At 65.8% G+C, this 57,671-nt stretch carries 48 protein-coding genes and 1 tRNA gene (2 of these 49 cut by a window edge); 12 read left to right on the forward strand and 37 right to left on the reverse strand.

Translation table 11 applies throughout. From position 1 onward, the window contains the following. A protein-coding gene (locus tag Q5701_RS09030; RefSeq protein ID WP_306754910.1) for an ATP-binding protein crosses the window boundary here: on the forward strand, window positions 1-696 show its end. The gene continues 1,926 nt to the left of window position 1, outside the view; the window shows 696 of its 2,622 coding nt (coding positions 1,927-2,622); its start codon lies beyond the left edge, outside the window; it ends in the stop codon at window positions 694-696. A gap of 5 nt (window positions 697-701) precedes the next feature. Here Q5701_RS09030 and uvrB read toward each other — a convergent pair whose 3' ends face one another. The 10 genes from uvrB to coaBC all read right to left on the reverse strand — a co-directional run bounded on the left by uvrB (window position 702) and on the right by coaBC (window position 12,558). Continuing rightward, window positions 702-2,888: an excinuclease ABC subunit UvrB gene (uvrB, locus tag Q5701_RS09035; RefSeq protein ID WP_306754911.1), complete on the reverse strand. Its 2,187-nt coding sequence runs from the start codon at window positions 2,886-2,888 to the stop codon at window positions 702-704. 86 nt (window positions 2,889-2,974) lie between these two features. After that, complete coding sequence (locus tag Q5701_RS09040) at window positions 2,975-4,189, reverse strand: NAD(P)/FAD-dependent oxidoreductase (RefSeq protein WP_306754912.1); 1,215 nt, start codon at window positions 4,187-4,189, stop codon at window positions 2,975-2,977. 101 nt (window positions 4,190-4,290) lie between these two features. Then, on the reverse strand, window positions 4,291-5,502 hold the full coding sequence (locus tag Q5701_RS09045; protein ID WP_306754913.1) for a cysteine desulfurase: 1,212 nt from the start codon (window positions 5,500-5,502) through the stop codon (window positions 4,291-4,293). Continuing rightward, window positions 5,499-6,092, reverse strand: a complete 594-nt coding sequence (locus Q5701_RS09050; protein ID WP_306754914.1) for a YIP1 family protein — start codon at window positions 6,090-6,092, stop codon at window positions 5,499-5,501. The genes Q5701_RS09045 and Q5701_RS09050 overlap by 4 nt, the downstream gene beginning before the upstream one ends. Further along, window positions 6,089-6,562 carry a hypothetical protein gene (locus Q5701_RS09055; RefSeq protein WP_306754915.1) on the reverse strand — a complete coding sequence of 158 codons (474 nt, stop codon included), beginning with the start codon at window positions 6,560-6,562 and terminating at the stop codon, window positions 6,089-6,091. The genes Q5701_RS09050 and Q5701_RS09055 overlap by 4 nt, the downstream gene beginning before the upstream one ends. Window positions 6,563-6,579: 17 nt before the next feature. Beyond that, window positions 6,580-7,914 carry a SufB/SufD family protein gene (locus Q5701_RS09060; RefSeq protein ID WP_306754916.1) on the reverse strand — a complete coding sequence of 445 codons (1,335 nt, stop codon included), beginning with the start codon at window positions 7,912-7,914 and terminating at the stop codon, window positions 6,580-6,582. Continuing rightward, on the reverse strand, window positions 7,914-8,669 hold the full coding sequence (gene sufC / locus Q5701_RS09065; RefSeq protein ID WP_306754917.1) for a Fe-S cluster assembly ATPase SufC: 756 nt from the start codon (window positions 8,667-8,669) through the stop codon (window positions 7,914-7,916). Before sufC ends, Q5701_RS09060 begins: the two co-directional genes overlap by 1 nt. A 67-nt stretch (window positions 8,670-8,736) precedes the next feature. Beyond that, complete coding sequence (gene sufB, locus Q5701_RS09070; RefSeq protein WP_306754918.1) at window positions 8,737-10,257, reverse strand: Fe-S cluster assembly protein SufB; 1,521 nt, start codon at window positions 10,255-10,257, stop codon at window positions 8,737-8,739. A gap of 31 nt (window positions 10,258-10,288) precedes the next feature. Further along, a complete protein-coding gene (locus Q5701_RS09075) occupies window positions 10,289-11,329 on the reverse strand; it encodes a cysteine desulfurase family protein (RefSeq protein WP_306754919.1) in 1,041 nt (346 codons plus the stop codon). Continuing rightward, entirely contained in the window at window positions 11,326-12,558 is a 1,233-nt protein-coding gene (coaBC, locus tag Q5701_RS09080) for a bifunctional phosphopantothenoylcysteine decarboxylase/phosphopantothenate--cysteine ligase CoaBC (protein WP_306755380.1), read from the reverse strand. Before coaBC ends, Q5701_RS09075 begins: the two co-directional genes overlap by 4 nt. Before the next feature lie 127 nt (window positions 12,559-12,685). Here coaBC and Q5701_RS09085 point away from each other — a divergent pair, with 127 nt between their 5' ends. Together Q5701_RS09085 and Q5701_RS09090 are read left to right on the forward strand one after the other, a co-directional pair. Further along, on the forward strand, window positions 12,686-14,200 hold the full coding sequence (locus tag Q5701_RS09085; RefSeq protein WP_306754920.1) for a YifB family Mg chelatase-like AAA ATPase: 1,515 nt from the start codon (window positions 12,686-12,688) through the stop codon (window positions 14,198-14,200). A gap of 48 nt (window positions 14,201-14,248) precedes the next feature. Next, window positions 14,249-15,658 (forward strand): hypothetical protein, encoded by a 1,410-nt coding sequence (locus Q5701_RS09090; protein ID WP_306754921.1) that lies wholly within the window; start codon window positions 14,249-14,251, stop codon window positions 15,656-15,658. Window positions 15,659-15,664: 6 nt separating this feature from the next. Here Q5701_RS09090 and pyc read toward each other — a convergent pair whose 3' ends face one another. Beyond that, a complete protein-coding gene (pyc, locus tag Q5701_RS09095; RefSeq protein ID WP_306754922.1) occupies window positions 15,665-19,096 on the reverse strand; it encodes a pyruvate carboxylase in 3,432 nt (1,143 codons plus the stop codon). A gap of 183 nt (window positions 19,097-19,279) precedes the next feature. Between pyc and uvrA the strand changes: the two genes are divergently transcribed. Beyond that, on the forward strand, window positions 19,280-22,132 hold the full coding sequence (gene uvrA, locus Q5701_RS09100; RefSeq protein ID WP_306754923.1) for an excinuclease ABC subunit UvrA: 2,853 nt from the start codon (window positions 19,280-19,282) through the stop codon (window positions 22,130-22,132). A gap of 5 nt (window positions 22,133-22,137) precedes the next feature. Here the strand turns inward: uvrA and Q5701_RS09105 are convergent, their stop codons facing one another. Beyond that, window positions 22,138-22,515 carry a hypothetical protein gene (locus tag Q5701_RS09105; protein ID WP_306754924.1) on the reverse strand — a complete coding sequence of 126 codons (378 nt, stop codon included), beginning with the start codon at window positions 22,513-22,515 and terminating at the stop codon, window positions 22,138-22,140. Next, a complete protein-coding gene (locus Q5701_RS09110; protein ID WP_306754925.1) occupies window positions 22,508-23,125 on the reverse strand; it encodes a DUF5671 domain-containing protein in 618 nt (205 codons plus the stop codon). The genes Q5701_RS09105 and Q5701_RS09110 overlap by 8 nt, the downstream gene beginning before the upstream one ends. A gap of 155 nt (window positions 23,126-23,280) precedes the next feature. Between Q5701_RS09110 and Q5701_RS09115 the strand changes: the two genes are divergently transcribed. Continuing rightward, window positions 23,281-23,355: transfer RNA gene (locus Q5701_RS09115), tRNA-Gly, on the forward strand. Window positions 23,356-23,675: 320 nt separating this feature from the next. After that, window positions 23,676-24,233 (forward strand): TetR/AcrR family transcriptional regulator, encoded by a 558-nt coding sequence (locus tag Q5701_RS09120; protein WP_306754926.1) that lies wholly within the window; start codon window positions 23,676-23,678, stop codon window positions 24,231-24,233. A gap of 21 nt (window positions 24,234-24,254) precedes the next feature. On the opposite strand, the gene Q5701_RS09125 is transcribed toward Q5701_RS09120, so the two are convergent. Then, the gene (locus Q5701_RS09125) at window positions 24,255-26,747 is read right to left on the reverse strand and encodes a GcvT family protein (protein WP_306754927.1); all 2,493 of its coding nucleotides are present in this window, start codon (window positions 26,745-26,747) and stop codon (window positions 24,255-24,257) included. A 194-nt stretch (window positions 26,748-26,941) separates the two neighbouring features. Here Q5701_RS09125 and panC point away from each other — a divergent pair, with 194 nt between their 5' ends. The 3 genes from panC to Q5701_RS09140 all read left to right on the forward strand — a co-directional run bounded on the left by panC (window position 26,942) and on the right by Q5701_RS09140 (window position 29,226). Beyond that, the gene (panC, locus tag Q5701_RS09130; RefSeq protein ID WP_373568632.1) at window positions 26,942-27,766 is read left to right on the forward strand and encodes a pantoate--beta-alanine ligase; all 825 of its coding nucleotides are present in this window, start codon (window positions 26,942-26,944) and stop codon (window positions 27,764-27,766) included. A 5-nt stretch (window positions 27,767-27,771) separates the two neighbouring features. Further along, window positions 27,772-28,581: a 3-methyl-2-oxobutanoate hydroxymethyltransferase gene (panB, locus tag Q5701_RS09135; protein WP_306754929.1), complete on the forward strand. Its 810-nt coding sequence runs from the start codon at window positions 27,772-27,774 to the stop codon at window positions 28,579-28,581. Between the two features lie 63 nt (window positions 28,582-28,644). Continuing rightward, a complete protein-coding gene (locus tag Q5701_RS09140; RefSeq protein WP_306754930.1) occupies window positions 28,645-29,226 on the forward strand; it encodes a hypothetical protein in 582 nt (193 codons plus the stop codon). Here the strand turns inward: Q5701_RS09140 and Q5701_RS09145 are convergent. Next, window positions 29,223-30,374 carry an MFS transporter gene (locus Q5701_RS09145; protein ID WP_306754931.1) on the reverse strand — a complete coding sequence of 384 codons (1,152 nt, stop codon included), beginning with the start codon at window positions 30,372-30,374 and terminating at the stop codon, window positions 29,223-29,225. The two genes, Q5701_RS09140 and Q5701_RS09145, sit on opposite strands and share 4 nt — an antisense overlap. A 74-nt stretch (window positions 30,375-30,448) precedes the next feature. Beyond that, the gene (locus Q5701_RS09150) at window positions 30,449-31,450 is read right to left on the reverse strand and encodes a 2-hydroxyacid dehydrogenase (protein ID WP_234855549.1); all 1,002 of its coding nucleotides are present in this window, start codon (window positions 31,448-31,450) and stop codon (window positions 30,449-30,451) included. Window positions 31,451-31,594: 144 nt separating this feature from the next. Here Q5701_RS09150 and Q5701_RS09155 point away from each other — a divergent pair, with 144 nt between their 5' ends. Continuing rightward, the gene (locus Q5701_RS09155) at window positions 31,595-32,188 is read left to right on the forward strand and encodes an SH3 domain-containing protein (RefSeq protein ID WP_306754932.1); all 594 of its coding nucleotides are present in this window, start codon (window positions 31,595-31,597) and stop codon (window positions 32,186-32,188) included. Here Q5701_RS09155 and Q5701_RS09160 read toward each other — a convergent pair. The 12 genes from Q5701_RS09160 to Q5701_RS09215 form a co-directional block, all read right to left on the reverse strand. Next, a complete protein-coding gene (locus Q5701_RS09160; protein ID WP_306754933.1) occupies window positions 32,185-34,209 on the reverse strand; it encodes a M3 family metallopeptidase in 2,025 nt (674 codons plus the stop codon). The two genes, Q5701_RS09155 and Q5701_RS09160, sit on opposite strands and share 4 nt — an antisense overlap. 25 nt (window positions 34,210-34,234) lie before the next feature. Beyond that, window positions 34,235-35,275 (reverse strand): HesA/MoeB/ThiF family protein, encoded by a 1,041-nt coding sequence (locus Q5701_RS09165; RefSeq protein ID WP_306754934.1) that lies wholly within the window; start codon window positions 35,273-35,275, stop codon window positions 34,235-34,237. A 6-nt stretch (window positions 35,276-35,281) separates the two neighbouring features. Continuing rightward, window positions 35,282-35,737, reverse strand: coding sequence for a dUTP diphosphatase (gene dut, locus Q5701_RS09170; protein WP_306754935.1), 456 nt, complete (start codon window positions 35,735-35,737; stop codon window positions 35,282-35,284). Between the two features lie 44 nt (window positions 35,738-35,781). Beyond that, on the reverse strand, window positions 35,782-36,564 hold the full coding sequence (locus tag Q5701_RS09175; protein WP_306754936.1) for a crotonase/enoyl-CoA hydratase family protein: 783 nt from the start codon (window positions 36,562-36,564) through the stop codon (window positions 35,782-35,784). Continuing rightward, on the reverse strand, window positions 36,557-37,420 hold the full coding sequence (locus Q5701_RS09180; protein ID WP_306754937.1) for a hydroxymethylglutaryl-CoA lyase: 864 nt from the start codon (window positions 37,418-37,420) through the stop codon (window positions 36,557-36,559). The genes Q5701_RS09175 and Q5701_RS09180 overlap by 8 nt, the downstream gene beginning before the upstream one ends. Continuing rightward, window positions 37,413-38,174, reverse strand: coding sequence for a glutathione S-transferase family protein (locus Q5701_RS09185; protein ID WP_306754938.1), 762 nt, complete (start codon window positions 38,172-38,174; stop codon window positions 37,413-37,415). The genes Q5701_RS09180 and Q5701_RS09185 overlap by 8 nt, the downstream gene beginning before the upstream one ends. Beyond that, on the reverse strand, window positions 38,167-40,095 hold the full coding sequence (locus Q5701_RS09190) for an acetyl-CoA carboxylase biotin carboxylase subunit (RefSeq protein WP_306754939.1): 1,929 nt from the start codon (window positions 40,093-40,095) through the stop codon (window positions 38,167-38,169). Before Q5701_RS09190 ends, Q5701_RS09185 begins: the two co-directional genes overlap by 8 nt. A gap of 93 nt (window positions 40,096-40,188) precedes the next feature. After that, a complete protein-coding gene (locus Q5701_RS09195) occupies window positions 40,189-41,793 on the reverse strand; it encodes a carboxyl transferase domain-containing protein (protein WP_306754940.1) in 1,605 nt (534 codons plus the stop codon). A 256-nt stretch (window positions 41,794-42,049) separates the two neighbouring features. Next, window positions 42,050-42,514: a lysozyme inhibitor LprI family protein gene (locus Q5701_RS09200; protein WP_306755381.1), complete on the reverse strand. Its 465-nt coding sequence runs from the start codon at window positions 42,512-42,514 to the stop codon at window positions 42,050-42,052. Beyond that, on the reverse strand, window positions 42,514-43,674 hold the full coding sequence (locus Q5701_RS09205; RefSeq protein ID WP_306754941.1) for an isovaleryl-CoA dehydrogenase: 1,161 nt from the start codon (window positions 43,672-43,674) through the stop codon (window positions 42,514-42,516). Before Q5701_RS09205 ends, Q5701_RS09200 begins: the two co-directional genes overlap by 1 nt. Window positions 43,675-43,792: 118 nt before the next feature. Continuing rightward, entirely contained in the window at window positions 43,793-44,593 is an 801-nt protein-coding gene (locus Q5701_RS09210; RefSeq protein ID WP_306754942.1) for a transglutaminase-like domain-containing protein, read from the reverse strand. A 51-nt stretch (window positions 44,594-44,644) separates the two neighbouring features. Then, window positions 44,645-46,933, reverse strand: a complete 2,289-nt coding sequence (locus Q5701_RS09215) for a Tex family protein (protein WP_306754943.1) — start codon at window positions 46,931-46,933, stop codon at window positions 44,645-44,647. A gap of 136 nt (window positions 46,934-47,069) precedes the next feature. Between Q5701_RS09215 and Q5701_RS09220 the strand changes: the two genes are divergently transcribed. Continuing rightward, the gene (locus Q5701_RS09220) at window positions 47,070-48,128 is read left to right on the forward strand and encodes an alkene reductase (RefSeq protein ID WP_306754944.1); all 1,059 of its coding nucleotides are present in this window, start codon (window positions 47,070-47,072) and stop codon (window positions 48,126-48,128) included. Between the two features lie 33 nt (window positions 48,129-48,161). Here the strand turns inward: Q5701_RS09220 and cobS are convergent, their stop codons facing one another. Next, complete coding sequence (gene cobS, locus Q5701_RS09225; RefSeq protein WP_234855536.1) at window positions 48,162-49,136, reverse strand: cobaltochelatase subunit CobS; 975 nt, start codon at window positions 49,134-49,136, stop codon at window positions 48,162-48,164. Window positions 49,137-49,264: 128 nt separating this feature from the next. Between cobS and Q5701_RS09230 the strand changes: the two genes are divergently transcribed. Next, window positions 49,265-50,023 (forward strand): sigma factor, encoded by a 759-nt coding sequence (locus tag Q5701_RS09230; protein ID WP_306754945.1) that lies wholly within the window; start codon window positions 49,265-49,267, stop codon window positions 50,021-50,023. A gap of 6 nt (window positions 50,024-50,029) precedes the next feature. Here the strand turns inward: Q5701_RS09230 and ychF are convergent, their stop codons facing one another. The 8 genes from ychF to Q5701_RS09270 all read right to left on the reverse strand — a co-directional run. After that, window positions 50,030-51,127, reverse strand: coding sequence for a redox-regulated ATPase YchF (ychF, locus tag Q5701_RS09235; RefSeq protein ID WP_306754946.1), 1,098 nt, complete (start codon window positions 51,125-51,127; stop codon window positions 50,030-50,032). A 62-nt stretch (window positions 51,128-51,189) separates the two neighbouring features. Beyond that, a complete protein-coding gene (locus Q5701_RS09240; RefSeq protein ID WP_306754947.1) occupies window positions 51,190-52,311 on the reverse strand; it encodes an ABC transporter ATP-binding protein in 1,122 nt (373 codons plus the stop codon). Continuing rightward, complete coding sequence (locus Q5701_RS09245) at window positions 52,308-53,120, reverse strand: ABC transporter permease (RefSeq protein WP_306754948.1); 813 nt, start codon at window positions 53,118-53,120, stop codon at window positions 52,308-52,310. Before Q5701_RS09245 ends, Q5701_RS09240 begins: the two co-directional genes overlap by 4 nt. Further along, window positions 53,117-53,989, reverse strand: a complete 873-nt coding sequence (locus tag Q5701_RS09250; RefSeq protein ID WP_306754949.1) for an ABC transporter permease — start codon at window positions 53,987-53,989, stop codon at window positions 53,117-53,119. The genes Q5701_RS09245 and Q5701_RS09250 overlap by 4 nt, the downstream gene beginning before the upstream one ends. 88 nt (window positions 53,990-54,077) lie before the next feature. Then, window positions 54,078-54,848 (reverse strand): squalene/phytoene synthase family protein, encoded by a 771-nt coding sequence (locus tag Q5701_RS09255; RefSeq protein ID WP_306754950.1) that lies wholly within the window; start codon window positions 54,846-54,848, stop codon window positions 54,078-54,080. Further along, entirely contained in the window at window positions 54,845-56,242 is a 1,398-nt protein-coding gene (gene cysS, locus Q5701_RS09260; protein WP_306754951.1) for a cysteine--tRNA ligase, read from the reverse strand. The genes Q5701_RS09255 and cysS overlap by 4 nt, the downstream gene beginning before the upstream one ends. Before the next feature lie 27 nt (window positions 56,243-56,269). Further along, on the reverse strand, window positions 56,270-57,490 hold the full coding sequence (locus tag Q5701_RS09265; protein WP_306754952.1) for a glycosyltransferase: 1,221 nt from the start codon (window positions 57,488-57,490) through the stop codon (window positions 56,270-56,272). After that, window positions 57,487-57,671: the end of an ABC transporter ATP-binding protein gene (locus Q5701_RS09270; protein ID WP_306754953.1), read on the reverse strand. Its footprint extends 1,414 nt past the window's final position; 185 of the gene's 1,599 nt are visible here — the last part of the coding sequence; its start codon lies beyond the right edge, outside the window — the gene reads right to left on this strand; it ends in the stop codon at window positions 57,487-57,489. Before Q5701_RS09270 ends, Q5701_RS09265 begins: the two co-directional genes overlap by 4 nt.

A 57,671-nucleotide genomic window follows, 5' to 3' on the forward strand; every position in this document is an offset into this window, starting at 1 on the left:
ACCGAAAATGCCGGTCTGGATGCCCAGGCGGCGCGCGGCCTGGGGATGGAACCGGGGGACTTCGTGCGGATCCGGGTGCTGGACACCGGCACCGGCATGACGCCCGAAGTTCTGGCCAAGGCCTTTGATCCGTTCTTTACCACCAAGCCCACGGGACGCGGCACTGGCCTGGGGCTGAGCCAGGTTTACGGCTTCATCCGACAATCGGGCGGCCATGTCGCGATCAAGTCGCAGATCGGCCAAGGCACGGTTGTCGATCTGTATCTGCCGCGCAGCCCCGGCCATGCGGAACAGACTTCGGGCGATCCGGCCGCAGAGGTGCCGGTGGGCCGACCGGACCAGGTGATCCTGGTGGTCGAGGATGAGGATCGGGTGCGCGCCTTTACCGTCGCATCGCTGCGCGATCTGGGCTATACGGTGCTGGAAGCCGCGTCAGGGTCTTTGGGCCTGAAGATCCTGGAACAGCGCCCTGACATTGCGCTGCTGTTCACGGATGTTGTCATGCCACAGATGACCGGGCCGCAACTGGTCGAACAGGCGCGCGCGATCCGAAGCGACCTGAGGGTCGTTTACGCCAGCGGCTATACGGGCAATTCCTCCGATATCGACAAGAGCGTCAAGGCGGGAGGCAATTTCCTGGCAAAGCCCTTCAGCTTTGACCAGTTGGCGCGCAAGATCGGGGCAGCCCTGGCCTGAAGCCTTTATCGATGGCGTTTCGACCGCTTGTTGCCGCCCCGCTGCCCTGCCTTGCCCGCCGTGGACCGGCCCGATGCCTTCATGGCTTCTTCCGCCGCTTCCTCGATCACCCCCTGGCGCGCCAGGGGGTCGTCGGCAACGGCCAGTTCCACGGCTTCCAGCCGCTTGACCTCGTCTCGGACGCGGGCGGCTTCCTCGAATTCCAGGTTCTCGGCGGCCTTGCGCATCTGGGCACGCAGGGCGTCCAGATGGGCCTGCAGGTTCGCGCCGACCATCGGTCGGTCGACCCTGGCGGTGATGCGGGACTGATCGGTATCACCCTGCCACAGGCCGGCCAGCACATCTTCGACGTTCTTGCGCACGGTGGTGGGCGTGATGCCGTGTTCGATGTTATAGGCCATCTGCTTTTGCCGGCGGCGCTCGGTTTCCGCCATGGCCCGCTCCATGCTGCCGGTGATGCGGTCGCCATACAGGATCACCCGCCCATCGACGTTCCGCGCCGCGCGCCCGATGGTCTGGATCAGGGAAGTTTCCGACCTCAGGAAACCTTCCTTGTCGGCGTCCAGGATCGCCACCAGACCGCATTCGGGAATGTCCAATCCTTCGCGCAGCAGGTTGATGCCCACCAGAACGTCAAAGGCGCCCAGCCGCAGGTCGCGCAGGATCTCGATCCGCTCGATCGTGTCGATGTCGCTGTGCATATAGCGGATGCGGATGCCCTGTTCGTGGAAATACTCGGTCAGATCCTCGGCCATGCGCTTGGTGAGCGTCGTGACCAGCGTGCGCAGGCCAGCCGCCGAAACCTTGCGGATCTCGTCCAGCAGGTCATCCACCTGCATCTCGACCGGGCGGACCTCGATCTGCGGATCCAGAAGGCCGGTGGGGCGGATGATCTGTTCGGTAAAGACGCCGCCGGTCTGGTCCATCTCCCATTGCGCAGGGGTGGCGCTGACAAAGACCGACTGCGGGCGCATGGCGTCCCATTCCTCGAACTTCAGGGGGCGGTTGTCCATGCAGCTTGGCAGGCGGAAGCCGTGTTCGGCCAGCGTGAACTTGCGCCGGAAGTCGCCCCGGTACATGCCACCGATCTGCGGCACGCTGACGTGGGATTCGTCGGCAAAGACGATGGCGTTGTCGGGGATGAATTCAAACAGCGTAGGGGGCGGTTCGCCCGGTGCGCGTCCGGTCAGATAGCGGCTATAGTTCTCGATGCCGTTGCAGACGCCGGTGGCTTCCAGCATTTCCAAGTCAAAATTCGTGCGCTGCTCCAGCCGCTGCGCTTCCAGCAGCTTGCCTTCATCGACCAGCTGCTTCAACCGCATCTGCAATTCCGCCTTGATGCCCTTGATCGCCTGCTGCAGCGTAGGGCGCGGCGTCACATAGTGGCTGTTGGCATAGATGCGGATCTGGCGGAAGTTGTCGGTCTTTTGCCCGGTCAGAGGATCGAATTCGGTGATCGCCTCAAGTTCGTTGCCGAAGAAATCGAACCGCCAGGCGCGGTCGTCCAGGTGGGCGGGCCAGACCTCGACCACGTCGCCGCGCACGCGGAAACCACCCCGCTGAAAGGCCGCGTCCAGGCGGCGGTATTGCTGGGCGACAAGCTGGGACAGGAATTCCCGCTGGTCATAACTGTCACCCACGACCATGTCCTGGGTCATCGCCGAATAGGTCTCGACCGAGCCGATGCCATAGATGCACGACACCGAGGCCACGATGATCACGTCGTCGCGTTCCAGCAACGCACGTGTGGCCGAATGGCGCATCCGGTCGATGGCCTCGTTGATCTGGGATTCCTTCTCGATATAGGTATCAGACCGGGCGACATAGGCCTCGGGCTGATAGTAATCGTAGTAGCTGACAAAGTATTCGACCGCGTTATCGGGGAAGAAGCCCTTGAATTCGCCATAGAGTTGGGCTGCCAGGGTCTTGTTGGGCGCAAGGATGATGGCGGGGCGCTGCGTCGCCTCGATCACCTTGGCCATGGTAAAGGTCTTGCCCGTGCCCGTCGCGCCCAACAGCACCTGGTCGCGTTCGCCCGCCTGAACGCCCTGGGTCAGTTCGACAATCGCCCACGGCTGGTCGCCTGCCGGTTCGAATTCGGTCTTCAGGACGAAACGCCGCCCGCCTTCCAGCTTGGGGCGGGTGACTTCGACAGGACGCGCGACTGGTGCGTTCGTGTTGTTATGGCCCATGGGCATCCTTCATCCGGCAGAGCCTGTAAGGTGTGTCCCCGCGCGCGAAAGTCAACAGGGGGCAACCCCTGGAATGCGCCGGCCAGTCAGCGCTTGAACCGCCCCGGCTGCAGTTCCGCCCAACCCTGCCCGCCGTCCATTTCCTCGGCCAAGATTTCCGCCGTGACCGGGCCCAGCGTAAAGCCCTGGTGGCCGTGGCCGAAATGCGCCCACAGGTTCGGCTGGTCGGGAACGCGGCCAATGACCGGCAGCATATCGGGGATGCAGGGACGGCGGCCGGTCCAGGGTTCGGCCTCGACCGGCTGGCCGATGTCGAACAGTTCGCGCGCGGCCTTTTCGCCGTGCTTCAACTGCGGCGGCGTCAGGCGGGGGTGGCTGGTCAGTTCGGCAGCGGTGGCGATCCGCAGACCCCGGCGCATGGGCGACAGCACGACCGAGTTGCCGAAATCCGCGATCGGGTGGTTCGGCGGCGTCTCCATCCGGTAGTGACGGTGATAGCCGCGCTTGAAGACCATCGGCACGGTCAGGCCGAACCGCTGCAACAGCATCGGTGTCCACGGCCCCAGGGCCACGACGGCGTGTTCGCCCTCTGCCTCGGCCACGCGCCAACCCTTGCCCGCGCGGTGCAGGTCGCCCGCGTCACCGTTGACGATCCGCCCGCCGCGCTTTTCGAACAGGCTGGCATAGGATGCGACCAACCCGCCCGGATCGGAACACGTCCAGGCATCGGCCCAGTGGGTCGCGCCCTCGACCTCGATCTTGATGGCGGGTTCCAGCGTGCGCAGCGCCTTGCCGTCCATCAGGCGGGCCTCGACCCCGAACTCGTCCAGGAACCGCTTGGCGGTGATGCGGGCCTTTTCCATGCGGGCGGGGGTGCGATGCACCTCGATATATCCGTCGCGGCGGATGATGTTGTCGGCCCCGGCGGCTTCGATCAGCGGCGCATGGCGGTCGGTCGATTGGCGGATCAGCTTGCCCCAGGTCAGGGTCGCACGGCGGTGGCCTGCGGGCAGCGAATTCAGTGCATAGGTCCAGACCGCGTTCAGTTGCGACAACAAGCCCCCGACATTCCATTTCACGTCATAGCCCCGTCCAAGCGCGATCTGGATCAGCGCGCCGGGGGCCAGCGGCATGGCATAGGGTTCCACCGCCTCGGTCTGGATCAGGCCCGCGTTGCCATAGCTGGTTTCGCGGCCCGGGACGCCGCGTTCGACAATGGTGACGTGATGCCCGCGCGCCTGCAAAGCCAGTCCGGTCGTGACGCCGACCATGCCCGCACCCAGAACCAGAACCTCTGCCATGACCTTCCCCTGACCGTTGTCGGGTCAGGGATGCATAGAGTTTTGAAACCGGGCAAGAATTATCGCACGATCTTCGGTGTCTTTACAAAACTTCGCAAGATTCAGGCGAAAAGTTCGCGGCAGAAGGTCAAACCTTCGACCAAGGCATCCACTTCCTGCGTGGTGTTATACATGGCGAATGACGCCCGGGCGCTTGCGGTGACTCCGAAGAACTCCATCAGCGGCATGGCGCAATGGCTGCCCGCGCGCACCGCAATGCCGCGCTTGTCCAGGATGGTGGACAGATCGTGGGCATGGGCGCCCTGCATGGTCATAGAAAAGATCGCGCCCTTGTCCGGTGCGTCACCCTGGATCTGCAACCAGTTGAGGCTGCGCAGGCGGTCGCGGGCGTAATCGCGCAAGGACCGTTCATGGGCGGCGATGTTGTCCATTCCCAGATCCATCATGTATTCCAGCGCGGCGCCCAGGCCGATCTGGTTGACGATGCCGGGGGTGCCCGCCTCGAACCGCAGGGGCGGGTCGGCATAGTCGATCGCGTCCCTTGTTACCGTGCGGATCATGTCGCCGCCGCCCAGAAAGGGGCGCATTTCTGCCTGCCGGTCACGGCGGATCCACATCGCGCCCGACCCCGAGGGACCGTAAAGCTTGTGGCCGGTGATGCAGTAGAAATCGAGGCCAAGCGCGGCCAGATCGACGGGCATATGCACCGCCGCCTGGCTGCCATCGACAAGCACCGGCACGTCCGTGCCGCGCGCGATGGCGCCCACATCCACGATGGTGCCGGTCACGTTCGACATATGCGTGACCGCGATCAACTTCGTCCTTGGCCCCACGGCAGCCAGCACCTTTTCGGGCGGCAGCGACCCGTCTGGTTCGGGTTCCACCCATTTCAGCACCACGCCCTGACGTTCGCGCAGGAAATGCCAAGGCACGATATTGGCATGGTGTTCCAGCACCGACAGCACAATCTCATCCCCCGCGGACACGCGCGGTGCGGCCCAGCCATAGCTGACCAGGTTGATGCCTTCGGTGGACCCGCTGGTGAAGATCACCTCGTCCTCGTGCGGGGCGTTCAGGAAGCGGGCGATGATCGCACGGACGCGTTCATAGTTGTCGGTGGCCAGGTTAGACAGGAAATGCAGGCCCCGGTGGACATTGGCATATTCGCCCTCATAGGCGCGGGTGATCGCCTCGATCACCTGCCGGGGCTTTTGCGCGCTTGCGCCGCTGTCCAGGTACACCAGGGGGCGGTTGTTCACCTGCCGCGACAGGATCGGAAAATCGGCGCGGACGGCATCGACATCAAAGCTCATTGCGGCATCTCCGGCAGGATCCCAAGGGCGGCGGCGATCAGCGACAGCACGAAGCCCGCCACAAAGGCGGTTCCGAGAAGGCCAAGCGCGACCTTCACGCTATTGCGGAACCCGTGCAGCGCCTTGGTGAACTGCACGGTCAGCCACAGGAACAGGACAACCGCGGCCAGCCCCAGCAGGCCCGCCACGCCGGGCAGGATGAGAGACAGCGCCAACTGGGCCACCTGGACCAGCAGCAGCAGAACCTCGATCCAGACGGTCAGCAGCAGCGCATCCTCGAACCGCCCTCCGCCGCCGAACATACGGCCCACGCCCGACATCAGCCCCGCGGCCAGGACAATCGCGGCCAGTTGCATGGCGGCCAGCATCATCGGCTGGCGGCTGAGCGTCACGATCTGGGTTCCGTCCGGGCCGGGGGTGCTGAACAGCACCGCCGCGAATGACGCCAGCAGCGCCGACACCGAAACCGCCGCGAACAGCGCCATCCACCGGGCCGAAACGGGCCAGTCCTGCGCCATCAGCAGATGCGCCGCCGCCTCCGGATCGCGGAACGACAGGCCGACCAGGGCCTTGAAGTCGTCGAAACTCATACTCGCCTCGCCAGCGCCGAAATCCCGGCACCCCATATCATCAAAAAACCCAGTCCACAGATCGCCCTGGCCAAAGTCAGGCCCGGTCCCTGCCCCACAAGGCCCGCGACCAGTCCCGCCATCAGCATGGCCGGCGCCACCGCCAAAAGCGCCCAGAACAGCGCAAGACGCGAATCCTCGGGCGTCAGCCGCCAGGGGGTCAGCCGCGACAGGCCAGCCGCCGCCGCCGCCATCGCATAGGCCAGGACCGGCATCATGAACATCACCGCCAGCATCGCCCCGCCCATGCGCGCCTGAAAGGGCACGGCCGGGTCGATCTGCGCCAGCCGGGCGTTGGCGGGGGCCTGGGCGATCAGGAAAACCAGCATCGCCGCCATCAGCACGGCCAGCTTGGTGCCTTCGGGCATGGCGGAAAGACCCCGCACCACCCGGCGCGGGGCCACCCAGCTTTGCAGCACGCGGGGGACCATGCCCCCCGGCGCGGCCCTTACTGAACCGCGTTCAGGGTCAGCCACAGGTCCAGCCGTTCATAGATGCAATCGCGGATCGCCTCATCCTCGACCTCGGCCAGGGCGTCGGCCAGGAAGGACAGGACCAGGAACACGATGGCCCGTTCACGCGGCACGCCGCGCGAGCGCAGATAGAACAGCGCCTCGTCGTCAATGGCGCCCGTGGTCGATCCGTGCGAACATTTCACGTCGTCGGCATAGATTTCCAGTTCGGGCTTGGCCAGGAACTGGCTGCGTTCGTCCAGCAACAGCGCCTGGCTGATCTGATAGCCGTCGGTCTTCTGCGCGCCGGGCTTGACCAGGATCTTGCCCTGGAACACGCCCTCTGCCCCGTTCTTCAGCACTTTCTTGAAGACCTGGCGGCTTTCGCCGCGTTCCGCCCCGTGGGTGATGAAAACCGTATCGTCCTGGTGGAAGGGCGCCTGCCCGCCATCACCCAGCACGGCCGCGGCGATATGGGCCACGGCATCGTCGCCCGCGATGTCGATCACGGCCTCGTTGCGCATGGTGGTGCCGTTCACCGACAAGGTGAAGGACTTGAAGTGCGCACGGGCGGCCACGCGGGCGAAGATATGGCCAATGCCAACCTTGGCATCCGCTGCGCGTTTCGATGCGACATGATGGAACCGCGCGCCGGGGGCCAGGTCGACCTCGATCACGCTGTTCGACCGCGCACCGGACATTCCGGTTTCCAGCAGGGTGAATTCCGCCCCGTCCTCGACCCGGATGACATGGTGCCAGACCGAATCCGCGCTGTCCCCGGCGCGGCGATGGACCACATGGACCGGCTTGGCGGGACTTGCCGTCACGCGGATCAGCAGCCCGTCCTGCGCGGTGGCGGTGTTCAGCACGGCAAAGGGACGTCGCACCGGCACCTGTCCTGCTGCCTCCAGCTTGCCATAGATGTCACAGGCCCAGGATGCCACGCCCTTGTCTGCCTGGGCCAGGGTGGCGATCTCTATGCCTTCAAGCGCCAGGTCGTCCGAGGCCGCCTCGTCGAAGACACCATCGACGAAGACCAGGGTCAGCTTGTCCAAGCCATCGAACAAGGGCGTCGCATCCCCCTGGGGAACGGGCAAGGTCTGGGGGCGGGGCGCGTTGAAGGGGCGGGGATCGGTATAGCGCCAATATTCGTCGCGCGGGCCGGGCAGCCCCATCCCGCGCAGACGCGCCAGGGCATCGGCCCGCGCCGATGCCATAAGCCCCTGCGGCGGGCTGATCGCCGCCAATCGCGTTTCAAGCGCATCCGGCGCCTTGGGGGCGCCCTGGATGGAAGGGGTCTGGTCCTTGGCCTGGACTGCGGTGTCAGCCATCAGCCAGCCTCCGCCAGAAGATCGCCATAGCCTTCTTCCTCGACCTGCAAGGCCAGTTCCGGCCCGCCCGATTTCACGATCCGGCCATCCGCCATGATATGCACCACGTCCGGCTGGATATGGTTCAGCAGTCGCTGGTAATGGGTGATGACCAGGAAGCTGCGGTCAGGCGAACGCAGCGCGTTCACGCCGTCCGACACCAGCCGCATCGCGTCCACATCCAGACCCGAATCCGTCTCGTCCATGATGCACATGCGCGGTTCCAGCATGGCCATCTGCAGGATCTCGTTGCGCTTCTTCTCGCCGCCCGAAAAGCCCACGTTGACCGGCCGCTTAAGCATATCGGGGCTGATCTGCAATTCGGCGGCCTTGGCGCGCACAACCTTGAGGAAATCACCCGAGGACAGTTCTTCCTCGCCCCGCGCCTTGCGCTGCGCGTTCACGGCAGTGCGCAGGAAGGTCATGTTGCCCACGCCGGGGATTTCCACCGGATACTGGAACGCCAGGAACAGGCCGGCGCTGGCGCGCTGTTCCGGTTCCATGTCCAGCAGGCTTCGCCCGTCCAGCGTGGCGGACCCTTCCGTCACCTCATATCCGTCGCGGCCCGACAGGACATAGGACAGCGTGGACTTGCCCGAGCCGTTCGGGCCCATGATCGCATGGACCTGACCGGCCGGAACCTCCAGCGACAGACCCTTCAGGATCTGCTTGTCTTCTTCCTCAAGCTTGACGTGCAAGTTATCGATTTTCAGCATCTTTTCCTCATCAGATGGTGGTGGCGGTGCCAGCGGTCCGGCACCATCATCAAATCCTGTTCCAGCCTTAGCCGACCGAGCCTTCCAGCGAAATGGCGACCAGGGACTGCGCCTCCATGGCGAATTCCATCGGCAGGGCCTGCAAGACCTCGCGGCAGAAACCGTTCACCACCAGGGCCACGGCCTCTTCCTCGTCCATGCCGCGCGAACGGCAATAGAACAGCTGGTCGTCGTCCACCTTGCTGGTCGTCGCCTCGTGTTCCACGCGGCTGCTGGTATTCTTGACCTCGATGTAAGGCACCGTATGCGCCCCGCACTGATCGCCGATCAGCAGGCTGTCGCACTGGGTATAGTTGCGGCTGTTGGTGGCACGCGGATGCATCGTCACCAGACCGCGATAGGTGTTCTGCGCCTTGCCCGCCGAGATCCCCTTGGACACGATGCGCGACCGGGTGTTGCGGCCCAGATGGATCATCTTGGTGCCGGTATCGGCCTGCTGCATGTTGTTGGCGATGGCGATGGAATAGAACTCGCCCTGGGATTCGTCGCCGCGCAGGATGCAGGACGGGTATTTCCAGGTGATCGCCGAACCGGTTTCCACCTGCGTCCACATCACCTTGGCGCGGGCCTCGCGGCAGTCGGCGCGCTTGGTGACGAAGTTGTAGATGCCGCCCTTGCCTTCCTCGTCGCCCGGATACCAGTTCTGGACGGTCGAGTATTTCACCTCGGCATCTTCCAGCACGACGATTTCCACCACCGCCGCATGAAGCTGGGCAATGTCGCGCTTGGGCGCGGTGCAGCCTTCAAGATAGCTGACATGGCTGCCCTTGTCGGCAATGATCAGCGTGCGCTCGAACTGGCCGGTATTTTCCGCGTTGATGCGGAAATAGGTGGACAGCTCCATCGGGCAGCGAACGCCCGGCGGAATATAGACGAACGAACCGTCCGAGAACACGGCGCTGTTCAGCGTCGCGAAATAGTTGTCGGACTGCGGCACCACGGTGCCCAGGTATTTCTTGACCAGTTCGGGATGTTCGCGGATCGCTTCGCTGATGGAACAGAAGATCACGCCGGCCTTGGCCAGCTCGTCCTTGAAGGTCGTGCCCACGGACACACTGTCGAACACCGCATCGACCGCCACGCGGCGACCATCGGCGGGCGCATTCTCAGCGCCCTCGATCCCCGCCAGGATCATCTGTTCCTTCAGCGGGATGCCCAGCTTTTCATAGGTCGCCAGCAGCTTGGGATCGACCTCGTCCAGCGACTTGGGCTTGACCGCCATGCTTTTCGGGCGCGCATAGTAATACTGGTCCTGATAGTCGATTTCAGGATAGTTCAGCATCGCCCACTTGGGTTCCGTCATGGTGACCCAGCGGCGATACGCCTCCAGCCGCCATTCGGTCATCCATTCAGGTTCTTCGTTCTTTTCCGAGATCAGGCGGACGATATCCTCGTTCACCCCCTTGGGGGCATAGTCCATCTCGATCTCTGTATCCCAGCCGTATTTATAGCTGCCAATGCTTTGCACGGTCTCGACCGTTTCGCGGTCGACGCCCTCGCGCACATCAAGATCGGTGGTTGCAGTCATCCCTTGTCCTTCCTCGGGCCGGGCCGGTCGCCTAGCCGTTCCGTTCGCGCCAACGTCGATACGCGCTTTCCCACGCATCCGCAAATCGGTTCACCTGATCGTCGCCCAAAGCCGGGCTTATCGAGATCCGAATTGCCGATTGCGCGGCCTTGTCGTCGAAACCCATGGCCTGCAAGACCCCGCTGGCGCGGACCTTGCCCGACGAACAGGCCGACCCTGCCGATATCGCAAAGCCCGCCAAATCCATCTGCATCACCTGGGTTTCACCCTTCCAGTCCGATGTAAGAAGACAGGTGGTGTTCGGCAAGCGTTTGGTGCCTTTTCCAGCAATGATTGCGCCGGGCGCGGCTGACAGCAACCGTTCCTCCAAGGCATCCCGGCGCGCGGCGACCTGATCCCACAGCCCCGCGTCCAGTTCCTTTTGCGCGGCAGTGGCCGCAGCGGCGAATCCCAGGATGCCGATCAGGTTCTCGGTCCCGCCGCGACGGCCCCCTTCCTGCCCCCCGCCCCGGATCAGCGCCGGGACATCGGTGCCGCGCTTCACGATCAGCGCGCCGATCCCCTTTGGCCCGCCCAGCTTGTGCGCGCTGACAAAGCCCGCCGTGACGCCCAGCCAGTTGAAGGCAAAGGGCACCTTGCCAAAGGCCTGCGTCAGGTCACTGGACCCCAGCCCCTGGGGCAAGTCCTGGATCACGCCGGTCTCGTTGTTGGCGATCTGCAGGCTGGCATTCGCGGGATCGGGCACCGTGACGATGCCGTCCGCGTCCACTGCCAGATCCTGCTGGCACCAGACCTTGACGGCGCTGTGTTCGACCGGTGCGCAATGGATGCCCCGCCCCGCCAGCACCATGGCAGCAGCCTCGGTCGTGCCGGATGTGAAGACCACGTCCGCGCCTTCCGCCCCCAAGGCTGCCGCCAGTTCCTCGCGCGCGCGTTCCATGGCCATCTTCGCCGCGCGGCCCTCGGTATGCACGGATGAAGGGTTGCCCACGATCTCCATCCCCTCGCGCATCGCGGCCTTGGCTTCCTCGCGCAGGGGTGTCGTGGCGTTCCAGTCCAGATAGGTTCTCATCCGATCACCCCCGCGATCTTCTGGGCCAGCCTGCGGGCCACGGCGTCCTTGGCCATGCGGGGCCATTCCTCGGCGCCTTCGGCGGTGATCACGGTCACGGCGTTTTCCGTGCCGCCCATGATGCCGGTGCCTTCGCTGACATCGTTGGCGACGATCCAGTCGCAGCCCTTGCGCAACCGCTTGTCCGTGGCATGGGCCACCACGTCATTGGTTTCCGCCGCAAATCCCACCACCAGGCGGGGACGCTGGGCACAGGCCTGACCCAGCCAGGCCAGGATATCGGGGTTCTCGGTCATCTCCAGCAACGGGGCCTTGCCCGATCCATCCTTCTTCATCTTCCTGGCGGACGAATTCCTGATCCGCCAGTCCGCCACCGCCGCAGCCATCACGGCGGCATCCGCAGGCAGGGCGGCCTCGACCGCGTCGCGCATCTGCTGGGCGGTCTGGACCCGGATCACCTCGACGCCATCTGGCGGGGCAACCTCGGCGGGGCCAGTGACAAAGCTGACCCTTGCGCCCATGTCGCGCAGCGCAGCGGCAATTGCCGTTCCTTGCGCGCCGGACGACCGGTTGGCGATATATCGCACCGGGTCGATGGGTTCATGCGTCGGGCCAGAGGTGACGATCACGTGCCGCCCCGATAGCAGGCCGGACCGGACCTGCGTTTCGGGCAGCAGCTTCAGGGGCGCCGGGGCCATTTCCGCGCGTATGGCGGCAAGGATGCTTTCGGGTTCGGACATCCGGCCCGTGCCGTATTCGCCGCAGGCCATGTCGCCGTCCGCCGGGCCGACGAACAGGATGCCGTCCTCGCGCAGGGTCCGCAGGTTCCGTTGCGTGGCCGGGTGGTGCCACATCCGCACATTCATTGCCGGCGCGACCAGAACGCGCTTGTCGGTCGCCAGCAGCAAGGTGGAGGCCAGATCGTCCGCCAGCCCATGCGCCATCTTGGCCAGCAGATCCGCCGTGGCGGGCGCGACGACGACCAGATCGGCGTTGCGGGACAACTGGATATGGCCGATCTCGGCCTCGGACGCGATGTCCCACAGGCTGTCATGCGCGGCCTCGCCTGCCAGCACGGACACTGTCATCGCAGTCGTGAACTGCGCCCCCGCGCGGGTCAGCACGGGCGTGACGGCGGCGCCTTCCGCCCGGATCAGGCGGATCAGCTGCGGCACTTTCATGGCCGCTATGCCCCCGCCCACGATCAGCAGGATACGCTTGCCCTTCATCTTGTCCTCTTGGCGATGCCCGTCGAAGACATAGCCGCCCGGTCCCCCCGTCGCAAGCAATCGCGGGTCCGTTAACCTTTCCTTAAGCGCCCTGCCGTTAACCATCGCGGAACAAAATGAGAAACCCATGGTCGCAATCGCCTATTCCGTCGCCTTCGAGGGGATCGAGGCGCGACTGGTCGAGGTTCAGTGTTCCGTCGCGGCGGGCCTGCCGGGCTTTGCCATCGTGGGCCTGCCCGACAAGGCCGTCAGCGAGGCGCGCGAACGCGTCAAGGCGGCCTTCGGGGCGCTGTCCATCGCCATGCCGAACCGGCGCCTGACCGTGAACCTGTCGCCCGCCGACCTGCCCAAGGAAGGCTCGCATTTCGACCTGCCGATTGCCCTTGCGATATTGGCCGCGCTGGAGATCATCCCGGGCGAGGAACTGTCGCGCTGTGTGGCGCTTGGCGAACTGGCACTCGACGGACGGCTTGTCGCGGTGACAGGCGCCCTGCCCGCCGCCATGGCTGCTGCCGAGGATGACCGGGCGCTCATCTGCCCCCGCGCCTGCGGGCCCGAGGCCGCCTGGGTCGATGCCGTTCCCGTGCTTGCCCCGGCGACACTGCGTGAGGTCATCGACCACCTGACCGACCGCGCGCCTATCGCCCGCGCGCAGCCCGGCATGATCGACGGCGCGATCACCGGCGGCTGCCTGTCCGAGGTGAAGGGACAGGAACGCGCCAAGCGCGCCCTGGAAATCGCAGCCGCCGGACGGCATCACCTGCTGATGGTCGGCCCGCCCGGCGCGGGCAAGTCCATGCTGGCCGCCCGACTGCCCGGCCTGATGCCGCCGCTGGGTGCGGTCGAAGCCCTCGAAACCTCGATGATCCACTCGCTTGCGGGCACCCTGGACGATGGCGGCATCTCGCGGCGCGCGCCCTTTCGCGAACCCCATCACACCGCCTCCATGGCGGCCATCGTCGGGGGCGGGCGCGGCGCCAAGCCGGGCGAGATCAGCCTGGCCCATAACGGCGTGCTGTTCATGGACGAATTCCCGGAATTTCCCCGCCAAGTCCTGGAAACCCTGCGCCAGCCCGTCGAGACGGGCGAGGTCGTGGTGGCCCGCGCCAACGCCCATATCCGCTATCCCTGCCGCTTCCTGCTGATCGCGGCGGCCAACCCGTGCCGCTGCGGCTATCTGGCGGATGCCGCGCGGGCCTGCTCGCGGGCGCCCGTCTGCGGCGGGGACTACATGGGCAAGATCTCGGGTCCGCTGATGGACCGTTTCGACTTGCGGCTTGAAGTTCCGGCAGTCAGCTTCATGGATCTGGAGCTGCCCTCGGGCGGGGATACGTCCGCACAGGTCTCAACCCGGGTGGCGGCGGCGCGCGAGGTGCAGGCGGCACGGTTCCGCGACCATCCCCAGGCACGGGTGAATGCCGAAGCCTCGGGCGCGCTTCTGGACCAGATCGCCGCACCGGACGACGAAGGCCGGGCGCTGATCCTGAAGGCTTCAGAACGGCTGGGCCTGACCGCGCGGGGCTATCACCGCATTCTGCGCACGGCGCGCACCATTGCCGACCTTGCAGGTTCGCCATCGGTGCGGGCGCCCCATCTGGCCGAGGCGATCAGTTATCGCCTGCCCTTTGTCGCGGGCGGCTGACGAATTGCGCATCCTGCAAGGCGGGGCTATGGCGGGGCGACCCTGACCATGGATCCCGCCATGCACCCCATCAGCGCCCGGATCGGCGGCATCCTGACCGGCCTCGCCCTGTTGGCGACGGTCCCGCATGAATATGGGGGCGGCCAGGGCTTTGCGGTCGTGGCTGCCGGCCTGCTGGTCACGGCGCTGCTGATGTTTTCGCTGACCGCGCGCCTGTCGCGGCTGACCTTTGTCGCCGTGGGCGTTGCGCTGATCGCCTGGGCCGCTGCCACACGCCAAGGCTGGGCCGAGGCCACGCTGACGGCGCTGACGCGGGGCGGCTTCATCATCGCCCTGTTTACCGCGCTTTCGGCGCTGCGCAGCGCAGCCATCGGATCGCAGGACATCCTGGATTGCGGGCGCTTTCTGGCACGCCAGCCGCCGGGACGACGCTATCTTGCGCTGACAGTGGGGGGCCACCTGTTCGGGCTGATCCTGCTTTACGGGTCGATCTCGCTTTTGGGTTCGCTGGCCGCCGAAAGCACCGCGCGAGAAACGGATCCGGAACTGCGCCGCCACCGGTTGCGGCGGATGCTGGTGGCGATCCAGCGGGGCTTTGCCTCGACGCTGTGCTGGTCGCCCATGGCGCTGTCTATGGCCGTCACCCTGTCGGTGGTCCCCGGGGCATCCTGGCCCGGCGCGGTGGGGCTGTGCCTGGTCAGTTCCGCGTTGATGATCGGCATCGGCTGGCTGTTGGATGCGGTCCTGAAGCCGCAACTGTCCGCCCCGCCCCCGCCCCGCGCGGTTGAGACCGACGGCTGGCTGTCTCGCCTGCGCCCGCTGCTGGCGCTGCTGGGCATCGTGGTGGCGGGCGTGGTGGCGCTGCATCTGGGGACGGGCGTTGCCGTGACCGGCGCGGTCATGACGGTCGTGCCACTGGTCGCAATGGCCTGGATCCTGATCCTGCCACCCCTGCCGGGGGGACGGGCGGCCACTCTGGCCGCCCGGATCGGGCAATTCGCCACGCGGGATCTGGCGGGCTATCGCGGGGAAATCATCCTGCTGTTCATGGCAGGCTTCATCGGCAGCCTGGGTTCCTGGCTGCTGGTGCCGATCATGCAGGCGCATGGCCCCGACCTGTCGGCGGCTCCGCCCCTGCTGATCCTGGCGGCCCTGGTCTGGACGATCCCGCTGACCGGCCAGATCGGCATGAACCCGATCCTGGCCGTGTCGCTGCTGGTGCCCCTGCTGCCCGCGCCCATGGCACTTGGCATCCACCCCACCGCCATGGTCGTGGCCATCACCGGCGGCTGGGCGATCAGCGGAAACACGTCGCCCTTCACGGCCTCGGTTTTGCTGGTCGGCAAGCTGGGCGGGGTCGAGGCGCGCCATGCCGGGACCGTCTGGAACGGGCTTTACGCAGTGACGACGGCCGCGGCGCTGACCCTGTGGGTGCTGGTCGCCGCAACCATCCTGTAATCACGCTCATTCCACCTCGACGAGCAGGTCCTTTGCGTCGATCTGTTCGCCGGGGCGGACGTGGATGGCTTTCACGGTGCCGTCGCGGTCGGCGTGCAGGCCGGTTTCCATCTTCATCGCCTCGATGGTCAGCAGCAGGTCGCCCTGGTGGACCTTGGCGCCCGCCGTGGCCGCGACGGAGGCCACCACGCCCGGCATCGGCGCGCCGACATGGCCCGCGTTCGCAGGATCGGCCTTGGGACGGGCGGCGGCGGCGTTTGTGGCCTTGCGGTTCGGCACGCGGACTTGGCGAGGCTGGCCGTTCAGTTCGAAGAAGACCTTGACCTGGCCCTTCTCGTCTGTCTCGCCCAGGGTCAGGAAGCGGATTTCCAGCGTCTTGCCGGGGTCGATCTCGACGCTGATCTCGTCACCCTGCTCCATCCCATAGAAGAAGTTGCGGGTGGGCAGCGCGCGGACCGGGCCATAGATTTCGTGCCGCGACATATAGTCGGTGAAGACCTTGGGATACATCAGGTAGCCGTTCAGATCCTCGTCGTCGATCGGGGTGCCCAGATCCTCGGACAGCTTCCGGCGGGTGGCCTCGATGTCCACGGGGGGCAGGTGCGCGCCGGGGCGGTCGGTGATCGGCGCCTCGCCCTTCAGCACCTTGCGCTGCAGCGCCTCGGGCCAGCCGCCGGGGGGTTGGCCCAGGTTGCCCTTCATCATGTCGATCACGCTGTCGGGGAAGCTGACCTCGACGCCTGGGTCCAGCACCTGCCGGGGCGTCAGGTGCTGGGCCACCATCATCAGCGCCATGTCGCCCACGACCTTGGACGACGGCGTGACCTTGACGATGTCGCCGAACATCCGGTTCACGTCGGCATAGGCCTGGGCCACCTCGTGCCAGCGATCCTCCAGTCCCATGGAACGGGCCTGCGCCTTGAGGTTGGTGAACTGCCCGCCCGGCATCTCGTGCAGATAGACCTCGGAGGCGGGCGATTGCAGGCCGGATTCAAAGGCGGCATAGGTCTCGCGCACGCGTTCCCAATAATTGCTGATCTGCCGGATCGCCGCGATGTCCAGGCCGGTGTCGCGCTCGGTCCCCTCAAGCGCCTCGACGATGGACCCCAGGCAGGGCTGAGAGGTGCCGCCCGAGAACGCGTCCATGGCCGCGTCCACCGCATCCACCCCCGCATCCGCCGCAGCCAGGATCGTCGCGGCGGCAAGCCCCGAAGTGTCGTGCGTGTGGAAGTGGACCGGCAGGCCGACCTCTTCCTTCAGCGCCTTGATCAGGATGCGGGCGGCGGCGGGCTTCAGCAGGCCCGCCATGTCCTTCAGACCCAGCACATGGGCGCCCGCGGCCTTCAGGTCCTGCGCGGTGCGGACATAATAGGCCAGGTCATACTTGGACCGGTCCGGGTCCAGCATATCGCCGGTATAGCAGACGGTGCCTTCGCAGATCTTGCCCGTCTCGATCACCGCGTCCATGGCGACGCGCATGTTCTCGACCCAGTTCAGGCTGTCGAAGACGCGGAACACGTCCACGCCGCTGTCCGCCGCCTGGCGCACGAAGGACTGGACCACGTTGTCGGGATAGTTGGTATAGCCTACGCCGTTCGATGCGCGCAGCAGCATCTGCGTCATCAGGTTGGGCATTCGCTCGCGAATGTCGCGCAGCCGCTGCCAGGGGCATTCCTGCAAAAAGCGATAGGCCACGTCGAAGGTCGCGCCCCCCCAGCATTCCACGCTGAACAGGCCCGGCAGGTTCGCGGCATAGGAGGGCGCCACGCGGATCATGTCGATGGACCGCATCCGGGTCGCCAGCAGCGACTGGTGGCCGTCGCGCATGGTGGTGTCCGTCATCAGCAGGCGCGTTTGCGCAGCCATCCAGTCGGCCACGGCCTGCGCGCCCTGGCTTTCCAGCATCTGCCGGGTGCCTGGCGCGGGATCGGCCTTGGGCGCGGGCGGCACCGGGGGGCGGGCCTGCGCGGGCGGCATGGGGCGGCCTGCTGTTTCCGGATGCCCGTTCACGCTGATATCGGCCAGATAGGTCAGGATCCGCGTGGCCCGGTCCTGGCGCTTGTCGAACTGGAACAGTTCCGCCGTCGTGTCGATGAACTTGGTCGTATAGGTGTCGTCCAGGAAGGTCGGGTGCTTGAGCAGGTTGATGACGAAGTCGATATTCGTGCTGACCCCGCGCACCCGGAACTCGCGCAGCGCGCGGTCCATCCGCCGGATCGCCCCGTCGGGCGTTTGCGCCCAGGCCGTGACCTTGACCAGCAGCGAGTCATAGTAGCGCGTGATCACGCCCCCGGAATAGGCGGTACCGCCGTCCAGACGGATGCCATTGCCGGTCGCGCTGCGATAGGCGGTGATCCGGCCATAATCGGGGATGAAGTTGTTCAGCGGATCCTCGGTCGTCACGCGGCATTGCAGCGCGTGGCCCGACAGCGTGATCTGGTCCTGGCGGGGCACGCCCGTCGCCTCGGCCAGGGTCGCGCCCTCGGCGATGCGGATCTGCGACTGCACGATGTCGATGCCGGTGACCTCCTCGGTCACGGTATGCTCGACCTGGACGCGCGGGTTCACCTCGATGAAGTAGAACTGCTGGCTGTCCATATCCATCAGGAACTCGACCGTGCCGGCGTTCTGGTATCCGACGGCGCGGCCGATCTTCAGCGCCAGCTCGCAGACCTCGGCGCGCTGTTCTTCCGTCAGATAGGGCGCGGGGGCGCGTTCCACGACCTTCTGGTTGCGCCGCTGCACGGTGCAGTCGCGTTCATACAGGTGATACAACCCGCCATGCGTGTCGCCCAAAAGCTGCACCTCAACATGGCGGGCGCGTCCGATCATCTTTTCCAGATAACCCTCGCCATTGCCGAAGGCGGCCTCGGCCTCGCGCCGGCCCTCGCGGACCTTGTCCACCAGTTCGTCGGGTCCGTTGATGGGACGCATCCCGCGCCCGCCGCCGCCCCAGGACGCCTTGAGCATCAGGGGATAGCCGACCGCCTCGGCCTCGGCCTTGATCGCCTCGAAATCCTCGCCCAGAACCTCGGTCGCGGGGATCACCGGAACGCCTGCCGCGATCGCCACGCGCCGCGCCGACGCCTTGTCGCCAAGCGCGCGCATCGTGTCCGCGCGCGGGCCGATGAAGGTGATGCCGGCAGCCACGCAGGCGTCCACGAAGTCGGGGTTTTCCGACAGAAGGCCATAGCCGGGATGGATCGCGTCCGCGCCGCTTTCCTTGGCGACCCGGATGATCTCGGGGATCGACAGATAGGCCGCGACCGGCCCCAGCCCCTCGCCGATCCGGTAGGCCTCGTCCGCCTTGAAGCGGTGCAGGCCCAGCTTGTCCTCCTCGGCATAAACCGCGACCGTCTTCTTGCCCAACTCATTGGCCGCCCGCATCACGCGGATCGCAATCTCGCCACGGTTGGCAATCAGGATTTTCTGAAACATCGCGCGGTCCCCCTTCGCAGTTGCGCGAGAGACTAGCGACGCCGCAGCGCAGCGCAAGCGGCACCATACCACGCCTGCAACAAAAGGTTTACGCAAGGTCGTGTTCGCGGGATGTTCCCATTCTGCGGTTGCTTTTCGGCGCGTTGTCCCTATGTGATGCGCTTGGTCGGCCAGGGACACAGCATGGAACAGAAGTTCATCGAGGTGCGCGGCGCGCGCGAGCATAACCTGAAGGGCGTGGACATGGACATCCCGCGCGACCAGCTGGTGGTGATCACCGGCTTGTCGGGTTCGGGCAAATCCTCGCTGGCCTTTGACACGATCTATGCCGAAGGGCAGCGGCGTTACGTCGAAAGCCTCTCGGCCTATGCGCGCCAATTCCTTGACATGATGGGCAAGCCCGATGTGGATCACATCACCGGCCTGTCGCCCGCCATAAGCATCGAGCAGAAGACCACCTCGAAGAACCCCCGGTCAACCGTCGGGACTGTCACGGAAATCTATGACTACCTGCGGCTGTTGTTCGCTCGCGCGGGCACACCCTACAGCCCCGCCACGGGCCTGCCGATCGAGGCGCAGCAGGTCCAGGACATGGTCGACCGGATCATGGAAATGCCCGAAGGTACGCGCGCCTATCTGCTGGCGCCCATCGTGCGCGACCGCAAGGGCGAATACCGCAAGGAATTCCTGGAGCTTCGCAAGCAGGGTTTTCAGCGGGTCAAGGTGAACGGCGAGTTCTATGAACTGGACGAGCCGCCGACCCTGGACAAGAAGTTCCGCCATGACATCGATGTGGTGGTCGACCGCATCGTCGTGCGCGAAGGGCTGGAAACGCGCCTGGCCGATTCGCTGCGAACGGCGCTTGACCTGGCCGACGGCATTGCCATCGTGGAAACGGCGGCGGACGAACCCGAACGGACCACGTTCAGCGAAAATTTCGCCTGCCCGGTCAGCGGCTTTACCATCCCCGACATCGAGCCGCGGTTGTTCAGCTTCAACGCCCCTCTGGGGGCGTGTCCGGCCTGCGACGGCCTGGGGGCGGAACTGTTCTTCGACGAACGGCTGGTTGTTCCCGATGCCGCCCTGTCCGTCGAAAAGGGCGCCATTGCCCCGTGGGCCAAGTCGAAATCCGCCTATCTGACCCAGACGGTCAATGCCCTGGCCAAGCATTACGGTTTCGACAAGAAGACCCAGTGGAAGAACCTGCCGCCGGACGTGCAGCATATGTTCCTGCGTGGATCGGGCAGCGAGGAGATCGAGTTCCGTTTCGACGACGCGGGCCGCGTTTACAATGTCCGCCGGGTGTTCGAAGGCGTGATCCCCAACATGGAACGCCGCCTTCGCGAATCCGACAGTGCCTGGGTGCGAGAGGAGTTCGAGCGTTACCAGAACAACCGCCCCTGCGGCACCTGCCACGGCTATCGCCTGAAGCCCGAGGCCTTGGCCGTCAAGATCGCTGGCAACCATATCGGCGATGTCGTCAAGCTGTCGATCCGGGAAGCCCTGGCCTGGATCCAGGCCGCGCCGCAGCACCTGACCCGGCAAAAGAACGAGATCGCCCATGCGATCTTCAAGGAAATCCGCGAAAGGCTGGGGTTCCTGGTAAACGTGGGGTTGGATTATCTGACGCTCTCGCGCGCGGCGGGAACGCTGTCGGGCGGGGAAAGCCAGCGGATCCGGCTTGCCTCGCAGATCGGGTCCGGCTTAACAGGCGTGCTGTATGTGCTGGACGAGCCGTCGATCGGGCTGCATCAGCGCGACAACGACAGGCTGCTGGAAACGCTCAAGGGGCTGCGCGATCAGGGCAACTCAGTTATCGTGGTCGAACATGACGAGGATGCGATCCGCCATGCCGATTACGTGTTCGACATGGGACCGGGCGCGGGCGTGCATGGCGGCATGATTGTCAGCCAGGGCACCCCTGACCAGATCGCCGCCGACCCGGCCAGTCTGACGGGGCAATACCTATCCGGCGCCCGCGAAATTGCGGTCAGCGACGAACGCCGCAAAGGCAACGGCAAGGCGGTCAAGGTCGTCAAGGCCACCGGCAACAACCTCAAGGACGTGACGGCGGAATTTCCGCTGGGCAAGTTCGTCTGCGTGACCGGCGTGTCGGGCGGAGGAAAGTCCACGCTGACCATCGAAACCCTGTTCAAGACTGCCAGCCTGCGCCTGAACGGTGCCCGCCAGACGCCCGCCCCCTGCGAGACGATCACGGGGCTGGAACATCTGGACAAGGTGATCGACATCGACCAGCGGCCGATCGGCCGGACGCCCCGGTCGAACCCTGCCACCTATACCGGCGCCTATACGCCCATCCGCGACTGGTATGCGGGCCTGCCCGAAGCGAAGGCGCGGGGCTACAAGCCCGGCCGCTTCAGTTTCAACGTCAAGGGTGGCCGCTGCGAGGCTTGCCAGGGCGACGGCGTCATCAAGATCGAGATGCACTTCCTGCCCGACGTTTATGTCACCTGCGAAACCTGCAAGGGCAAGCGCTACAACCGCGAGACGCTGGAGGTGCTGTTCAAGGGCAAGTCCATCGCCGACGTGCTGGACATGACGGTCGAGGATGCGCAGGGCTTCTTTTCCGCCGTGCCCGCCATCCGCAACAAGATGGACGCGCTGATGGAGGTGGGCCTGGGCTACGTCAAGGTCGGCCAGCAGGCCACCACCCTGTCAGGCGGCGAGGCGCAGCGGGTCAAGCTGGCCAAGGAATTGTCGCGCCAGTCCACCGGCAAGACGCTGTATATCCTGGACGAACCCACCACCGGCCTGCATTTCGAGGATGTGCGCAAGCTGCTGGAGGTGCTGCACCGGCTGGTGGATCAGGGCAACACGGTCGTGGTGATCGAACATAACCTGGATGTCATCAAGACCGCCGACTGGATCATCGACATCGGTCCTGAAGGCGGCGACGGGGGCGGGCGCATCGTGGCCACCGGCACGCCCGAGGATGTGGCGAAGGTTCATGAAAGCCACACGGGCCGTTACCTGGCGCCGATGCTGAAACCTGCTCGGGTGCGCGCGGCGGAATAGCCCCCTCAGGGCAATGTCACCTGCTGGATGATGCAGCCCGATTCGTCGGATCCACCATCGCCTCGGGGCGGGAGTTCGAAGGCGGCGCACAGGCGGATCGTGTCGGCCGCGATCAGTTCGATCCGGTATGGCGCGGCGGTAAAGGGATCGGCCAGGCGCGGAGTCATGGGACAGGCCTCGGTCGGGGTCGGATCGGTGCCCAGGCGCCGATCCTGATGGGCCTTGCAGACCAGCAGGCCCTGGATCCCGGACAGGTCCATCGAACGGGTCTGATCCCGCCGTTCTGCGCGGCCCTGGGCGGGACCGCCCGTTGCGACCAGCCCGGCGGCCAGCACTGCCAGGGACAGGGCCGTCAGCGCCCAGACAGGCCACCGCCTAACCATCCAGATCCTCGCGATAACAGGCCGCAACCAAAAGGCCGGTCAAGGCGACCAGGGCCAGCTTGGCCGCAAGCCGCAGTGTCAGGTCGCCCGACAGGAATGCATAAACCGCTGCCACCACATCCCCCAGCAGGACCAGGGCGGCGACCAGCACCGTGACCGAGGCAAAGACCCGGCGCGCCTGGGACCGACGCTGCGGCTGCCCGCGGGGGCTCCGACGCGCCATGCGTCCATCCAGCAGCACGAACAGCGGCAGAAAGGCGATAAGGGCGGCGATGGAAAAGCGCATGGACCAACTGTCGCGCGCCCCGGATTGCGCCAGATCGGGGATCGCCCCGTCGATCACCTGAAATCCCAGCCGCAGGACATGAAAGCAGACCAGCACCAGGGCGATCATCAGCAGCGCATAGAGCATCGCCTCGCGCGCGGAAACATAGGCGCGCGGGCGCGGCACCGGAGGCAGGCTGCCGCCCGGGTGCCAAGCCGTCAGGGCCTGGTCGATTTCGGACGCCGTCCAGCCTGCCTGGCCAAGCGCGGCCCGGATGCTGGCGGCGTCATGACCGCCCGCCATCGCATGACGTACGAAATCCGAAAGCTGATCGGCTGCCGCCACCCATGCCCGCCTTTCTTTCCGGCAAGGTCACGTGCTTTGCCCGCCCTGTCAACGGCGCTGAAAATTTCGCGACGGTTGGTGATTTTTCCTCTTGCACCCCCCGCCACAGTCCCATAAATCACCGCCTACCGAAGGCCGAGGTCGACGGTACGGATGCGGGCGTAGCTCAGGGGTAGAGCATAACCTTGCCAAGGTTAGGGTCGTGAGTTCGAATCTCATCGCCCGCTCCAAAACAAAAAAGCCGGACCTTCGGGTTCGGCTTTTTTGTTTTGTTTGCGCAAAATGCCTCGCCTTATGGTTGCACAATCTGCAGCGACGCTTATGATGGTTCAAACGAATATGCCCGGAAGCCCGAAAGGGCTCTGGCCTGAACACTATTGAAACAAAAAATAAATATAACAGACCAGAGCTTAAGCGGGCCGTCCAGAACTCCATCACCAAAATACAACAAGACACGGCCGTCTCGCTCGCCAGCGTGCCGTTAACCAATCGGGACACGGCACCATCGGCGATTATCTTTACACTGTCAAGTTGAGTAATGGAGATAGGGATGCCTCCGCGCGGTGACCTGCCCCAATCGCTGATCGACGCCGGCCTGGCGCTTCTGGACGAGGAAGGCTCCGAGGCTTTGACCCTGCGGCGCATCGCCGCACGGGCGGGTGTGTCCCATGCGGCCCCGGCCCATCATTTCAGCGGACTTCCTGGGCTGCGGATCGCCATTGCCACGAAAGGTTTCCGCAGTTTCCGGCACGAACTGACCGGCGCGCGTGATGCCCTGCCTTCGCACGCCGATCCGTTCCAGCGCCTGCTGGCCGTCAACCTGGCCTATATTCGATTTGCCCGGCGCAGGCGGGCGCTGTTCCTGCTGATGTTCGACCAATTGCCGGCACAGGACGACGGCCTGCGCCGGGCGTCGCGCGCCAGCTATATGGTGATCCAGGAAGGCTGCACGCCCTTTGCCCGCGACCGCCCCGCCGCGCCCTTTGAAACGGCGGTCTGGGCGCTGACCCATGGCTTTGCGGCGCTGAACATGGATCAGCCCTATCCGTCCGACACCCCGGTCAACCTGTCATCCTACGAGGATGCCCTGCGCCTGCTGGTCGGCTGACCGGCAGACGCAGACTGTCGTTCAGCCGTCCAAGCGGATCCGGGCGTTCTGCGGGTCATAGGGGCTGTCCTCGGTCACCTCGGCATCCCACAATTCGCGGAACATACGGACCTTGACCTTGATTCCAGGCGCGGCCAAGTCGGGCCGGACATAGCCCATGCCGATCTGCTTGCCGAATGCCGCCGAATATCCGCCCGAGGTCAGGCGCCCGACCTTTTGACCGTCCAGAAAGATCCCCTCGCGGCCCCAGGGATCGGCGTCCTGCGGCCCGTCGATCAGCAGGGTGACGCACAGGGACCGAATGCCCTTTGCCTCCATCGCGGCCTTGCCCCGGAACTCCTTGGACAGGTCCACGAAACGGTCCAGCCCGGCTTCCAGCGGGGTCGCGTCGCGGCCCAGTTCGGTGCCGAAGGCGCGATAGGATTTTTCCTGCCGCAGCCAGTTCTGGGCCCGCGCGCCGACCAGCTTCATGCCCAATGGCTCGCCCGCCTCCATCAGCCGGTCGAACAGGTGGTTCTGCATCTCGATCGGGTGGTGCAGTTCCCAGCCAAGCTCGCCGGTATAGGCCACCCGGATGGCGTTGACCGGCACCATGCCCAGTTCGATCCGCTTGGCCGACAACCAGGGAAACCGCTTGTTCGACAGCGCGGTTTCTGGCTGCGCTTCGCGGATAAGTTTCGCCATGATGTCGCGCGACGCGGGTCCGGCGATGGCAAAGACGCCCCACTGGGTGGTCACGTCCTGGATGCCGACGTATCCGCCGCCCGCCGCCATGAAATCCTCGGCAGACTTGACCAGATGATCGCCGTCATAGGCCGCCCATGCCCCTGCCGATACAAGGTAATAGCTGTCCTCGGCCAGCCGGACGATGGTGTATTCGGTCCGCGTCGTGCCCGCGTCGGTCAGCGCATAGGTCAGGTTGATGCGACCGACCTTGGGCAGCTTGTTGGTGGTCAGCCAGTCCAGGAATGCCGTCGCGCCCGGTCCCTTGACGGTGTGCTTGGCAAAGGCAGTCGCGTCGATCAGGCCTGCCGCGTTGCGGACAGACTCTGCCTCGGCCTTCGCATATTGCCACCAGCCGCCGCGACGGAAGCTGCGGCTGTCGTGGTCGTTGAAGCCTTCGGGTGCATAATAATTCGGGCGTTCCCATCCGTTCACCTGCCCGAACTGCGCGCCCCGCGTCTTTTGCCGGTCATAGGCGGGCGAGGTCCGCAAGGGCCGGCAGGCTTCGCGTTCCTCGTCCGGGTGGTGCAGGACGAACACATTCTCATACGCCTCCTCGTTCTTGCGGGCGGCATATTCCGTTGTCATCCAGCCGCCGAAGCGGCGCGGATCCAGCGAGGCCATGTCGATCTCGGCCTCTCCTTCCACCATCATCTGCGTAAGGTAGTGGCCGACGCCGCCCGCTGCGGTGATGCCAAAGCTGAAGCCCTCGGCCAGCCACATGTTGCGCAGGCCCGGGGCCGGTCCGACCAGCGGGTTGCCGTCGGGGGTATAGCAGATCGGGCCGTTATAATCGTCCTTCAGCCCCACCGTTTCCGACGTCGGAAGCCGGTGGATCATGGACACGTATTCCTCCTCGATCCGTTCCAGATCCAGCGGGAACAGGTCGGCGCGGAAGGATTCGGGCACGTCATACAGGAACCGCGCGGGGGCGTTCCTTTCGTATGGTCCCAGGATCCAGCCGCCGCGTTCCTCGCGCACATACCACTTGGCGTCGGCATCGCGCAGGACAGGATGTTCCGGGTTGCCCTCGGCGCGCCATTTCACCAAGGCGGGGTCAGGTTCGGTGACGATATACTGGTGCTCGACCGGGATCGCGGGGATCTTGATGCCCAGCAGGCGCGCGGTGCGCTGCGCGTGGTTGCCGGTGGCGGTCACCACGTGCTCGGCGCGGATCTCGAACACCTCGCCCGAACCGACCAGGTTACCGCCCTTCTCGACCAGCTTCTCACAGGTCACGATCCATTCGGACCCGGTCCAGTGATACCCGTTGACCTGGATCTTACGCTCGATGGTGGCCCCTGCCATGCGCGCGCCCTTTGCCATGGCCTGGGTCACGTCCGCGGGGTTGATATAGCCGTCTGTCGGGTGGAACAGCGCGCCCTTCAGATCCTCGGTGCGGACCAGCGGCCAGCGGTCCCTGATCTGCTGCGGGGTCAGGAACTGATGCTCGATCCCCACCGTCTCGGCGGTGGCGGAATACAGCATGTATTCGTCCATCCGCGCGTCGGTCTGCGCCATACGCAGGTTGCCGCAGCGGGTAAAGCCCGCATTCAGTCCCGTCTGCGCCTCCAGTTCCGCGTACAGCTTGACCGAATAGTCGTGAATATGGGTCGTCGCGTAATTCATATTAAACAGCGGCAGCAGGCCCGCCGCGTGCCAGGTGGACCCGGCCGTCAGTTCGTCGCGTTCGACCAGCATCGTGTCCCATCCCGCACGGGCCAGATGCAGCGCGACGCCGCAGCCGACCGCGCCGCCCCCGACGACAAGAACCTTTACATGCGACTTCATCCACGCGACTCCTTGGGCCTGTTGTTGTGTCCGTTACTGCCACGGCTTGCGCCAGCCGGTTCGATAGGCCCGACCTATAATGGCGAAAAACGACATGCTGCAGCGCAGCACTTGCGCGAATCTGTCATGGTCCCTTAGGGTGCGCGCCACCAGGGACGGGGGCCGGAATGCAGATTTGCCGCGACAGGCGGGCGATGCGCAATTGGCGAAGGGGCGCGGGGCCAGTGGCCCTGGTGCCGACCATGGGCGCGCTGCATGACGGGCACCTGTCGCTGCTGGCCCATGCCCGTGATTGGCTTGATGCGCAAGGCGGCGGGCAGGTGGTCGTGTCGATCTTCGTGAACCCCACACAGTTCGGCCCGAACGAGGATCTGGCAAGTTATCCGCGCGACGAGGAAAACGACCTCGCCTTGCTGGAACAGGCGGGCTGCGATGCGGTGTTCCTGCCCACGGTTGCCGACATCTATCGTACCGGCGCACAGACCGTGGTCGAGGTCACCGGCCTGTCGCGGATGCTGATGGGCCGCCTGCGACCCGGCCATTTCCGCGGCGTGGCGACGGTGGTGACGAAGCTCTTCAACATCGTGCAGCCCGACGCGGCGGCCTTTGGCGAAAAGGATTACCAGCAGCTCGCCGTGATCCGGCAGATGGTGGACGACCTGGACGTACCGGTGCAGATCCTGTCCGTGCCCACGGTGCGGGAAGCCGACGGGCTGGCCATGTCATCGCGCAACAGGCGCCTTACCTTGGCTGAGAGGGCTGCAGCCCCGATTCTGAAACATGCCCTCGATCGGGCTGCCGAGATGGTAACCAATGGCGCGAGCCTCTCTGAGGTCCGGAGAGAACTCCGCTGCCTCATCGGGACCGAACCCCTGGCCCATGTCCGCTCCATCGACATCCGCGACGCGGCCGACCTGTCGCGCATCGCCACCATCCGGGCGCCTGTGGTAATCCTGCTGGCTGTCCGCTTTGGCGACGTGCTGCTGATCGACCAACGTGTCGCCCATCCGAAAGGCTGATACCCATGTCCGCCCAAGCCCCTGTCCGGCGCATCACCGCCCCCCAGATCGCCGCCCGCAAGGGGGGAACGCCCATTGTCGCGCTGACTGCCCATAGCGCACCGATGGCGGCACTGGTCGATCCCCATGCCGAGATCATCCTTGTGGGCGACAGCCTGGGCATGGTGATCCACGGCCTGCCCTCGACCATCGGCGTCACGACCGAGATGATGATCCTGCACGGCCAGGCGGTGATGCGGGGCAGCAGCCGCGCGATGGTGGTGATCGACATGCCCTTCGGCAGCTACGAGGAAAGCCCCGGGCAGGCCTTCCGCAACGCCGCCCGGATCATGGGCGAGACCGGCTGCGGGGCGGTGAAGCTGGAAGGCGGCAGCCGCATGGCGCCCACCATCCGGTTCCTGACCGAACGGGGCATCCCGGTGATGGGCCATGTCGGCCTGACCCCACAGGCCACCCATACCCTGGGCGGCTTCAAGACCCAGGGCCGGGAAACGGACAGCTGGGCGGGCCATTTGCAGGATGCGGCTGACGTGGCCGAGGCCGGGGCCTTTTCCATCGTCGTGGAAGGCGTGGTCGAGGCCCTGGCCGACCGCATCACCGAGGCGGTGGCGGTGCCCACCATCGGCATCGGCGCCTCGGCTCGCTGCGACGGGCAGATCCTGGTGCTGGACGATATGCTGGGCCTGACCGCACGGGTGCCGCGCTTCGTGCGCAGGTTCGCGGAACTGGGCGCGGCGGCCGACCGCGCCATCGCGGATTATGCAGCGGCGGTGCGGGACCGAAGCTTTCCGGGGGATGACAACGTTTATCGGTGACTGACCCAGATCAAGGCCGCACGGCAGGCAAGCCGGTATCTGCCGCATTGACCAACGCGACGGATGATCATGACCCTTGCCGCCTTTCTTACCGCCGTTCTGGGGCTGCTGCTGACGCCCGGCCCCACCAATACCCTGATGGGCCTTGCCGGGGCCTCGGCAGGTCTGCGCCGCGTGGCTCGGCTGCTTCCGGCGGAAATCCTGGGCTATCTGACCACGATCCTGCCCCTGGCCTTCATGGGCCACAGCCTGCTGGCGGACTTTCCGATGGTCGCGCAGGCGACCAAGCTGGCTGCGGCGGCCTGGGTGATGATCCTGGCCGTCAAGCTGTGGGGACACGGATCGCTGGCCCAGGCGGGCGGCGACATCACGGCGCGGCGGGTTTATGCAACCACGGCCCTGAACCCCAAGGCGCTGATCATTGCCCTGGTCCTGCTGCCAAGCCCCGCTGCGCCGGAATTTGCAGGCCGGTTGGCGCTGTTCTGCATGACGGCCGCCAGCGTGGCTATGATCTGGGGCGGGGCCGGATGCCTCGCCCAACGGGGACAGGGCGGCATGGGGCGGATGGCGGTGATCCAACGCGCGGCTTCGGTCTGGCTGGCGCTTGTGTCGGTGATGCTGGTCGCGGGCGTGGTGCGGGCCTAACCCTCGAAATCGGCGGTCCGGGCCAGGGGCGACATCAGCAACGGCACCAGAAGCAACAGCGACAGGCCTAGGTAGATGACTGAAAAACCTGTCCGCTCGGCCAGGAACCCGATGCTGCCAGGCGCCAGCAGGATGCCGGAATAACCCATGGCCGTGACCACCGACAGGCCCACTCCCTGCGCCAGACCCGGCACATTGCCCGCCGCCGAAAAGGCGATGGGGACCATGTTCGCGATGCCGATCCCCGCCAGGCCAAAGCCCATAAGCGCCACAAGGGGCGACCCCGCCAGCCCTGCCAGGGCCAGCCCCGCCATGGCGATCGCCGCACTGACCCGCAGCGTCCTGACTGCGCCGTGGCGCCGCCGAAGTTCGTCGCCCAGAAACCGCATCACCGCCATTGTTCCCGCACAGGCCGCAAAGCCCCATCCCGCCACCGCTAGGGACGCGCCCATTTCCCGTTGCAGATACACCGCAGCCCAATCCAGGATCGCCCCTTCGGGGATCATCGAGGCCAGCGCCATCACCCCGATCAGGTAAGGCAGGGGCGTGCGCGGCAGACGCAAGGGCTGATGTTTCTGTTCCCCCGCCGGGCTGTCGCGCAGCAGCCGGGGAAAAGCCATCGCAAGGATCCCGGCCACGATGCCCGTCACGATCAGCGCATGGGTCACCTCGCCCAAGGCCTGAATGGCCAGGCCGCCCGCGCCCGCGCCCGCAAGGCCGCCCAACGACCAGAATCCGTGGCAGGACGACATGATCGCCCGCCGCCGCGCGCGTTCGACCGCCACGGCATTGGCGTTCATCGCCACATCCATGCCGCCGATCAGACCGCCAAAGACCAGAACAGCGGCGGCGACCGCCCAGGTGGTCGGGGCCAGCGAAATCCAGATCAGGCTGGGCGTGAACAACACCGCCGCCAGCCTGACCGCATGGGCCGACCCGCGCCGCGCCACCAAGGCGCCAAAGACCGGCATCAGGCAGATCGACCCCACCCCAAGCGCCAGCACCAAAAGCCCCGCCACGGATTCGCCGATACCCAGCCGCGCCATCATCGCGGGCAGCTTGGGCGCCCAGCTGCCGACCACCAGGCCGTTCGCGAAAAACAGCGCCGACACGGCCCAGCGTGCCCCGATCCCGACACCATTCGTCATCACGGTCTCATCTTCATCACGGAAAATATCCCGGGGGCGTCCCCGGAACGGGGAGGGGGGCAGCGCCCCCTGCCTTACAACATCGACGGCACGACCAGATCCGGCGGGCGATGGCCGTCGGCAAAGGTCTTGATGTTGATGATCACCTTTTCGCCCATCTCGGCCCGGCCCTCGACCGTGGCCGAGCCCATGTGGGGCAGCAGGACCACGTTCGGCAGTTCGCGCAGGCGGGGGTTGATCTCGTGCCCATGCTCGAACACGTCCAGGCCAGCGCCCGCGATTTCCTTGGCCCGCAGCATCCGCGTCAGGGCATTTTCGTCGATCACCTCGCCGCGCGAGGTGTTGACCACCACCGCCGTGGGCTTCAGCAACTTCAGCCTCCGCGCGTTCAGCAGGTGAAAGGTGGACGGCGTATGCGGCGCGTTCACGCTGACGATATCCATGCGCGCCAGCATCTGGTCCAGGCTTTCCCAATAGGTTGCCTGCAACTCTTCCTCGACCTCGGGGCGCAGGCGCTTGCGGTTGTGGTAATGGACCTGCATCCCGAACACGTTGGCCCGCCGCGCCACGGCCTGCCCGATCCGGCCCATGCCTAGGATCCCCAGCCGCCGCCCGCCGACGCGCCCGCCCAGATGCGCCGTGGGCGCCCAGCCGCCCCAGCGGCCCGCCTGCATTTCCGCCATGCCCTCGGGGATGCGGCGCGTGACGCCCAAGATCAGCGCCATGACCATGTCGGCCGTATCCTCGGTCACGACGCCGGGCGTGTTCGTCACCAGAATCCCGCGCTGCCGGGCGGAATGAACGTCGATGTGATCCACGCCCGCGCCGAAATTTGCGATCAGCTTCAACCGCTCACCCGCCTGGGCCAGCAGGTTGGCGTCGATATGGTCGGTCACGGTCGGCACCAGCACATCCGCCCCGCGCATCGCCGCCGCCAGATCGTCGCGCGACATCTTGGCGTCGTCGTCGCGCAGCACGACGTCGAACAGTTCCTTCATGCGCGTCTCGACTGCCTCGGGCAGGCGGCGCGTCACGACGACGCGCAGTTTCTGGCGCGAGGGCTGAGGGCTGTGCATGATGGCCTCACTTTCTCGATGTCATGTCGTGGCGGCCTTTCAAAGCGCCGCCGCTTTTGGCAAACTGCCCGCGATATGGGGCGCGCACAAGACCCCATCGGGACGCCCCGGCGTCCCCGCAAGGGGCAGACAAGGGCCGCTGGAATGGCGGTCGGCAGGAACGGGCAGGACATGAGGATAAAGACGCTTTTGGGTGGCGGGGCCGCGATCGTGGCTGCATCGGTGACGCTGGCGCTGGCCGGGGCGGACGGCGTGCCGCGATCGGCCGATGCGCAGATCGTCCGTGTTCAGGACCAGGGCGGAGGAGAGGTGCGGGGTCCGGTCACGAACCTGCCCGTCCCCCGCTATGTCAGCCTCAAGGGGTCCGAGGGCAATGCCCGGCGCGGCCCCAGCCTGTCGCACCGCATCGACTGGGTGTTCCGCCATGCCGGGATGCCGTTGCGGGTGGTCGCCGAATTCGGCCATTGGCGCCGGGTCGAGGACAAGGACGGCGCGGGCGGCTGGATCCATTACGCGCTTCTGTCTGGCGTGCGCACGGCGCTTGTGACGCAGGACATGGTGGAACTGCGCAGCCGCCCCCACCCGGATGCGAACATCGTGGCGCGGGCCGAAATGGGCGCCATCGTGCGGCTTGGCGAATGCGAACCGGACTGGTGCCGCATTTCCGGCGGCGGCCAACGCGGCTGGGTGCCGAAATCCTCGATCTGGGGCGTGGACGCGAACGAGGTGCGGGACTAGGCCAGTCCCCGCCCTCGCAGCAGCGCCTCGACACCCGGCATCCGGTCGCGAAAGGCCAGCCACAACTGGTCCGCCGGGGCCGATCCGCCGCGCGATAGGATCGTCTTCTCCAGCCGCTGCGCGGTTGCCGGGTCAAAGATGTCACCGGTTTCGGTGAAGGCGGCAAAGGCATCGGCGTCCATCACCTCGGACCACATATAGCTGTAATAGCCGCTGGCATAGCTGTCGCCGCTGAAGACATGGCTGAAATGGGGCGTGGCGTGGCGCATGGGGATCGCCGTGGGCGCATCCAAGCCTGTCAGCACGCGCGCCTGTGCGGCCATAGGATCGGCAGGCGGATCGCCCCGGTGGAAGGCCAGATCGACAAGCGCGCTTTCCAGGTATTCGGTCGTGGAAAAGCCCGCGTCGGCCTTGCCCGCCGCCAGCAGCCGGTCGCGCAGATCGGCGGGCAGCGGCTCGCCCGTCTGGTGGTGGCGCGCATGGGCGTCCAGCACGGCGGGCTGTTCCAGCCAGTGTTCGTAAAGCTGGCTGGGCAGTTCCACGAAATCCTGCGCCACCGCTGTCCCCGAAATCGACGACCAGGTCACGTCCGACAGGATGTGATGCGTCGCATGGCCGAATTCGTGGAACAAGGTGCGGGCATCGTCCCAGGACAGGAAGGCGGGCGCGCCCGGACCTTCGGGCGGGGTGAAGTTGCAGACGTTTACCACGATGGGCCGCTGGCCTGCGCCGATCTTGTGCTGGACCTGAAGCGACGAACACCACGCCCCCGACCGCTTCGAGGGCCGTGCGAAATAATCCCCCACGAAGATCGCCATCAACTGCCCGTCCCGCGTGATCCGCCAGGCACGGGCATCGGGCGACCACAGGGGGGCCTCAAAGGGCTGGAACTCCAGCCGGAACAGGCGGTGCGCGACATCCATCATGGCGCCCAGCATTGCGTCCAGCGTCAGATAGGGTTTCACCTGATCGGCATCGAAATCATGTTCCCGCCGCCGCAGCCGTTCCGCATAAAGCCGCCAGTCCCAAGGTTCCAGCGCGCCGTTCACCCCATCCTCGTGCAGCATCGCGGTCAGTTTCGCCGCATCGCTGGCTGCGCGGGCGCGGGCCGGTTCCCATACCCGGCCCAGCAGATCGGCCACGCGGTCGGCGGTTCCTGCCATTTCCGGTTCCAGCTTGAAGGCCGCAAAATCGGCATAGCCCAGCAGGCGGGCGCGTTCGTTGCGCAGCGCCAGGATCTCCCTCACCAACGGCAGGTTGTCCGTCGCCGCGCCCCCGGCCCCCTGCCCCGTGCCCCGCGCGGACCAGGCGCGAAAGGCCACTTCGCGCAGGGTTCGGTCGCTGGCATATTCCAGGAACGGAACGATCAGCGACCGTGACAGGGTGACGACCTGACCGTCCATCCCCCGCGCCTTTGCCGCCGCACGCATGGACCGCAGCAGCCAGTCGGGCAATCCCTCCAGCCGGTCGTCCGGGATCGCCAAGACATAATCGCGTTCGTCCGCCAGCACGTTCTGGGAAAACTGCGTGGTCAGCACGGCCATGCGGGCGCGGATTTCGGCCATGCGGTCGCGCGCCGCGTCATCCAGCCCCGCCCCTGATCGGGTCAGCCCGCGCAGCGCCAGATCGGTGATGCGCCGATCTTCGGCCGGCAGGCTGTCCGCCGTGGCAGCGACAGCCTTGACGCGGGCATAAAGGCGCGGGTCCATCCCGGTCTTGCTGTTATAGGCCGCAAGACGCGGTGCGAAATCGCGTTGCTGGGCCTCTCTTGCCGGGTTCGAATCGACATTCGCCAAGGTGTAGAAGATCGACAGCATCCGGTTCAAGCCGTCCTCGGCCGTTTCCAGGGCGGCAATCGTGTTGGCAAAACTGGGGGCGTCGGGATTGGCGGAAATCGCCTCCATCGCGGCTTCGGCTGCGGCGAGTTCACGGTCAAAGGCAGGGGCGAAATCGTCGTCCGCGATCTGGTCGAAGCGCGGCAGTCCCTCGGGGCCGGTCCAGCGGATCAGTTCAGGGTTCATCGTCGCCTCCTTGGTTGGCACGATCCTAGGATGCCTGCGGACCGCCTTCCAGACCCGATCCGCAGACTGGGCAATCCGGGCGCCGCGCCGTGCCGATCATCCGGCTTTCGCCGTAAAGCCCGTCAAAGATCAGCATTCGCCCGCGCAGGCCCTGCCCCGCCCCGGTCAGATGCTTGATCGCCTCAAGCGCCATCAGGCTGCCGACAACGCCGGGCAAGGGACCGACCACCCCGGCCTCGGCGCAGGGGGGGGCAAGGCCCGGCGCAGGGGCGGTGGGGAACAGGCAGGCCAGGCAGGGTCCGCCGCGCGTGGGGTCATACATCGTGACCTGCCCTTCCCATTGCGCGATAGACCCGGCGATCAGCGGCACGCCCGCCTCGACGCAGGCGCGGTTGATCATGTCCCGCACGGCAAAGCTGTCGGTGCCGTCCAGGACCAGATCGTGCTGCGCGATCAGGTCGTCATCGGCCCCTGTGATGCGGCGCGGCAGGGCGGTCACGTCGACGCCTGGGTTCAGCGCCTGCATTGCCCCAGCGGCCACCTGGGCCTTGCCCTGTCCTTGCTGGTCGCTGCGAAAGATCACCTGGCGTTGCAGGTTCGACAGGCTGATCGTGTCATCGTCGGCAACCGTGATCCGGCCCACGCCCGCTGCCGCCAGATACAGGCAGACCGGCGCGCCCAGCCCCCCCGCGCCCACCACCAGCACCCTTGCGTCGCGCAGCCGCATCTGGCCCGGCCCGCCGATCTCTCGCAGCACCAGATGGCGGGCATAGCGGTCCAGTTCGGCATCGCTGATCCCGGGCGGCGGTGGCGCGGGCGGATCGGCAGCCACCGCCCCCGCCCGCAGCCGTGCAAGCCCCGCGCGATAGGCCATGACCAGCCCCGCAAGCCCGCCCGCAACCAGCCAGCCGCGCGCCGATCCGCCGAACACCGCGCCCATGCCGGCCAGATGGGCCAGCTCGATCACCGCCCAGGCCAGCACAAGCGCGCCCAGCAGCCACCGGCGCGGAAGGCCGAAGACCCATCCGGCAACCGCGATCCCGACCAACAGCCAAAAGCCCAGCATCGCCTCTCAGGCTCCGGTCGAGCCAAAGCCGCCCGCCGACCGCGCCGTTTCCCGGCTGAAACGGTCAACCACGGAAAAGGCGGGGCGCAGGACCGGAACAAAGATCATCTGCGCAATACGTTCGCCCGGCTGGATGGCGATCGGGGGGGATCCGGGGGGATTGCGGTTCCACGTGCTGATCAGGATCTCGCCCGTATAATCGGGGTCGATCAGCCCGGTGGAATTGCCCAGCACAAGCCCCCGCTTGTGCCCCTGCCCGGACCGGGGCAGGATCAGGGCCGCGCACGAAAAATCGTCAAAGGACAAGGCGATGCCTGCGCTGATCAGCACCGCCGGGGCTTGGGGAGCGATATCCAAGGGCGCGTCCAGGCAGGCGAACAGATCCACCGCCGCCGATCCCGGTGTCTGATAATCGGGGATCCCCCAGTCGCGAATGCGCGGGTCCAGTATCCTGACTTCCATGCCTGCCGCCCTTGCTGCCTTGGCCCTGCAATAGCGGATGCGGGTCAGACCTGCCAGCGCGGCTTGCGCTTGTCGAAGAAGGCGGCAATCCCCTCGGGCGCCTCGGGCCCTTCCCAGACGGCGACCAGCCGGTCGATGCTGTCCTCGATCACGGCCTGGTCGATGCGCGGGCCAAGCGCGCGGCATTGCGCCTTGGCGGCGGCGACGGCGCCGGGGGCCGCCAGCAGGAAGGGCACGACCTCGGCCTCGACCGCCGCATCCAGATCGTCAGGGGCGACGGCGCGGGCGGCAAGGTTCAGCGTCACGGCCTCGACCGCGCCAAACAGCCGGGCCGAGAAGAAGACGCGGCGGGCCTTGTCCTCGCCCATGCGGGCCAGGACATAGGGACCGATGGTGGCGGGGATCAGGCCCAGCTTCACCTCGGTCAACCCGAATTTCGCGGTGCTGGCGGCGATGGCGATGTCGGCCACGGCCATCATGCCGACGCCCCCGCCGAAAGCATTGCCGTGGACGCGGGCGATCAGCGGCTTGGGCAACAGGTTCAGCGTCGACAGCATCCCGGCGAGAGTTCGCGCGCCTTCCCGGCGGGTGTCCGCGTCCGCATCCATCTGCGCCCGCATCCAGCCCAGATCGCCGCCCGCGCAGAAGCTTGCGCCCTCGCCCGCCAGGACCACCACCCGCACGGCGGGATCCGCGCCAAGCTGGACGGCGGCTTCGGTCAACTCCTCCATCATCCGCTGGGACAGGGCATTGTGCTTGTCAGGCCGCGCCAGCCACAGGGTCGCCACGCCACGGGCGTCGGTGTCGATGCGGATCGTCTCAGGCATGGGTCATTCCCCGCAATCCACGCGCAAAGGCTGCGGCTTTTTCGATGATGGTCATGTCGAGGCGATGCGCATGGCCCTGCGCCGCCAGATGGGCCGCGACCTTTTCCGTCGCGACATTGCCCGCAGCGCCGGGGGCATAGGGGCAGCCGCCCAAGCCCCCCACGGCGGCGTCGAAGACCCGCAGCCCACGCGCAAGGCTTGCGTCGATGTTCTCAAGCGCGCGGCCGGCGGTGTCGTGGAAATGCCCGGCCAGTTGACGCGCGGGCATTTCGTCCAGCACGGCGGCCAGCATGGCGTCGACGGTCTCGGGCCGTCCGTGCCCGATCGTGTCGCCCAGGCTGATCTCGTAACAACCCAGATCGCGAAGCGCGGCGGTCACGCGGGCCACATTGGCGGGGGGCGTGGGGCCGTCGAAAGGACAGTCGGTGACGACGCTGACATAGCCGCGCACGGGGATCCTGTCGGCTTGTGCCGCCTGCGCGACGGGTGCCAGCCGTTCCAGGCTTTCGGCGATGGTCGCGTTCAGGTTCGCGCGGCTGAAGCCCTCGGAGGCGCTTGCGAAGATCGCGACCTCGGTGGCCTTCGCGGCTTTTGCGCCCTCATAGCCCTTCATGTTGGGCGTCAGGACGGCATAGCTGACGCCCGGCGTGCGGGTGATACCCGCCATGACCTGCGCGGCGTCGCCCATCTGCGGCACCCATTTCGGGCTGACGAAGCTGGTCACCTCGATCCGCCGGAAACCCGCCTGCGACAGCAGGTCCACCAGCGCGATCTTGTCGGCGGCCGGGATCAGCCGCTTTTCGTTCTGCAAGCCGTCGCGCGGCCCCATCTCGAAGATCTCGACGAATTCAGGCATCGGGAAGCTCATAGAAATCGCGTTCGTAAAGCTGCGGTTCGCCTTCCTGCGGCAGGGCGCGTTGGAAAGCGGGGCGCGCGGTGCAGCGGTCGGCATAGGCTTGCAACGCGGGCGTCAGGCGCACGAAGCGGCCCGCAGTCCAGACCGACCAGCCCACGGCGCAATCAACGCCCGAAAAGCCGCTGGCCATCAGCCAGTCCTGTTTTTCGACCGTTTGCTCGACCAGCCGCAGCGCGCGGGCCAGACGCGCCGTTTCCAGCTTCATCACCGTATGCGAACGCATGGAGGGGTCGCGCAGCATCAGATGGCTTTGCGTCAGGTTGGCGATGTGCTGGCCGATGGTTTCGGCAAAGTGCAACCAGTCGAGCCACCCCAGCCGTCCCTCCTCGCCCGGCGCTCGCGCCAGGTGCGGGCCGCGCGTTTCGCACAGGTATTCGACCATGGCACCGGATTCATGGATCACGCTGCCGTCGATCTGCAAGGCGGGGGCGCGGCCGACGGGGTGGATCGCCTCGTATTCCGCGCCGCGCATATGCTTGCTGCGCAGGTCCATCACCCGCAGGGCAAAGGGCAGTTCCAGTTCATTGAGCAGCCACAGAATGCGCATCGACCGCGACAGCGGCACGTGCCACAGGATGATGTCGCCATTGTCATCCTTGACCGGGCCGCCCGAGGCCGGGGGCATCGCATCCGTGGACGTGGGTTCGGGGGGCGTGGGTTCGGGGGGCGTGGGTTCGGGGGGCGTGTCAGGCATCCTCTTCCTCCAGCCGGATCAGGGGGGCGCCTGCCTCGACCTGATCGCCAGCGCTTGCCAGAACCTCGGCCACCACGCCGTCGCGGGCGGCGGTCAGGCTATGTTCCATCTTCATCGCTTCCAGCACGCAGAGGCGGTCGCCCGCCTTCACGGCCTGCCCTGCGCTGACATCGACCGCCTTGACAAGCCCCGGCATGGGCGAGAGCGTCAGCGCCGCCCCTGCCCCGGCATCCGCCTGCCGGTCCAGCGGATCCAGCAACGCCAGATGCAGGCTGCCCGCGCCAAAGACGCTGACGCCGCTGTCATGGCCGGTGATGCGGTGGCGGCACAGGCTGCCGTCCACCCACCAGCGGTCGCCCTGCCAGCGGACATCAAGCGGCTGGCCGTCCAGCGTCACACGGGCCGCGCCGGGGCCGAGGACTTCCAGCACGGCCTGTCCGCCCTGCCATTGGATCGTGCGCCGCAGGGGCTGCCACAGGGTCATGCCGCCCTTGACCTGCGGGTCGGCCAACCCCGCCAAGCCGATCACCGCCAAGGCGCGGGCGGCGGGTTGGGGTTCGGATGCAGCCACAAGCGCGTCCAGGTCGCGGGCGATCAGCCCGGTATCGACCTCGCCCGCACGGAAGCCTCGGTGCCGCGTCAGGGCGATGAGGAAGTCGATATTGGTGACGGTGCCCGCGACCTCGGTATCGACAAGGGCTGCTTCCAGCTTGCTCAGCGCGATGGCGCGGGTCTTGCCCCAGGTGATGACCTTGGCAATCATCGGGTCATACCAGGGGCTGATCGTGTCGCCCTGCCGCACCCCCGTTTCGTTGCGGGCATCGTCCGCAAAGCGCAGATGCGCCAGACGCCCCGTGGCCGGGAGGAAGCCCGCGGGCACGTCCTCGGCGTAAAGGCGCGCCTCGAAGGCATGGCCGTTGATGGTCAGGTCATTCTGCCGTGCGGGGAGCGGCTCGCCCGAGGCCACGCGCAACTGCCATTCGACCAGATCGATGCCGGTGATCGCCTCGGTCACCGGGTGTTCTACCTGAAGGCGGGTGTTCATCTCCATGAACCAGAAGCCGTCGGGGCGCAGGCCGTTCGAGCCGTCCACGATGAATTCGATTGTGCCCGCACCGGCATAGCCGATCGCTTCGGCGGCACGGACGGCGGCATCGCCCATGGCGGCGCGAACTTCGGCCGTCATGCCGGGGGCCGGCGCTTCCTCGATCACCTTCTGGTGGCGGCGTTGCAGGGAACAGTCTCGTTCGAACAAGTGGACGGAGTTGGTGCCGTCGCCGAAGACCTGGACCTCGATATGGCGAGGCCGCTGGATGTATTTCTCGATCAGGACGGCCGGGTTGCCAAAGGCGGTCGCAGCCTCGCCATGCGCCGATTGCAGGGCGACGGCGAAATCCTGCGGGCGTTCGACAAGGCGCATCCCCTTGCCGCCGCCGCCCGCCACGGCCTTGATGAGGACCGGATAGCCGATCTGTCCCGCCTGTTCTTCCAGATGCGCGGGAGCCTGGTTCTGGCCGTGATAACCGGGGACGACCGGCACGCCGGCATCCGCCATCAGTGCCTTGGCGGCGTCCTTCAGGCCCATCGCCCGAATCGCATCGGCCGAGGGTCCGATGAAGACCAGCCCCGCCGCCGTGACGGCATCGACGAAGTCCGGGTTCTCGGACAGGAAGCCATAGCCCGGATGGATCGCCTGCGCCCCGGTATCAAGCGCGGCCCGGATGATCGTGTCACCGCGCAGGTAGCTGTCCTTGGGCGCGGGGCCGCCGATATGGACGGCCTCGTCGGCCATCGCGACATGGCGAGCGGCGCGGTCGGCGTCGGAAAACACGGCCACAGTGCGGACGCCCAGCCTGCGGGCGGTGTCGATGACGCGGCAGGCGATCTCGCCCCGGTTAGCGATCAGGATTTTCTGGAACATGGCGGCACCTGCGTGTGGCGGGCCAAGCCGGGGGCTTCGCGCCCCCGGACCCCCGCGGGATATTTGGACCAAGGCAAAAGGGTCATTTCCCCCTCACATCCTGAACAGGCCGAAGCGCGTCGGCTCGATGGGCGCGTTGAGGCTGGCGCGTAGCGACAAGGCCAGCACGTCGCGGGTCTTGCGCGGGTCGACGATACCGTCGTCCCAGAGCCGCGCCGAGGCATAGAGCGGGTGGGACTGGCGGTCGAACATCTCGATGGTGGGGCGCTTGAACTCGGCCTCGTCCTCGGGCGACCAGGTGCCGCCCTGACGCTCGATCCCCTCGCGACGGACGGAGGCCAGCACCCCTGCCGCCTGTTCGCCGCCCATCACGCTGATGCGCGAATTGGGCCAGGTCCAGAGGAAGCGCGGGGAATAGGCGCGTCCCGCCATGCCATAGTTGCCCGCGCCGAAGCTGCCGCCGACCAGCATGGTGATCTTAGGGACATTGGTCGTGGCGACCGCTGTGACCATCTTGGCGCCGTGACGGGCGATGCCTTCGTTTTCGTATTTGCGGCCGACCATGAAGCCGGTGATGTTCTGCAGGAAGACCAGAGGGATGGACCGCGGGCTGCAGAGTTCGATGAAATGCGCGCCCTTTTGCGCGGCTTCGGAAAACAGGACGCCGTTGTTGGCGACAATGCCAACCGGGCAGCCCTCGACATGGGCAAAGCCGGTGACCAGGGTTTCGCCGAAACGGGCCTTGAATTCGTCGAAGCGCGAGCCGTCCACGACCCGCGCGATCACCTCTCGGATGTCGTAGGGCGTGCGCAAGTCGGTGGGGACGACGCCCAGGATCTCCTCGGGATCGAAGGCGGGGGGTTCGGGCGATTGCCAGGCCACGCTGTCGGGCATCCGGCGGTTCAGGTTGCCGATGGCGCGGCGGGCCATGGCAAGGGCATGGGCGTCATCCTCGGCCAGGTAATCGGCAACGCCCGACAGGCGGGTGTGGACATCGCCGCCGCCCAGATCCTCGGCGGTCACGACCTCTCCGGTGGCGGCGCGGACAAGGGGGGGACCGGCCAGGAAGATCGTGCCCTGGTTGCGCACGATGATCGTCACGTCCGACATGGCCGGGACATAGGCACCGCCTGCGGTGCAACTGCCCATCACCACGGCGATCTGGGGGATGCCCTTGGCGCTCATCTGGGCCTGGTTGTAGAAGATGCGCCCAAAATGATCGCGGTCGGGAAAGACCTCGTCCTGGTTGGGCAGGTTGGCGCCGCCCGAATCGACCAGATAGACGCAGGGCAGACAGCATTCCTGGGCGATTTCCTGGGCGCGCAGGTGCTTCTTGACGGACAGAGGGTAATAGGTGCCGCCCTTGACCGTGGCGTCGTTGGCCACGACCATCACGTCCTGGCCATGGACCCGCCCGATGCCCGCGATCACACCCGCGCCGGGCGCCGCGCCGTCATACAGGCCATGCGCCGCCGTGGCGCCGATCTCCAGAAACAGGCTGCCCGGATCCAGCAGGTTCGCGACCCGTTCGCGCGGCGGCATCTTGCCCCGGCTGGTGTGGCGTTCCATCGCCTTGGCACCGCCCCCGGCAGCAGCAGCCAAGGCGGCGGCGCGCGCGACCTCGATCAGTGCCAGATGGGCCGCACGGTTGGCACGAAAGCCGTCGGATGTGGTCAGGGCAGAGGATGTCAGCTTCATGGGCAGGTATTCCCGAACGGAGCGCGGCGCAGGGTCGCGGCCGGGCTTGTCTTTGCAGGCCTTTGGTCCAGATCACGTTTCCGGCCCCGTGCAGGCACGAGGTCGCGGCTTGCAGGGGCACGGTTCCGGTCAGCATCGGCGACGTCGGTGCCGACGCTATCCTGAAGGGCGCCGAGATGGGGCAAGGCGCGATCCATCCGCCTGTCACGGGCATCAGCGAGATTATGAGGTTCCGATCCTCGGACCGAGCATCCCCCTACCATCCCCCCAAAGCCTTCAATTCAAGCGTGCGCATAGCCGTCATGCTCATCTGGCAATTGGCGGATGCAATGTTGCGCATCGAGCCGCCACCGTAGCTGTTGTATTGAAACGCACATTCCGCATCGCGCCAGGCAAGCCAGGCCCGTTGTGCGGCGCGCAGGCTGTCGGCAGCGGTTTGATCGTCCTTGTAGATCGCCCGCGCGGCCTTGTATTCGCGGTTCAGCGCGGCGTCCCAAGCGTCATGTTCACCCATCACGCATTGCGCGATGCCAAGGGTGGTGTCACCTCCAGGCGCCTGCTGGCACTGCTTTGCGGCGGCCCCGATGCAGGCGGGCGTCAGGTCGCCCCGTGGCGTATCGGCCACGCAGGCCTCGACCAGCGACGGATCAACCCTTAACGATGCGGGATCCTGCGCCCCGACCGGGGCCGCAAGCAGTGACAAGGCCAGCAGGGCGCGCATCACGCCAGGCCCATCAGTTCCCGCCCGATCAGCATCCGGCGGATTTCGCTGGTGCCTGCGCCGATCTCCATCAGCTTGGCATCGCGGAACAGGCGGCTGACCGTGCTGTCATTCAGGAAGCCCGCGCCGCCAAGCGCCTGCACGGCCTGATGGGCCTGAACCATCGCCTGTTCGCTGGCATAAAGCACCGCGCCCGCCGCGTCCTGACGGGTGACCTTGCCCGCGTCACAAGCCTTGGCGACCTCATAGACATAAGCGCGGGCGGTGTTCAGCGCGACATACATATCGGCGATCTTGCCCTGCATCAGCTGGAACGAACCGATTGGCTGGCCGAACTGCTTGCGGTCGCGGACATAGGGCATCACCTCGTCCAGGCAGGCGGCCATGATGCCGGTGCCGATGCCGGACAGGACCAGCCGTTCGTAATCAAGGCCCGACATCAGCACGCGCACGCCCCGGCCTTCCTCGCCCAGCACATTCTCGAACGGGATTTCGCAATTCTCGAAGATCAACTCGCCGGTGTTCGACCCGCGCATCCCCAGCTTGTCGAAGTGGGGACTGGTGGAAAATCCGGCCATGCCGCGTTCGACGATAAAGGCGGTGATGCTCTTGGATCCCGCATCCGGGTCGGTCTTGGCATAGACCACGAGGGTATGGGCATCCGGCGCGTTGGTGATCCAGTACTTGCTGCCGTTCAGGACATAGCGGTCGTTCTTCTTTTCCGCCCGCAGCTTCATGCCGACCACATCGCTGCCCGCGCCTTCCTCGGACATGGCAAGCGCGCCCACGGCCTTGCCCGAACACAGGTCGGGCAAATACCTGCGGCGCTGTTCGTCCGTGCCGTTCAGCTTGATCTGGTTCACGCAAAGGTTCGAATGCGCGCCATAGGACAGGCTGACGGATGCGCTGGCCCGCGCGATTTCCTCGACCGCGATGACATGGGCCAGATAGCCCATGCCCGCGCCGCCAAATTCCTCGGGGACGGTGATGCCCAGCAGCCCCAGGTCACCCATCTCGGTCCAAAGGTCGTTCGGAAATGCGTTGGTCTGGTCGACCTGGGCCGCGATGGGCTTAATGCGGTCCTGCGACCAGCGATGCACCATGTCGCGCAGGGCGTTCACATCCTCGCCCAGATCGAATTCCATCCCTCGCGTGAACATCCCCGAAGCCCCCATCCCAGATTTATTGAACGGCCGTTCATTTCTGGCATAACGCGGCCGGTCCCCTGTCGTCAAGGCAAAGCCTGCGCTGGAACGCATGATCGGTCAACACCGGCCCTTACCCGGTTTCAGTCACCCTGACGGTCTGCGTCAGCAGTTCTGCCCCGGTGAAGGTCGTCAGGAATGCCACATCCACCGCGTCACGGCCGACCGCGATCAAGGCCATCTCATCGGCACCGGCCATGCCGGTCGGGTCGATCAGGTGCCATGTGCCGTCCAGGTAAACCTCGGCCACGGCATGGAAATCGGGGGGATCGACACGGGGGGCAAAGACACTGGCGATGCGGGCGGGGATCTGGGCGGCACGGCACAACGCGATCATCAGGTGGGCATAGTCGCGGCAAACCCCGCGCCGTTCCAGAAAGGTGTCGGCCGCCGTCGTGTTCGGGTCGCTGACGCCCGAGACATAATCCAGCCGTTGTTCGATCCATTCCCGGATCGCCAGAACCTTGGCCCCGCCCATCTCGTCGCCGAACCGCTGCTGGGCGAAGGAAACAAAGCGTTCCGCCTGGCAATACCGCGACGGCAGCAGATAACGCAGCGCGTCGCCCGACATCGCGTCGACTTCCGCGGCATTCATCCGTTCGAAGACCGGACGAGGACGCGTCACGACCACATCTGCGCGATAGGTGCAGCGCAGGTCGTCGACCGCACGGATGATGATCTTTTCGCCGATCCCCTCCTCGCCCGGGACGCGGGCCAGATGTTCGACCGGGCCAAAATCGACGGTTGCCTTGCTGATTTCCTGGCCAAAGGCCCCGGCGGCCTCGATCGCCAGGATCGCCGGTCCCGGCGCCCTGAACTTGTAGTGAAGCTCGACCTCGACCTTTATCCGCATCTTCTCTGCCCCGTTTGCCATCTCACCAAACGGCGCCCGTATCAGTTCTGATCCATTGCGGCCAGAAGTTCCCTATTTGCGCCGCATCGCCTCGGCCAGGGCTGCTCCGAAACCGCCCTGTCCGCCCGATTTCGGGGCAGTGCTTGCAGATCGCGGCCCGGCCTTGTGCTGCGGTTTCGCCACTGGCCTTGCAGCTTCGGCATCGGACCGCATGGTCAAGCCGATGCGCTTGCGGGGCACGTCCACCTCGGTCACGCGGACGCGCACCACGTCGCCCACTTTGACCACCTCGGTCGGATCCTTGACGAAGCGGTCGGCAAGCTGGCTGACATGGACCAACCCGTCCTGATGCACGCCGATATCGACGAATGCGCCAAAGGCCGCGACGTTGGTCACCGTTCCTTCCAGTGTCATGCCCGGCTTCAGGTCGGTGATATCCTCGACCCCTTCGGCAAAGCTGGCGGTGACGAAGCCAGGGCGCGGGTCGCGGCCGGGTTTTTCCAGTTCGGCCAGGATGTCGCGGACGGTGGGCAGGCCGAAATGGTCATCCACGAACTGTTCGGCCCGCAGGCCCTTCAACGCCGCCCCGTCGCCCATGATCGCGCGGATGTCCCGCCCGCAGGCGGCGACGATCTTGCGCGCGACGCCGTAAGCCTCGGGGTGGACGGCGGATGCGTCCAGCGGTTCCTTGCCGCCGGGAATACGCAGGAAGCCCGCGCATTGTTCGAAGGCGCGCGGACCAAGGCCCGCGACTTTCTTCAGCGCCGCACGCGAGGGAAAGGGGCCGTTTTCATCACGCCAGGCCACGATGTTCTGCGCCAGCGACGGTCCCAGCCCCGCGACATGGGCCAGCAGCGGCGCGGATGCCATGTTCAGGTCCACGCCCACGGCGTTCACCGCATCCTCGACCACGGCTTCCAGCGTTTTCGCAAGCTGCCGCTGGTCCACGTCGTGCTGATATTGCCCCACGCCAATGGATTCGGGCGGCACCTTGACCAGTTCGGCCAGCGGATCCTGCAAGCGCCGGGCGATGGACACCGCGCCGCGCAGGGACACGTCAAGGCCCGGAAACTCCCTCGCGGCCAGTTCGGAGGCCGAATAGACGGATGCGCCGGCCTCGCTGACCACGACCTTGGTCGGCACCTTGGCGCCCTTGGGCAGGCGCTTCAGCACTTCTGCCACCAGCCGTTCGGTTTCCCGGCTGGCGGTGCCGTTGCCGATGGCGATCAGGTCGGCACCATGTTTCGCGATCAATGCCAGCAACGCGGCCTCGGACCCGCGCAGGTCGTTCTTGGGCTGAAAGGGATAGATCGTCGCGGTGTCCAGCAGCTTGCCGGTGGCGTCCACCACGGCGATCTTGCAGCCGGTGCGGATGCCGGGATCGATGCCCAGTGTCACCCGCGCGCCCGCGGGGGCAGCCAGCAGCAGGTCTTTCAGGTTGCGGCCGAAGACGCGGATCGCCTCGTCATGGGCGCGTTTGCGCAGATCGGACATCAGGTCGATATACATCGTGTTCGACAACCGCACCCGCCAGGTCCAGCCTGCCACCTGCCGCAGCCACAGATCGCCGGGGCCGCTGCCCAAGGGGCCAAGCGCCTGCGCCACGATCCCCTCGGCCCGCGCGGCGCCGGTGTCGGGGTCGGGCGAGATGTCGATGGTCACGATTTCCTCTTTCGCGGCGCGCAAGATCGCAAGCGCGCGATGCGACGGGATGGCCGACCATTTTTCCCGATGGTCGAAATAGTCGCTGAACTTGGCACCCGCCTGTTCCTTGCCTGCAATCACCTTGGCGGCAATGAAAGCCTCGGCCCGCATGAAGTCGCGCAGGCTGCCCAGCAGCGTGGCGTTTTCCGACAGTTCCTCGACCAGGATGTCGCGCGCGCCGTCCAGGGCGGCCTTTGCATCGGCGACGGCATCGGTGACATAGCCTGTGGCCAATGCCGCAGGATCGGCGGCCCGGTTGTCCTGGATCGCGCGCAGCAACGGCTCCAGCCCGTTTTCCCGCGCGATCATGGCCTTGCTGCGCCGCTTGGGCTTGAAGGGCAGATAGATATCCTCCAGGGCGGATTTCGTTTCCGCCCCCGCGACGGCACGGGCCAGGTCGTCGGTCAGCTTGCCCTGATCCTTGATGGACTTGAGGATCGCCGCCCGCCGCGCCTCCATGTCCCGCAGATAGGCCAGGCGGTCCGACAACGTGCGAAGCTGCGTGTCGTCCAGGCCCCCTGTCGCTTCTTTCCGGTATCGCGCGACAAAGGGTACCGTCGCCCCGCCGTCCAGCAGGTCGGCGGCGGCCGTGACCTGGGCGGGGGTGGCATTGATCTCGGTCGCGATAAGGCGGGCGATGCGGGCGGCTGTGTCCATGGGATCCTCCGGAAACGGAAGGTGGTTCTAACCGTCACGGGCGCGCAGGCCAAGGCTGTCATGCGCCGGCGGCAGGTTGACACCGACCTGGCCGATACACAGTTGCACAGAACGCAAGAATTGAAAGGACGTTTTCATGCCCACCCTTTTCGATCCCCTTTCCATTGGATCCCTGACCCTTGGAAACCGCATCGTCATGGCGCCGCTGACCCGTGCCCGCGCCGGTGCCGACCGCATTCCGAACGCCATGATGGCGGAATATTACGCGCAGCGTGCCAGTGCCGGGCTGATCTTGTCCGAAGCCACCAGCGTGACCCCGATGGGCGTGGGCTATGCCGACACGCCGGGCATCTGGAACGACGCGCAGGTCGAAGGCTGGAAACTGGTCACCAAGGCCGTCCACGACGCAGGCGGGCTGATCTTTCTGCAACTGTGGCACGTCGGGCGCATTTCCGACCCGCTGTTCCTGGATGGAGAACTGCCGGTCGCCCCAAGCGCCATCAAGCCTGCGGGCACTGTCAGCCTTGTCCGGCCGAAAAAGGAATACGAAACGCCCCGCGCCCTTGAAACCGACGAGATCGCGGGCATTGTCGAAGCCTATCGACAAGGGGCCGAAAACGCCAAGCGGGCAGGTTTCGACGGGGTCGAAATCCACGGCGCCAACGGTTATCTGATCGACCAGTTCCTGCAAGACCGCAGCAACCGGCGCACCGACCAGTATGGCGGACCGATCGAGAACCGCGTGCGTTTCCTGGAGGAGATCACCGATGCCGTGACCGGCGTCTGGGGCGCGGATCGCGTGGGCCTGCACCTGGCGCCGCGCGGCGATGGTCACGACATGGGCGACAGCGATGCCCGGGCGCTGTTCACCCATGTGGCCCGCCAGATGCGCGACCGCGGCCTGGCCTTCCTGTGCCTGCGCGAATACCTCGGCCCAGACAGCCTGCTGGACGACATCAAGGCGGCTTTCGGCGGCGTGGTCATTGCCAATGAAAACCTGACCCGCGACAGCGCAGCCGACCTGATCGCCACGGGACGCGCCGACGCGGCGGCCTTTGGCAAGGATTTCATCGCCACCCCGGACCTGCCCCGCCGCTTCCGCAAGGATCTGGGCCTGAACCAGCAGGATCCCGCCACCTTCTACGGCAGCGGCCCCGAGGGCTATGTCGACTATCCGGTGGCGGAAGAAGTCTGACCAACCGGCGGCGGGCCAGAACGGCCCGCCCCGTCACTTGGCCTTTGCGGCCGCACTTTCCGGCAGCTCCTCGTCGAACAGGCGCTGATAGAATTCGGCCACCGTCTGGCGTTCCAGCTCGTCGCACTTGTTCAGGAAGGTCAGCCGGAAGGCATAGCCTACGTTGTTGCCGAAGATGCGCGCGTTCTGCGCCCAGGTGATGACCGTGCGCGGCGACATGACGGTGGACAGGTCGCCCTGCATGAAGGCCGTGCGCGTCAGGTCCGCCAGCGTCACCATCTGGCCGATGCACTTGCGGCCCTTTTCGGTGTTGTAGGTCGGGTTCTTGGCCAGCACGATCGCGGCCTCGGCGTCATGGGACAGATAGTTCAGGGTGGAGACCAGCGACCAGCGGTCCATCTGGCCCTGATTGATCTGCTGCGTGCCGTGATACAGGCCCGTCGTGTCGCCCAGGCCCACCGTGTTGGCGGTGGCGAACAGCCGGAAATAAGGGTTGGGCGTGATCACCTCGTTCTGGTCCAGCAGCGTCAGCTTGCCGTCCGTTTCCAGAACCCGCTGGATCACGAACATCACATCCGCCCGGCCCGCGTCATATTCGTCGAAGACGATGGCGGTGGGGTTGCGCAGCGCCCAGGGCAGGATGCCTTCGTGGAACACCGTGACCTGCTTGCCCTCGACCAGCTTGATCGCGTCCTTGCCGATCAGGTCGATCCGGCTGACATGGCTGTCCAGGTTGACCCGCACGCAGGGCCAGTTCAGCCGCGCGGCCACCTGTTCGATATGCGTCGATTTCCCGGTGCCGTGATAACCCTGGATCATCACCCGGCGGTTATAAGCGAATCCCGCCAGAATCGCCATCGTGGTGTCGGGGTCGAACTTGTAGGTGCTGTCGATTTCCGGCACGCGGTCCGACCGTTCGGCAAAGCCCTTGACCTTCATGTCGCTGTCCAGACCGAACACCTCGCGCAGGTCGATTTCCTCAGTCGGTTTGGCATTCATGTCCAGCATCGCATGGCCCTTTCCTCGTATCGCAGGCCTTGATCGCGCATAAGTCCGCCGCGTGCAAGACGGGGTTGCGTTGACGGGGCGCCCCGGCCTGCTAAGTTGGCCCGCAACCACAAGAGGATCGCCGCCCCTTGCAGAATACCAATCAAACGATGCTGGAGGATCTGGTCACCCGTGTCGCCAATGGCGACCGCCGCGCTTTTGATATGCTTTACGAAACCACATCGGCGGGCTTGAACGCATTGTGCCTGTCGATCCTCAAGGACAGGCGCGAGGCCGAGGAGGCGCTGGAGCAGGTCTATGTCCGCATCTGGCATGACGCAAAGCAGTTCGGCGACAGCGGCTTGTCGCCCAAGGCATGGCTTTCGACGCAGGCGCGCGACCGGGCCATGGACCACCGGCGCGAACGCCCCCTGCCCTCCTCGGTCGCTGCGGGGAACCGTGGGGACGGCACGGCCCAGGGGCTGGTGCGCATCGCTTACCTGGAAGGGCTGGATTATCCCCGGCTTGCGGCACGCCAGGGCATTCCCGTCGACGAGGCCCGCCATGCCCTGCACGAAGGGTTGGAACGGCTGGCCGGCCATGCCGCGGATGACGGGGACAGCCTTGCCGCCGCCGAACGCGCGCTTGGGATCCAGGTCACCCAGGCTGCATCCCCGGACCGGGCGCAGGTCGCGGAATGGCAGGAACGGCTGGCGCGCTTGGCCGACGACCTGACGCCGGTGATGGCCCCGGCCCGCGCGCGGCAGCGGATCCGCGAAAACCTGGGCCATGGGGCGGCACCGCTGTCGGTCGATCCGCTGGAGCGCAGGCCGTGGTGGCGCGGCCCCTTGGGGATCGTCGTGGTTCTGCTGGCCGCAGCGGCGGCTTGGTATTTCTGGGCGCGCTGAAAGGCGTCAGGCGTTGAACAGGAAATGCAGCACGTCACCGTCCTTGACGGGATAGGTCTTGCCTTCCACCCGGAACTTGCCTGCCTCTCGCGCGCCCGCCTCGCCCTTGTAGGTGACGTAATCGTCATAGGCGATGGTTTCGGCGCGGATGAAGCCGCGTTCGAAATCGCCGTGGATCACGCCAGCGGCCTGCGGGGCCAGCGTTCCCTTGTGGATGGTCCAGGCGCGGGCTTCCTTGGGACCGACAGTGAAATAGGTGTCCAGGCCCAGCAGCTTGTAGCCTTCGCGGATCAGGCGATCCAAGCCCGCCTCGTGCAGGCCCATTTCTTCAAGGAACATCGTCGCCTCCTCGGCAGGAAGCTGGCTGATCTCCTCCTCGATCCGGGCAGAAATCACGACATGGCCCGCCCCTTGCGCACGGGCCATGTCGGCCACGCGGTCGGACTGGGCGTTGCCAGTGGCGGCCTTGTCCTCCTCGACATTGCAGACGAACAGGACGGGCTTGGCGGTCAGCAGTTGCAGCATATCCCAGGCCTTCCGCTCATCCTCGGCCACTTGGACGGTGCGGGCGGGCTTGCCGGATCCAAGCGCCGCCTGCGCGGCCTTCAGCAGCTTTTCCTGGGCCACGGCGTCCTTGTCGCCGCCTTTCAGCTTGCGGGCGATGTTGGCCAGCCGGCGTTCGACCGATTCCAGATCGGCGATCATCAGCTCGGTCTCGATGGTTTCCGCATCGGCGATCGGATCGACGCGGCCTTCGACATGGGTGACATCCCCATCCTCGAAGCAGCGCAGGACATGGGCGATGGCATCGACCTCGCGGATATTGGCAAGGAACTGGTTGCCCAACCCCTCGCCCTTGCTGGCGCCCTTTACCAGACCCGCGATGTCCACAAAGGTGATGCGGGTCGGGATGATCTGCTTGCTGCCCGCGATCCCGGCCAGCGTGTCAAGCCGGGGATCGGGAACGGCCACATCGCCGACGTTCGGTTCGATGGTGCAAAAGGGAAAGTTTGCGGCCTGCGCGGCGGCAGTTTTTGTCAGCGCGTTGAACAGGGTCGATTTGCCCACGTTCGGCAAGCCGACAATACCCATGCGAAAACCCATGACGCGCCCCTTTCAGCCAAGTCAGGGCGCGTTCTAGGCAAGCGGCCGCGCTTCTGCAAGCATCAGCGGAACAGGACCAGGGATCCCGGCGACCAGGCAAGGCGCGTCCGCGTCCCGACCTCTTGCACGTCGCGGCCAAAGACGTTGCGCATGGAAATCCGCACGGGCCGCGCCTTTCCGTCCATCTCTGCCGCGCCATCCAGCCGCAGGTCGTAATAGGTCATGTCGCCGTAATAGACGACCTCGTCGATGGTGGCGCTTGTTTCGCGGGGCTGCGTATGGGTTTGGGTCGGACCGACAAGCGTCATGGTTTCCGGCCGGAAACCGATGGTTGGGCCATCGTCGTCGGGATCGGCGCGGCTGATCTGGCGTTCGGGCAGGTCCACGGTGCCAAGGCCCGGAACCTCGACCGTGGCGACGCCCGCCTGTTCGCCCAGGATCCGCGCGGGCAGAAAGTTCATCACGCCGATGAAATCGGCGACCCGGCGGGTGGCGGGGCGGGCATACAGCGCCTCGGGGCCGTCAAGCTGGGCAATCTCGCCCTCGAACATGACGGCGATGCGGTCGGACATGACCAGGGCTTCTTCCTGGTCATGCGTCACCAGCACGAAGGTGATTCCCACCTGGCGCTGCAGCTTGATCAGTTCCACCTGCATCTGTTCGCGCATCTTGCGATCCAGCGCGGACAGCGGTTCATCCAGCAGCAGCACCTTGGGCTTGAGGATCAGCGCGCGGGCAAGGGCCACTCGCTGGCGCTGACCGCCGGACAGGGCGTGCGCCGCGCGGTTGCCAAAGCCCCGCAGGCCGACCATCGCCAGGGCTTCCTCGACCAGGGCCGCCTTTTCCGCCTTGCCGCGCGGATCGCGGCGCAGGCCGAAGGCCACGTTCTGCGCCACTGTCAGATGCGGGAAGATCGCATAGGACTGGAAGACCATGTTGGTGGGCCGCTTGTTCGCGGGCACCTCCTCCATGTGCTTTTCGTCAATCAGGATGGCGCCTTCCGAGATGTCCTCGAACCCCGCGATGGTGCGCAGCAGCGTGGTCTTGCCGCAGCCGGACGGTCCCAGCAGCGAAAAGAACTCTCCGGCACGGATGGTCAGGTCGATGCCCCTCAGCGCGTGGTAATCGCCGTAATGCTTGTGGACGCCGCGACATTCGATCATCGGCTTGCGGTCGTCGGTCACAGGAACCCTCCGGTCGGATTGCCGCCCATGCGGGCATTGCCGCGGCGGCGGAAGTATTCGCCAAGCGCCAGCAGCACGATGGACAGCGCCACCAGCACCGTTCCAAGCGCCATGATCATCGGGATCTGCTTGGGAAAGCGAAGCTGGCTGAAGATATAGGTGGGCAGCGTCGGCTGGTTGCCCGCCAGGAAGAAGGCGATGATGAATTCGTCCAGGCTGATGGTAAAGGAAATCAGCAGCGAACTGATGATCCCCGGCATGACCAGCGGCAAGGTGACCAGGCGGAATGCGCTCCACCGCGTCTCGCCCAGGTCATAGGCCGCTTCCTCCAGCGATTTGTCGAGGCTGGAGAATGCCGTGGACAGGATGGCAATGGCATAGGGCATGCAGATCAGAACGTGGCCGACGATCACCGTCAGGATCGACAGTTGCACGCCTGCGCCCAGCAGCACGACCAGCAGCGACATAGCCACGATGATTTCCGGCAGAACCATCGGCAGCAGGATAAAGCCCATCATGCCGCCCTTGCCCGGAAACTCGAACCGGGTGGAGGCGCGGGCGGCAAAGATGCCAAGGCAGGTCGCCAGAACAGCCGCGCTGACCGCGATGATCAGCGAATTGGTCAGCGCCGTGCGCAACGTGGCGTTGGCCCACATCTGCGCGAACCAGTCGGTCGTGAAGCCTTGCAGGGGAAAGGCGATGATCGTGCCGGAGTTGAAGGCGAACAACGGCAGCAGGATGATCGGCGCATATAGGAACAGCAGATAGAACACCGCATAGACCTGCAAGCCGCGCCCCTGCCCCTTCACGAGCGCACCTTGAGGAAGCGGCGGTTGATCAGCAGGAAGACGATGCTGACAAGCGCGACGATGGCCATGGCGGTCACCGCCAGGGCAGATCCCAGCGGGCGGTTGTCCAGCGCCAGCATCTGCACCTGGATCAGGTTGGCGATCATCGGGATCTTGCCGCCGCCGATCAGTTCGGGGGTGACGTAGTCGCCGATGGTCGGGATGAAGACGATCAGCACCGCCGCCAGCACCCCCGGCATGGCAAGCGGCAACGTGACGCGCCAGAAGGTCATCGCCCGGCTTTCGCCCAGGTCGCGCCCGGCTTCCAGCAGGGATCGGTCGATCTTTTCCAGGGCCACGAAGATCGGCAGGATCGCGAAGGGAGCATAGGCATGGGCCAGCGTGATGACGATGGAATTCACGTTGTAGAGGATGAAGGTCAGCGGCTCGTCGATGATGCCAAGCCCCGTCAGGCTGGAGTTTATGACGCCGTTATATCCCAGGATCACCTTCCACAGGAACACCCGGATCAGATAGCTGGTCCAGAACGGGATGGTGATCAGGAAGAGCCACAGGGATTTCTTTTCCGGACGCACCATGAAGCTGACGTAATAGGCCACCGGAAAGGCCAGCAGCACCGTGACCAGCGTCACCAGGGCCGACACCATCAGCGACCGCACCATGATCGTGCGCACGATGGGATCGGTCCAGACCTGGACATAGTTGGCCATCGTGAAGTCGCGCACGACCTCCAGATATCCGTCGGTCAGGAAGCTGTAGGTCAGGATGGTCAGCAGGGGCGCGGCCAACACCAGCAAGGCATACAGGAATGGAGGCGCGATCAGGGCATAGCCCTGCCTTGCCTGTGCATCCAGTCCGCCCTTGGCCATCCGTTTTTCGCCCTGCCTGTTCGCCCAATTCCTTTCATATCAGCCAAAGCATGAAAAGAGGGTTTATGGACGCGACAAGGTCACCGCCTTATCGCCACCACCGTCCCGTCAGCGCCAGATGCGCCAAGGAAGCCCTGCGTCGAAAAGGCGAAACTTCAACAGCTTGCTCGAAAACGTTGACACGTCCTGCAAGGATATCCTTCAACAGACCGCGCACGCCCGGCCCGGGGTAAAGCGCCGCTGCCGCTTGTTTCGGCAGCAGCCTGCGGGACCGTGCGGCGCGGTCTAGGGCATCGCCGGCGAGTTTCGCCAGATGAACGGTGTCGCCCGGGTCGCCGCTTGCTAGGCCAAGGCCCATCGGCTGAAGATGCGGCAAGGCCCGCAGCCATGCCGCCAGCCCCGCACCCAGGCCCTGATCGGCTGCGACCGCTTGGCCTTGGTCATTCGCGCCCAACCGCGCCGCAGCCTGAACCATCAGCCGCCCGCTGGTTTCCGCGACATATTCCACCACGGCGTCGGGTCCGCCGAACGGCTCGCGAAAACAGTCCCGGCGGCGGGCTTCCCCCAAGGCAGCCAGCAGACCGGCCTTATCCCCCCAAGCGTCCCACAGCGGCGTCAGAATGTCATGCAGAGGCGGCGTCTTGCCGGTCCCTATCTCGGCCAGACGGTCGATCCACCATTGCAGCCGCATCTCGGCCAGCAGGGGTTCAGCGGACTGGAAGGGCGCGCGGGCTATTTCGAGGTTCAGGGCGTAGAGCGTTATCAGTGCGGGCCGATCTTCCGGCCGGGCGACCAAGGTTGCACCGAAGCGGTCGGGATCCTGGGACCGGACCAGTTCGGTGCAGGCTTCAAGGGTCATGCGATGGCAGACACTGTTGCCGGATCGAAGTTGACACCCGGTTCAAGTGTTACGCCATCCTTGCCCATCTTGATCAGCACCCCTGCGTCTTCGAGTTGTTGCTTCAGACGATCAACCTCGACAAAGTTCTTCGTCGCTTTCGATTGAGCCCAAACCGAATACAGATGATCGGCAAGTGGTTGGAGGCCGGCTATGTGCTGCCTGCGCTCATTGACGCGACGCTCCACTTCATCAACCGTAAGAATGCCCATGAAGTCGAGGCCCGCAACTAATTCGGCCACCTTGTTTTCGTCGGCAGCCTTATCAAGGATGGCAAGCGCCGCATGGGTGTTGAGATCGTCGGCCAAGGCTTCGACAAGCTCCGCAGTTGGTCCAGCTTCGCGTGCCAAGGCAAGATCCGGGTGCCTTTCGACAACTGTAACATAATAGGCAAGCTTGTTTTCTGCTCCAACCGCCTTTTCGACGGTCCAATCCATCGGGCTGCGGTAATGCGTCATCAACATGACGTATCGAATTACATTTCCAGGTATGCCAGCGTCCAGCAAGTCCCGCACAGTGAAGAAGTTGCCCAAGCTCTTGGACATCTTCTTGCCCTCGACCTGCAGCATCTCGTTATGCAGCCAGACATTGGCGAAACCCGTGCCTGGATGGGCGCAGCAGCTTTGGGCGACCTCGTTTTCGTGATGCGGGAACTGCAGGTCGATGCCTCCCCCGTGGATGTCGAAGGATGGTCCCAGCAATGCCGCCGACATGGCTGAACATTCGATGTGCCAGCCGGGGCGGCCACGGCCCCAGGGGCTGTCCCAGCCGGGCTGGTCGGCCTCGGACGGCTTCCACAACACAAAATCCATGGGATCGCGCTTGAAGGGCGCGACCTCGACCCGGGCACCGGCGATCATGTCATCGACCGACCGGCCCGACAGGCGGCCGTAATCGGGAAAGGATCGCACGTCGAACAGGACATGGCCATCGGCCTCGTAGGCGTTGCCGCGCGCGATCAGCGCTTCGATCATCGCGATCATCTGCACGATGTATTCGGTCGCGCGCGGTTCGTGGTCAGGACGGGCGGCGCCCAAGGCGTCCATGTCGTCGTGATACCAGCCCACCGTTTCCTCGGTGATCTCGCGGATGTCGCGGCCGGTGGCTGCGGCGCGGGCGTTGATCTTGTCGTCAACATCCGTGAAGTTCCGCACATAAGTCACGGCGCCTGCACCATAAACATGACGCAGCAGACGCACCAGAACGTCGAAGACCAGCACGGGACGGGCATTGCCCAGATGCGCCCGGTCATAAACGGTCGGCCCGCACAGATACAGGCGCACGTTCTGCGGATCGATCGGCGTGAACGCCTCTTTCCTGCGGGTGCGGGTGTTCGTCAGCCGGATGTCGACCATGATGCGCCTCGTGTTGATAGGCGAGGCTTAGACCATCGGGGCAAAGCTTTCCACCCATTCGATCTGGCGCGGCAGGCTGTGACGGTGCAGGTCATAGCCTTCGGTGATGGTCTGCCGCGCCGCTTGGCGCAGCCGGTCCGCGTCAGGATCGCCAGCAAGCCCCGCGATCAGCGCGGCGGACAGGGCGGGCACGTCGAAGAAGGGCACCAGCCGCCCGTTTTCGCCGTCGCGGATCAATTCGCGGACGGGTTCGGTATCGGACGCGACGACATAGCCGCCCGCAGCCATTGCCTCGGTCAAGGACCAGGACAGGACGAAGGGATAGGTCAGATAGCAATGCACACGCGCCACCTGGATCAGCGACAGATAGTCGTCATAGGCCACGCGCCCCAGGAAATGGATGCGCGACAAATCCAGCCAGTCGCCCAGTTCCGCCAGCATCCGCGCCTTCCAGGTGCCGCCGTCCTTGGGGGCGTTGCCATAGCTGACCCCCTCGGCCCCGACGATCACGACCTGCGCCTGCGGTCGGGCGGCCAGGACATTGGGCAGCGCGCGCAGGAAGATGTGGAACCCGCGATAAGGCTCCAGCGACCGGCTGACATAGGACAGAACCTCGTCCCCCGCGCGCAGCGCCCGTCCGCCCGGCAGGGTCAGGCTGGCCTGCGGATCGGGGCTGACGCGGACCGTGTCGATGCCGTCATGGATCACGGTGATCTTGGCGCGCAGTTCCGGGGGAAAGCTGTCGGCCTGATACCGGGTGGGCGCGATGGCCGCGTCGGCTTGCACGATCCCTTGGATCAGATGGGCAGAGCGGGCAATGGCCAGGATCCGCGCCTCGTCGCTGTCTTGTTGCAGTTCGGGATCGAAGCCCACGTCGTGGCCGCGCGTGCGATACAGAAGCTCGGCATAGACCAGCAGCTTTGCGTCGGGCCAGATTTCGCGCAGGAACAATGTCTCGCCCCAGCCGGAGTGGCCGATGATGACGTCTGGGGTAAAGCCGTGCCGGTCGCGCAGCGCCCGTGCGCCCCGTGCGGCCAGATAACCCCGTTCGGCGTGACCGGCATAGCTGCGTCCCAGCCCATTCACCGCCACCGGGTTGGGCGTCTTGTAACGCAGGGTCGTGACCGGACTGGGCCGCTCGTTCTTCTCGTCCGTCAGGGCCAGCACCTGATGGCCGCGCCCTGCCAGGGCCGGGGCCAGATGCGGGAACTGGCCGGGGAAATTCTGGTGGATGAACAGGATCTTCATCGGTGATGGTCGCGGAACGCCGCAGCCAGCAAGGCGCGGGTATAATCGTGCTGCGGAGCGTCGAAGATGTCGGCGGAGGCCCCCTGTTCCACCACCTCGCCCGCGCGCATGACCATGATCTTGTGCGACATGGCGCGGACGACGCGTAGGTCGTGGCTGATGAACAGGAAGGCCAGCCCGT

It is taken from the genome of Paracoccus actinidiae, assembly GCF_030863885.1.
Lineage (GTDB): Bacteria > Pseudomonadota > Alphaproteobacteria > Rhodobacterales > Rhodobacteraceae > Paracoccus > Paracoccus everestensis.

Bases quoted from the DNA above. Each gene is read 5' to 3' on its own strand.
- Q5701_RS09175 (WP_306754936.1), bottom strand. From the start codon at position 36,564: ATGCCTGAGACGATCCGCATCGACACCGACGCCCGTGGCGTGGCGACC.
- cysS (WP_306754951.1), bottom strand. From the start codon at position 56,242: ATGGTCGACATCCGGCTGACGAACACCCGCACCCGCAGGAAAGAGGCG.
- Q5701_RS09195 (WP_306754940.1), bottom strand. From the start codon at position 41,793: ATGAAGCTGACATCCTCTGCCCTGACCACATCCGACGGCTTTCGTGCC.
- Q5701_RS09075 (WP_306754919.1), bottom strand. From the start codon at position 11,329: ATGAGAACCTATCTGGACTGGAACGCCACGACACCCCTGCGCGAGGAA.
- Q5701_RS09185 (WP_306754938.1), bottom strand. From the start codon at position 38,174: ATGCCTGACACGCCCCCCGAACCCACGCCCCCCGAACCCACGCCCCCC.
- sufC (WP_306754917.1), bottom strand. From the start codon at position 8,669: ATGCTGAAAATCGATAACTTGCACGTCAAGCTTGAGGAAGAAGACAAG.
- Q5701_RS09205 (WP_306754941.1), bottom strand. From the start codon at position 43,674: ATGTTCACGCGAGGGATGGAATTCGATCTGGGCGAGGATGTGAACGCC.
- panC (WP_373568632.1), top strand. From the start codon at position 26,942: ATGCGCAATTGGCGAAGGGGCGCGGGGCCAGTGGCCCTGGTGCCGACC.
- Q5701_RS09220 (WP_306754944.1), top strand. From the start codon at position 47,070: ATGCCCACCCTTTTCGATCCCCTTTCCATTGGATCCCTGACCCTTGGA.
- Q5701_RS09265 (WP_306754952.1), bottom strand. From the start codon at position 57,490: ATGAAGATCCTGTTCATCCACCAGAATTTCCCCGGCCAGTTCCCGCAT.
- Q5701_RS09180 (WP_306754937.1), bottom strand. From the start codon at position 37,420: ATGCCTGAATTCGTCGAGATCTTCGAGATGGGGCCGCGCGACGGCTTG.
- Q5701_RS09055 (WP_306754915.1), bottom strand. From the start codon at position 6,562: ATGGTCCCCCGCGTGCTGCAAAGCTGGGTGGCCCCGCGCCGGGTGGTG.
- Q5701_RS09120 (WP_306754926.1), top strand. From the start codon at position 23,676: ATGCCTCCGCGCGGTGACCTGCCCCAATCGCTGATCGACGCCGGCCTG.
- panB (WP_306754929.1), top strand. From the start codon at position 27,772: ATGTCCGCCCAAGCCCCTGTCCGGCGCATCACCGCCCCCCAGATCGCC.
- Q5701_RS09190 (WP_306754939.1), bottom strand. From the start codon at position 40,095: ATGTTCCAGAAAATCCTGATCGCTAACCGGGGCGAGATCGCCTGCCGC.
- Q5701_RS09250 (WP_306754949.1), bottom strand. From the start codon at position 53,989: ATGGCCAAGGGCGGACTGGATGCACAGGCAAGGCAGGGCTATGCCCTG.
- Q5701_RS09085 (WP_306754920.1), top strand. From the start codon at position 12,686: ATGGTCGCAATCGCCTATTCCGTCGCCTTCGAGGGGATCGAGGCGCGA.
- dut (WP_306754935.1), bottom strand. From the start codon at position 35,737: ATGGAAGTCAGGATACTGGACCCGCGCATTCGCGACTGGGGGATCCCC.
- Q5701_RS09200 (WP_306755381.1), bottom strand. From the start codon at position 42,514: ATGCGCGCCCTGCTGGCCTTGTCACTGCTTGCGGCCCCGGTCGGGGCG.
- Q5701_RS09140 (WP_306754930.1), top strand. From the start codon at position 28,645: ATGATCATGACCCTTGCCGCCTTTCTTACCGCCGTTCTGGGGCTGCTG.
- uvrB (WP_306754911.1), bottom strand. From the start codon at position 2,888: ATGGGCCATAACAACACGAACGCACCAGTCGCGCGTCCTGTCGAAGTC.
- Q5701_RS09045 (WP_306754913.1), bottom strand. From the start codon at position 5,502: ATGAGCTTTGATGTCGATGCCGTCCGCGCCGATTTTCCGATCCTGTCG.
- cobS (WP_234855536.1), bottom strand. From the start codon at position 49,136: ATGCTGGACATGAATGCCAAACCGACTGAGGAAATCGACCTGCGCGAG.
- Q5701_RS09155 (WP_306754932.1), top strand. From the start codon at position 31,595: ATGGCGGTCGGCAGGAACGGGCAGGACATGAGGATAAAGACGCTTTTG.
- Q5701_RS09060 (WP_306754916.1), bottom strand. From the start codon at position 7,914: ATGGCTGACACCGCAGTCCAGGCCAAGGACCAGACCCCTTCCATCCAG.
- Q5701_RS09090 (WP_306754921.1), top strand. From the start codon at position 14,249: ATGGATCCCGCCATGCACCCCATCAGCGCCCGGATCGGCGGCATCCTG.
- sufB (WP_306754918.1), bottom strand. From the start codon at position 10,257: ATGACTGCAACCACCGATCTTGATGTGCGCGAGGGCGTCGACCGCGAA.
- Q5701_RS09160 (WP_306754933.1), bottom strand. From the start codon at position 34,209: ATGAACCCTGAACTGATCCGCTGGACCGGCCCCGAGGGACTGCCGCGC.
- Q5701_RS09125 (WP_306754927.1), bottom strand. From the start codon at position 26,747: ATGAAGTCGCATGTAAAGGTTCTTGTCGTCGGGGGCGGCGCGGTCGGC.
- Q5701_RS09255 (WP_306754950.1), bottom strand. From the start codon at position 54,848: ATGACCCTTGAAGCCTGCACCGAACTGGTCCGGTCCCAGGATCCCGAC.
- Q5701_RS09145 (WP_306754931.1), bottom strand. From the start codon at position 30,374: ATGACGAATGGTGTCGGGATCGGGGCACGCTGGGCCGTGTCGGCGCTG.
- Q5701_RS09105 (WP_306754924.1), bottom strand. From the start codon at position 22,515: ATGGTTAGGCGGTGGCCTGTCTGGGCGCTGACGGCCCTGTCCCTGGCA.
- uvrA (WP_306754923.1), top strand. From the start codon at position 19,280: ATGGAACAGAAGTTCATCGAGGTGCGCGGCGCGCGCGAGCATAACCTG.
- ychF (WP_306754946.1), bottom strand. From the start codon at position 51,127: ATGGGTTTTCGCATGGGTATTGTCGGCTTGCCGAACGTGGGCAAATCG.
- Q5701_RS09050 (WP_306754914.1), bottom strand. From the start codon at position 6,092: ATGAGTTTCGACGACTTCAAGGCCCTGGTCGGCCTGTCGTTCCGCGAT.
- Q5701_RS09150 (WP_234855549.1), bottom strand. From the start codon at position 31,450: ATGCACAGCCCTCAGCCCTCGCGCCAGAAACTGCGCGTCGTCGTGACG.
- Q5701_RS09040 (WP_306754912.1), bottom strand. From the start codon at position 4,189: ATGGCAGAGGTTCTGGTTCTGGGTGCGGGCATGGTCGGCGTCACGACC.
- Q5701_RS09165 (WP_306754934.1), bottom strand. From the start codon at position 35,275: ATGCTGGGCTTTTGGCTGTTGGTCGGGATCGCGGTTGCCGGATGGGTC.
- Q5701_RS09210 (WP_306754942.1), bottom strand. From the start codon at position 44,593: ATGGCAAACGGGGCAGAGAAGATGCGGATAAAGGTCGAGGTCGAGCTT.
- Q5701_RS09215 (WP_306754943.1), bottom strand. From the start codon at position 46,933: ATGGACACAGCCGCCCGCATCGCCCGCCTTATCGCGACCGAGATCAAT.
- pyc (WP_306754922.1), bottom strand. From the start codon at position 19,096: ATGTTTCAGAAAATCCTGATTGCCAACCGTGGCGAGATTGCGATCCGC.
- coaBC (WP_306755380.1), bottom strand. From the start codon at position 12,558: ATGAAGGGCAAGCGTATCCTGCTGATCGTGGGCGGGGGCATAGCGGCC.